Raw genomic sequence first — 56,700 nt, 5'->3', positions numbered from 1 at the left:
AAGGTGCGAGAGAGCATTCCTGTTTTCGATGATATCAGAAAAGATTTATATTAAAAAATTTATTGACAACTTAACAAAACACCTGTTACTATGTTCATCAACTGATAAATTAGAATTGTTTAACAAATGAATATATTCTCTTATCGAGAGTTGGGCGAGGGATTTGGCCTTTTGACCCCAACAGCAACCGACCGTAATTCCATTGTGAAATGGGGCGCATCTTTTTCGCGCCGAGACACTCGTCTCTAAGGCACGGTGCTAATTCCATCAGATCTGATCTGAGAGATAAGAGAGGCGGACATACATGTTAAGCCTCTTTCTCTCTGAGAAGGAGGCTTTTTTACGGCCAATCAGCTGCAAACATATCAAGAGATTACATAATTGGAGGTTATGACAATGGCAGTCACAAAAACACCTTTATACGAAACGTTAAATGAAAGCTCCGCTGTGGCACTTGCGGTAAAGCTCGGCTTATTTCCAAGCAAAAGCACGCTGACATGCCAGGAAATCGGCGACGGCAACTTAAATTACGTTTTTCATATTTATGATCAAGAACATGACAGATCTTTGATCATTAAACAGGCGGTTCCTTATGCAAAAGTCGTCGGAGAAAGCTGGCCGCTGACAATCGATCGCGCAAGAATCGAAAGCAGCGCTCTCATCCGGCAGGGCGAGCATGTCCCTCATCTGGTTCCAAGAGTGTTTTATTCTGATACAGAAATGGCGGTTACCGTCATGGAGGACCTCTCCCATCTGAAAATCGCAAGAAAAGGACTCATTGAGGGTGAACATTATCCGCATCTGTCACAGCACATCGGTGAGTTTTTAGGAAAGACCCTTTTTTATTCATCTGATTACGCGCTTGAACCTAAGGTGAAAAAACAGCTTGTTAAACAGTTTACAAACCCGGAGCTGTGCGACATAACGGAAAAACTTGTCTTTACAGATCCTTTCTTTGACCATGACACAAATGATTTTGAAGAAGAGCTTCGTCCTTTTGTCGAGAAGCTTTGGAATAATGACAACGTTAAAATCGAAGCCGCTAAGCTGAAAAAGTCATTTTTAACATCGGCAGAAACGCTGATTCATGGTGATTTGCATACAGGGAGCATTTTTGCAAGCGAACATGAAACAAAGGTGATTGATCCTGAATTTGCTTTTTACGGACCGATCGGCTTTGATGTAGGCCAATTTATCGCCAACTTATTTTTGAACGCACTCGGCCGTGACGGTGATGACAGAGAGCCGTTATACCAGCATGTCAAGCAGGTCTGGGAAACATTTCAAGAGACATTCACTGAAGCCTGGGAGAAGGACAGTCTTGATGTTTACGCCAAAATCGACGGTTATCTTACTGATACGCTCAGTCATATTTTTGAAGAGACGATCGGGTTTGCGGGCTGCGAGCTCATACGCCGCGCGATCGGCCTTGCCCATGTGGCTGATCTGGATACGATCGTGCCGTTTGATAAACGAATCATCAGAAAACGGCTGGCGCTCGAAACCGGCACAGCCTTTATTGAAAAACGTTCGGACTTCAAAACGATAACGGATGTTATTGAATTATTTAAGTTACTTGTAAAGGAATGATCCATTTATGACCCATTCATTTGCTGTTCCTCGTTCTGTTGAATGGAAAGAAACAGCTATTACCATTTTAAATCAGCAAAAGCTTCCTGACGTGACCGAATATGTGGAGCTGACGACGAAAGAGGATGTATTTGACGCGATTGTCAAGCTCAAGGTAAGAGGCGCCCCGGCCATCGGCATTACGGCTGCCTTCGGACTTGCGCTTGCTGCAAAAGACATAGAAACAGATGATGTCACAGAATTCCGCAGCAGACTTGAAGATATCAAACAATATTTAAACAGCTCACGGCCTACCGCCATTAATTTATCTTGGGCACTTCAGAGACTGAGTCATTCGATCGAAAACGCCATTTCAGTAAATGAAGCAAAAACAAACCTTGTCCATGAAGCGATTCAGATTCAGGTCGAGGATGAGGAAACGTGCCGGATGATCGGTCAAAACGCCCTGCAGCTTTTCAAAAAAGGCGACCGGATTATGACGATCTGCAATGCCGGCTCTATCGCGACAAGCCGCTATGGAACGGCCCTCGCTCCATTTTACTTGGCCAAACAAAAGGATTTGGGACTGCATATTTATGCCTGTGAAACAAGGCCTGTCCTTCAAGGTTCGCGCCTGACTGCGTGGGAGCTGATGCAGGGAGGCATTGATGTCACTCTGATCACAGACAGCATGGCTGCCCATACGATGAGGGAAAAACAAATTTCTGCTGTCATCGTTGGAGCTGATCGAATTGCAAAGAACGGTGATACGGCAAATAAAATCGGAACATACGGTCTCGCGATTTTAGCAAATGCCTTTGATATTCCGTTTTTTGTCGCGGCACCTTTATCTACATTTGATCCAAAAGTGAAGTGCGGCGCTGATATCCCGATAGAGGAACGGGATCCTGAGGAAGTAAGACAGATTTCCGGAGTCCGGACCGCTCCATCCGATGTGCCTGTCTTTAATCCCGCTTTTGACATTACACCCCATGATCTCATTTCAGGAATCATCACAGAAAAAGGGATTATGACCGGTAACTATGAAGAAGAAATTGAACAGCTGTTTAGAGGCGAAAAGGTTCATTAAAAAACCGCTGGACTTTGCTCATGACGGGCCGAGTCAGCGGTTTTTTTGTTTGTTTTTATTGATATTGATGATTTCATCTTTTTGAGCGCTTGATAAGATATGCAGTTTCACAAACAGTTTGGCAAAAACGGCAATTTTCTCAGAGCGGCTCGGCTTCAATTGCTTTGTCCTCCTTTTTCATCAGACCAACTTTTTTCACTTAATAAAATGATATGTCGGCCGTAAAAAAAGGGAACGTGCCATATGTTTTATTTTTCTTTATAGGAGATTTGCTCGATGTTCAGCAAAAATGCTTTGATATCGGTTTTGCTCCCGGCGTATCCTGTTAACGCGCTGTTTTTGCCAATCACTCTGTGGCACGGGACAAAAATCGGCAGGTCGTTTCGTTTATTAGCCTGTCCGACTGCGCGCACCGCTTTCGGACTGCCGACCGCAGCGGCGATGTCAGCATAGCTTCGGGATTCTCCGTATGGTATTATCGCGAGCGCCTCCCACACTTTTTGCTGAAAAGGAGTGCCCTTTTGGCTCAGCGGCAGTGAGAAGGTCTTTCTTTCGCCGGCGAAATATTCATGAAGCTGTTTTTTCGCTTCTGCCAGATAAGGTGTTTCCTTGTGCTCTGTATGCTGAACGGTTTCTTTCCAATCCATCCAATCTTCCTGACTGAGAAATAGTCGGGTGATTTGGCCATCTTCTTCGGCAATTATGAGTTCCCCGAGCGGTGTTTCGGCTGTCGCGTAGTAGTTCATTCATCAATCCTTCTTTCTTCAGCATTCTGTCTGACGGGAAGTGTAAGGTGGAAAACGGTACCCTTCCCTTCTTCACTTTCTACCAGAATTTCGCCTTGATGTTCTTCAATAATTTTATAGCTTACCATAAGCCCAAGTCCAGTTCCCCGTTCCTTCGTCGTATAAAACGGTTCACCAAGGCGCTTTAATTTATCTTCTGTCATTCCGATTCCCTCGTCTTTTAAGGAGATGAGAACATGATCTTGATCCAATGTCCTTATCGTCACAAAAATGTTTCCGCCGTCAGGCATCACTTCGATGGCGTTTTTTAATATATTGATAAATACCTGTTTCAGCTGATTCGGCTCACAGTAGATCGGGGGAATGTCGTCCATTAAATCAAGATGCATTTGTACATTGCTTAGATTGGCTTGTGCGTTCAGAAGGTCTATAGTGTCTCTCATAATTTGGGTAACATGTTTTTCTTCATACATAATGGCCTGGGGCTTGGCTAAAATCAAGAATTCGGTGATGATGGATTCGATGCGCTTTAGTTCTGAGGTGATCACGTTGAAGTAAAGGGCGTAGTCTCCCTCCACACTTCCCTTCAGGAGCTGAATGAAGCCTTTAAGAGCTGTCATCGGATTTCTGATTTCATGAGCGATGCCGGCAGCAAGTTCGCCGACAACATGAAGGGTATCTGACTTGCGCAGGCGTTCCTCCAGTTCTTTTCGCTCTGTTACGTCTTTAAAGATAGCCAGGTTCATATTTTGAATAATATTTCGTTTAAATGAGAATTCAAGTTTTCTGTTGTCACTGCTGCTCAGCAAAAATGGAATTTCGTTGTCCATTTCATCAAAATTAATCTGCCTTGCCGGTGATGCAAGATTTTCTATTTCATACGATGAAATAATATCTAACAAGCTGTGCTGTTTAATCTCTTCATGTGACAGGCCTAAAATATGGCTTGCTAACGGGTTGGCATCGATGATCCTATATTGATTGTCGAACAATACATTGCCGTCCATTGAGCCATTGAACACTTTTCTGAATTTCAGCTCACTTTCCCGCAGCTCCTTTTCCATCCGCTTTCTGTCGCTGACGTTTCTTAAAATCGTCAAGTGCTGATTCTCTAATATTGTCCGCTTTGAGGTAAATTCAAGTTCTTTGAACTGCCCGTTCCCCATTTGAAACAGCAGCTCTTCTCTGATCTCTCCGTACTTTGCGTATTTCCTTTTCGTTATGCTGTATTTCTGCTGTGAGTCAACGAGAAAATCACATAGCCTTCGTTTCAACAGCAGATTCATCGGCAGCTCAAAGATTTTACAGGCTGATTGATTCGCCTTCACGATTCTTCCGTCATTCGACCAGATGATGATGGCGTCCATCGCATTTTCAAATATTTCTCTGAAGCGCTCCTCACTTTTAAAGAGCTGCAGCTCCATAGACCGCTTCTCTGTGATATCCCTCATAATGGACATATAAAACCCGCTGATGATGTTTGATGTAATCGTGAATTCAAATAGCTTTTGAACACCTGAACGAAGCTTGACGGGCAGCTCCCCCTTCGCTTTTCCCTTGCGGTTGAGCGCCTTCCATATATTGTCGAAGTCTTTTCGTGAGCCGCTGTCTATGAACTCATACAACGATAAATGAGACAGCTCATTTTGATTGATTTCAAAGCTTTTGCAGAAGGACAAATTGGCATCAATAAAACCGCCATCTTTATCAAAAAGGACGATTCCGTCAACAGCTCTGTCAAACAAGTCCTTAAAAAGCTGTTCATTCATAGAGAATTCCCGCTCCAGAATCTTCTTTGAAGATATGTCCCTCATGACAACAAAAAAGAAATCCTCGCCTATCCCTCTTTTGGCCAGAAACTCTATGTATTTTGTCGCCCCGCCATCAAGCTTGATCGGGACCTCCTTCCACAGGAAACCTTTTTTAAAAAACTTTTTTACGGCATGATTCAGTTCATCCTTTGGGATTGAAAACAAAAAATCCAAAACAGAACGCTTTTTCAAATCTTCCGAATCAACCTGAAGCATCCTCTCTGTTGCTTCATTCGCCTGAACGATTCGCATTTCATTATCACATATAAAAATAGCATCGAGCGTATTGTTGACAATCACTTGATGCTGATTCAATTCCTTTTTCAGCCGGGCATTTTCTTCTTTGAGACGCTTCAGTTCTTCCCGCAGCTCCGAATTTGTCTGGACACCAAGAGTTTCCATGCGTGTACACTCCTTCTTCAAAACCTATCCCTCAATATTTCTACAAAATGCGGGAACTTCCTTCATTTGCCCTATAAATTTCAGAAAATTTCAGCGCGATTACATAACGAAGACATTTTCTACGATCCTTACCGCCACTTTACATCGTCCTAACAATCAGCCGTTTTTTCAATCCTTTTTCATCTTTTATTTTAAAATATATACCAGCAGGGAATAATCTCTTAGTGACTGATTAAAGAGAAGGTGATGCTATGAGTAAATCGCGAGACAGTTATTTCGATAATGCAAAATTCTTATTGATATTCCTTGTTGTATTCGGTCATATTCTTCGTTCCTTTATTAATGATAACAATTTTATGCTCTACCTCTACAAGTTCATTTACACATTTCACATGCCTGCCTTTATTCTCGTATCCGGTTATTTTGCAAAAGGCTTTAAACGCTCGGGATATGTGAAAAAGCTGGCGGTCAAGCTTATTATTCCGTATTTGATTTTCCAAATCATCTATTCCGTCTTTTATTACATTATGCAAGACGAAAGCATGGCAAATGTGAATCCGATTGATCCGCAATGGTCATTATGGTTTCTCGTAAGCTTATTTTTTTGGAACCTACTGCTTTATCCTTTTTCAAAGCTATCAAAGCTGTGGGCGCTGTTTGTAAGCTGCGGAATTGCCGTACTGATCGGCTATTTAGACTTTGTCAGCAGCACGCTGAGCCTGTCGCGGACATTTGTATTCTTACCAATGTTCCTTGTCGGGTTTTATTTAAATAAACATCATTTTGATTTATTGAGATCAAAACGAGGCAAACAAATCGCGCTCGGGGTGCTTGCCGCCGTATTCGTCATCTGCTGGGGAATCGACTTTGACTATTCTTTTCTGTTCGGCTCAAAACCGTATTCTTCATTTGGAGACGTTACCTTGGCGAGCGGACTTTCCCGAATCGGCTGGTATGTACTCGCCTTTGCGGCAACCTTCAGCTTTTTAGCGCTCGTTCCGCAAAAACGGTTTTTCTTTACGAAATGGGGAACCCGGACATTTTATGTGTATTTGCTTCATGGGTTTATTATTAAAACACTGAGACAGGTTGGGCTTGAGGATTCGCTTACTGACTATCAGAGCTTAGCAATTCTCTTACTTTTAACAGCAACCCTGACATCAGTACTCTCCAGCAATTTTGTTAAGACAGTTGCTCAGCCCTTCATTGAGCTGAGAATGACCAGCCTATTGCAATTTGTCAGAGGAACGGGCAAAAATGCTTATTTAAAATAGAAAACACCTCTTAAGCGGGACGCCGCCTAAGAGGTGTTTTTTTATTTTTGTTTTTTCTCTTTTTTCTTTTCAGGCTTTGTGGCTTCTAGCGTCTCGATGATCTTGCCGGCATTGTAATCTCCAAGTTCACTTGAGAATTCTTCCTCCAGCACTTTCTTATTCATAGGCTTTTTATGATTTTGCATATCTCTGCTATGACGATTTTTCTTCAAAATCACAAGCCTCCTTGCTGACCCTGTTTGGAATTGCGGTTTGCACCCCTAAAATTCGGGTCGTCATGATACTGTGTTTTATAAGAATTTGGGTCCATGCTCTCAGTAGGTGTATTGTTATTTTTAATGGCTTCATTCACTTCAGCTTTTCGCTTCATACGAATCCTCCTCGCCAATTTTTCAGACATTTTATTTCGCTTAAAGATGCAGGGCGTTAAACTGCACCTGTTGATGTTAGGTTCTCCAACTGAAATGTTGCCACACATCTTTTTTTTGGCAATCAAAAAACACCGCAAAACATGCGGTGTTTTTTCTATCCGATAATCACTCTTTCCTTCGGATAATGATAATTCGCTTCAATTTCTTTTCTTCCAATCAAATACAGGAAGGTCAGGATACCGATTCGCCCGATAAACATGACAATCATAATGACGCATTTTCCAACGTTGCTTAAATCAGCGGTAATTCCCAGTGACAGACCGGTTGTACCGAACGCTGAGCACACTTCAAACAACAGCTCCAGCAGAGAATGCTTTTCTGTAATCGTAAGAATGAGTGTCGAGCCAAAAACGAGCAGAATCGCCATCATTGTGACAACAAGCGACTTCATGAGATCAGCAGGATGCAGCTCCCTTTTGAATACCTTGACTGACTTATTGCCGCGGGCAAAATGAAACAGCGCAAGAAGGTTCAGGGCGAAAGTCGTTGTCCGTATGCCTCCCCCTACTGAACTTGGCGACGCTCCGATAAACATCAGCGCACTCATAAAAAGCAGAGTGGGGTCAGTCAGCTGGCTTATATCAATCGTGGCAAGCCCCCCGCTCCTTGTTGTGGTTGATTGGAATAGAGAAAGGAATAAAATATCATGCCACGATTTACCTGCAAATAAATAATTTGCTTCAAGCACATAGATCCCTATAGAGCCAAACAAAACAAGTAAGCCAAACATAATGGTTGTAATTTTTGTAAATAAACTAAACGGATATCTTCGGTTTTTAGAAAACAAAAAATCTTTCACTTCCACTAAAACAGGAAAACCGATGGCTCCGAAAACAATCAATAACAGTGTAATAAATTGCACAAAATAATCATGCCGAAATGGAACCAGAGAGCTTCCTGTTATATCAAAACCGGCATTTGTGGTTGCACTGACACTCGCAAAAAAACCATGTAAGTAAGCCTCTTGAATGGAATCGTAGTAGGTTAAAAAATAAGTCCCAAGAATCATGCCGCCAAAGAACTCAATCCATAATATGAGAAAGAGAATCTGTTTCATGAGATTCACGATCCCAGAAAATTGTGATTGATTTTGATCGATCATCATTAATTTCCGTTCTTTTAAACCTATTCTTTTGCCCATTAGGAGCCAAACTGAAGTGCCTAATGTCATAATGCCAATTCCGCCAAACTGCAGAACAAACGCGAGAATAACAATTCCTGTTGTATTAAATGTCTCAGCAGTATTTACAACAGAAAGCCCAGTCACACTAACGGCACTGACTGCTGTAAACAGGGCATCGATAAAAGACCATTCTGCTCCTTGTTTATGGGCCACAGGAAGACTTAATAAAATAACTGCCACCGTCACCGCAAGAAAATAATATACAGCAATCAGCTGGGCCGGCGACAATGCCTGTATCAATTTTCCAAACTTTAATTTCATGTAAAATCCTTCTGCCTCTCTTTTTAAGTACGGTAATTATTCTAAAGATATTGGACCCATTTTAAAAGGCTTTTACGAAACATTTTCTTAACTTGCTTATTTTTTTATTATTTTAGTCAAAGGATACAATAAAAAACCTCTGAGGGATTCTCTCAGAGGAACAATGTGTTTGTATTATTTAGCTTCTAACCGTCTGATTCGCTCATCTAAGTCAGGGTGAGTAGAGAAAAGCGAAGAGCGCTTCTTGCCATTAATCTTTAATGTTTGAACAGCTGTCTGATCGTCTTCCATAATGCGGGAAGAATAGCTCTTAAGCGTCCGAAGTGCATGAATCATCTTATCCTTGCCGGCAAGATCCGCCCCTCCCCTGTCAGCATGGAATTCGCGATGGCGTGAGTACGCAAACACGACCAGGCTGCCGAGAATGGAAAAGACAATTTGAAAGACAATCATTGCAATAAAATGAACGATCGGCGCTAGGTCTTCCTTGACGAAGCGGCTCGCAATCCATGCTGCGATACGCGATAAAAAGACGACAAAGGTATTGACGATACCTTGCAAGAGCGTCATTGTTACCATATCACCATTAGCGATATGCGCGACCTCGTGGGCAAGCACACCTTCAACTGCGGCATCATCCATTTGCTCCAGCAGCCCTGACGACACTGCCACAAGGGAACGGCGTTTTGACGGTCCAGTCGCAAACGCGTTCACTTCAGGTGAACGGTAAATTCCGACTTCCGGCATTTTCGTTAAACCGGCAGAGCGGCTTAATCGGTGAACACGGTCAACCAATTGCTGTTCCTCATAGCTGAGCGTGTGTTTTTTCGGATTCAGCACTCTGACACCCATCATCGTCTTTGCCATCCATCTGGACATCGCAAGAGACGTAAAGGAACCGACAAAACCAACGACTAAGCTGAATACAAGGAGTGCAATTGGATCGATACCGCCATCAGCTGTAAAGTACGTCCCGACTCCGGTAACCGAGCTTAAAACAGACAAAACGATCCCGATTGTTGTGAGCACCAAAATATTCGTTAAAATAAACAGAAAAATTCTTTTCGCCATGACAACCTCCGTTATTTTAAGTTCAAAGGAACCTGTATACTTAAATTATAAATCATCCATTTGAAAATGCAAGGAATTCGACGTATGATGTTAATGTAATTGCTGGCGCTTCAATTTTGAACTCATACATAGACTTATATTCCGCGTCAAATTGTTTAAAAAGAGGTGAACAATGAACATTTTTAAACTCACTCGAACCGATATGGTGCGGCTGCTCTATTCCCTAAAAGGACAAGGAGAAATAAGCCCGCTCGACATTCTCGTCCAATCAGCGAACATGTCGGCAGAAAAAGCAGCCAATCATCTTGAAATTCCTGAATTTCTTACAAGATACGAACGAAAAAAACAGAGAAAAGAATACGGCCTTTCTACAAACGAAATCGTAGAGCTTGGCAACCTATGCGAGCTAACTTCGTTAAAGTCCACTGCAATTCAAAACTGGGTAAAGCGTGATATCAAGGATTTGATCGGACACCCTGAGCTGGGCAAAAAATACTCAGTTGAACAGGCAGTTATTCTTTTAATTGTACGTGATTTAAAATCCATTTATGACTTTGAACACATACGGGCTATTTTAAAAGTGGCCTTTAACACAATCTCAGACAGAACCGATGATGTCATCAGCCCGATTGCTTATTATGAAAGCTGTGCATATGTACTTGATGCCGTTCATCACCAAGACACACCTTCTATGAAAGAATCGAATCTGCAGGAGATCGTCGAACAGGAGACAGAGCGTCTCCGCCACCGTTTTGAAGAACTGAATGACAGCCAATGGCTTAAAATCAGACAGATTATCGCCATTACAGTCCTCTCCATTTTGACGTTCCATATTCAGGCAACCGCACATAAAATGACAGCAGACATTTTATAGTCTGCGTTACCCCCGGCTCGGAGGCCGGGGGTTTCTTATGATCCACAACAATTGCCAGCATAAATAAACCCCGTACATTTCAAACTAAGTACGCGTTAAGAATTTCTTTATAAAAAAAGGAGATGAAAAAGATGGCGAGCAGAAATAAACTCGTTGTTCCAGGGGTGGAGCAGGCATTAGACCAATTTAAACTCGAAGTGGCTCAAGAATTCGGTGTGAACCTTGGTTCTGATACAGTCGCACGCGCTAACGGCTCTGTAGGCGGGGAAATGACAAAGCGGCTGGTACAGCAAGCACAATCACAATTAAATGGCACAACTAAATAAATTCAGGTCTTTATTCGCCGGGGTCACTCGGCGAATCTTCAGTTTGAGCTGAATGATTATCACTGCTGTAGCCGTTTGGATTACGGCGGTCAGAAGCGTTATCCCTGCTGGACGAAGAACGGTTCCTGCCTTGTTCACCGTTATTCCAGTCCCTGTGATATTGGCTTTGCCCCTTTTCAGTGTGATTGTCTTCATTTCCTTTATCTTGAGGAGCTTGTGTTGGGGTTTGCTCATGATCCCCATCTTTTTCGGCATTTGTGTTTTCATCTGATTCCTTTACATTTTTATCTTTTTCACTATCATTACTCTGTTCATCCGGTTTATCTTCTTTCTGGTCTCCGGAATCGGTATCATCCAGCTGTTCATTATCTTCTTGTTTACCGTCCTGGGGGTCAGTTTGATCAATATTTTCATTCTCATTTCCGCCACTCTTTTGATCCTCTTCCACGGATGGATCGCTGGAGTCATCTTTTGAGTCTTTATTGTCATTCTTTTCATTTGATTTGATGTAGCTGCCCGTTGAAACGCCTTCCTTCTTCGCTTTTTCCCTCGTCTGCATATCTGACTCGAGTGATTCCATGCGGTATGTCGTTTTATATTTTTCCGTCACATCATTCAGCTGTTTTTTCACAGCTTTTTTATATGTATTATCTTCCGTATTTTCATAAACAGTGGAAATCAATATTTCTTTCGATTTCTTTACATAACCGTGCTCGCTGCAGTCGGTTATAATATCGTCAATCACCTTTTTAAAATCAGTCTTCTCCCAATCATCTATATCATTCACGACCTTCTTTCCCTCATCGTTTAGAGGCGTCAGTTCAATCACTTCGTAATCGCTGTTTAACGCCATTTCGAAGCTTGGATTGATATCGATTGTCATATACGCATAGGCCTTATTATTAGAAAAAACGGGGAGAACTATAAAAATAAAAAGCATAATAGCAGTCATCGTAACAATCCCCATTTTGAAAGGGCGCAGTTTTAAAAAATCAAAAAAGCTGGCCCTTCTGCCCATGCGTGATTCACTTGGAAGCATAATTTCTTCTCCGATTTCATAGCTGCGGCGATCATTTTTGGCTTTTAAAAATTGTCCGTCAGGGGTCAGCAACGTGACGAATTTTCTATTTTTCTCTACTATAATCCCTCTTCTCATGAGTGCAGCACCCCTTTAAGATAATCTTTTAAATAAATATAATCACCTGTAATAATAATACACATCGCAATAATATATTTTCTGTTTCTCTCAATCGTTTTTCGGCTTACAGAGACAAGCTGTTCTAGCTGTTTCACCGGAAGCTGTTTCTTTGTATACAGAATAGCGGCCAATTCTTCATGTTCAACAAGAGTCATTGCCACCTTTATGGCGTTTTGCCTAGCGTCAGCATGCTTTGGAGAGTTTTCAAGCAGCTCTTTAAATGACAAACCATAATCTTTGAGTTGCTTTTGAAAATAGAGGATTTCCTCCCGCCTCTGCTCCTGTTCAACCTGACGGCGGTATTCATCAATGGAAAGCTCGGCTTCAATCAGGCTTTGTGATGACTCCTGATCGTCTCCTTCCTGTAAATCGATATTGATATTTTGTGCGCTTCTGGCTTCTTTTCGAATGTAATCAATGACTTTTCTTTTTATGATTAGCTCAGCAAATGCGAGCAGAGAATTGCCTTTTTCAGGTGAGTATTTTTCAATAGCTTCATTAAATGCGATCAGTCCGATGCTGAACTCATCGTCTTTTTCATCTATATATCGTTTACAAACGGATGAAACCGTCTTTGCGATAAATGGCTTATATTGCTGTATTAATTCATTTTGCAGATCTTTATTGCCTTTTTGTATACTTTCAACCGTTTTTTCAAGCGTTTGCTTCTTTTTTCCCAATTTAAACAAAAGGCTAAGCACTGGTTTCACCTCAGTTCCTCCCTATAACTACTCATTAATGATAGCTAATTTGATAGGGATTCGCAAAGGAGAAAAAGAAATATTGATTTCCAATGTCTCAATTGTGACAAACCATTCCGACGTACTATACATGATTTCGTGCCTTTCTAGAGAATTAAGGGGGTTTTATACGTGTTTTTTGTAACAATGCTGTTATAAAAATGTTATTTTATTTCGTCCCTGAAAACGCTTCAAACATGAAAAGACTCTGCTTTTTAAGCAGAGTCTTTCAAATTACGCCCGTTCTCGGCTGCTGTTTTTTTGTTCGTTTTGTACGCCCTCCGGCTGTTTTTTTCCACCTGACATGAACCAGCCGCAAATCGCGATTGCCGCTAAGACACCCCAGAATATGAGCTTCCATGTTCCAGAATGGATAAAGTGTTCAGAAACAACTGCTATGTCGTGATGGGCAAGTGTATATAAAGCAAGCTTCACTCCGACCCAGCCGACAATCACAAAGGCCGCTGTTTCTAGGCTTGGACGTTCCTTTAATAACTTTACAAACATTGAAGCTGCAAACCGCATGATTACCAGGCCAATGATACCTCCGGCCAAAATGACCATAAATTGTCCTCCGTCTAGTCCGCCAATCTTTGGAAGCGATGTTCCAGGAAGCGTAACCGCCAGCGCGACTGCCGCTAAGATGGAATCGACCGCAAAAGCAATATCTGCCAGTTCAACTTTTAAAACAGTCGGCCAAAAACCGCTTTGCTTCGTCTCTTTATGCGTGTCTTCTTTCTTAAACACATATCTTTTCAATAAATGGCTTGCTGAGATATACAGCAAGTAGATCGCGCCAATCGCTTGAACCTGCCAAACGTTGACCAAAAAAGAAATTGCGAACAAAGAGCCAAACCGCAGAACAAAAGCCCCTGCCAATCCATAAAATAACGCCTTTTTTCTTTTTTCCTCCGGCAAATGTTTTACCATTACCGCCATAACCAGCGCGTTATCGGCGGCTAAAATCCCTTCCAGGCCGATCAAGACGAGAAGAACCCAACCATACTCTAATAATAATGCTGCATCCATAAATGATACCCTCCCAAAAAAGTTGTTTTCTTTCTCTTCATCCGATCTTATGCCGGCCGGACCATGCAAAAAAGACCTTTGCCGACATAAGGCAAAGGTCTTGCTAGACATGAATTCAGGCATGCCAACAAAGCCGATGGATATCGCAATCCATGAAATGACGACTTTGTTTCCGGAAAACATTCCGGACGCTACTCCCCTTTGGGATTTCAAGAAATATGATATTATACGTCAATGATATGCGCAGCGCGATACTTTGTCAACGTTTATTTTTTAAAAATACAGATAAATGTTCGGATTGCGTGCGTTTCTTCCTCTTTTTTATCAGCAAGTAGAGCAGGAACAGCGCCAAAATCGCTATCCCAACCGGAAGCATATATTGATCGAGAATAGAGCCGACTTCCTTCCAATTTTCACCGAGCTTCACACCGAGATAAACATATACAAATGTAATCGGCAGCATCGCGATGAAGGTATAAAGCGAAAACACCCATACGTTCATTTTTGCAATCCCGCACGGTATGGAGATCAATGTCCGGATGCCTGGCAAGAAACGGCCGCTGAAGGCTACAAATCCCCCATGCTTTTTGAAAAATTCATCCGACTTATCAAGCGCTTCAGGCTTAATAAAGAGGTACTTTCCGAAACGTTCAAGAAACGGCCTTCCTCCGTACCGGCCTATCCAATACAGCGTAAGCGGGCCGGCCACTCCTCCAAGCGATCCCGCCAAAACAGCGCCAAAAAGTGTCATATCACCTTTAGAGACCCAATAACCTGCAAGCGGCAGGACGATTTCAGCAGGAATAAACTCAATACAGAGCGCAAGAAATATTCCAACATAAGATAAGCTTTTAAATGCTTCTATCCATGACATAACCAGCTCTTCGATAGCCATCACTTCCCCTTATATGTATAATGCATTTAAGTTTTTTCGGCAAACGTCAACATGATTTTAACACATTTTTCACGGTCAGCTGAACTAAAAATGGATCTTACCGTATTTCTATGGTCTTATAGGCTGAAACTCTGCGGTTAAGCAGCCGATAATATAGAGAGTCAACAAGACTGGAACTCACGACACGGGGGGAATCTCCACTTGGAAATACACGTTACATATAATACGACGCTCATATGTCTATCTATTCTTATTGCCTGTGCCGCATCGTACATTTCCCTTGAACTGTCAAGGAAAGTTACTATCTATACAGGTTTAAAAAGCATAGTGTGGCTGATCGGCGGCTCACTTATTATGGGATTCGGTATTTGGTCAATGCATTTTGTGGGGATGATGGCCGTCCATATGGAGATGCCGATGCAATATGAATTCATGCCTTTAATTGCATCCATTGGCGCAGCTGTTTCCGGATCATTTGTGTCGTTATATTTTGTCAGCCGGCACATTCTTACATATTACAGACTGCTCACAGGCTCAGTTGTGCTTGGCGCATCTATAGCATCTATGCACTATATCGGAATGTCTGCCATTTCCCGGGTAATGATTAATTACGAACCGATTCTTTTTACAGCGTCCATTATCATTGCGATTGCGTCATCTTTCGTCTCGTTAAAAATATTCTTTGACTTGGCCTTAAAAAAACATTCTGATCATCTGATGTTTTATAAAGTTATCAGTTCAATTGTAATGGGTATGGGGATTGCAGGCATGCACTATACAGGTATGCTTGCGGCAACTTTCCACGAGGACATGGGACCGCCCGGAAGCCATGTGGAGGTGCAAACGTTTCATTGGTCGATTTTTGTTACGTTAATTATTTTCTGTATACAAACATTATTATTATTCAGTTCCCATGCTGACCGAAAGTTTATAAAACAGAGCGAACGCATAAAGGATAACGAGCAGAGGTTTCAGTCTTTAATTGTCCACAATATTGATGCGATCTTTATTTTGTCATTAGAAGGAGACATTATATCATCCAATCATGCTGGCGAGGATATGATCAGCAAATTCGGCTTTAGCATGCGCGATTGGAGACATTATACATCACAAAAGATTCAGCGCCTTTTTGAGCAAGTTAAAAAAGATAAACAAGCGATTAACAGCGATAGCGATCTTATCACTGAAAAAGGCCAGTTTCACTTAAATATTACGCTCATACCTGTTGAGGTCAATCAAGAGCTGGATAGCATTTATGTCATTTGCAAAGACATGACAAAGCAGTACAGAGCAGAAAAAGAAATCCATAAAATGGCACATTATGATTCACTTACAGATTTACCTAACAGACGGCATGCCATCTCACACTTAACTGAGGTGCTGAGGCGCGAGTGCACCTTGAATTATAACACCGTAGTATTCTTTCTGGACTTAAACCGGTTTAAAGTGATTAACGATGCTTTAGGACATAATATCGGCGATCAGCTGCTTCAGCTAGCAGCTAAACGCCTGTCATCTATTGTCCCTGATAATGGATTTATCGCTCGTCTTGGCGGAGATGAATTTATTATCATATTGACGGACGTCAATATCGGAACAGGCGAAGCAGACGTTTTAGCAAGAAAAATTATCCAAAAATTCAAAAACCCTTTCAAAATCCAGGATCACACGCTTGTCATATCTGTCAGTATCGGGATTGCCATATCACCGAAAGACGGGACGGACGGTCTTGAATTGATGAAAAAGGCTGATATGGCGATGTATGCCGCTAAAGAACGAAACAAGAGCAAATACAGATACTATTCTTTTTCGATCGGCAACAAAGAAACCGTCAAGCTTAACCAAGAAATGATGCTTAGAGAAGCAATCGAAAACAATCGATTTGTCTTGCACTATCAGCCGCAATTCAGTGCAAAAGGCCAAAAAATGACAGGTGCAGAAGCGCTGATACGCCTTGTCACACCCGACGGGCAGCTGCGTCCGCCCGGGGAATTCATCGGTGTTGCTGAAGAAACGGGACTCATAATTGATATCGGAAAGTGGATTATAGATGAAGCATGCAAGCAGGCAAGGGTTTGGTATGACAAAGGCTATGATCTTTCTGTCGCCATTAATATTTCCGCCAGACAGTTTCAATCTGAAGATATGATTCCCCTGATCAAGGATACGCTTGATAAATACCAGCTCCCTCCGCAGCTTCTTGAAGTGGAAGTGACAGAAAGCATGACAATGGACAATCTTGATCACTCCAAGAAGGTTTTGTCGTCTTTAACGGAATTAGGTATCAGAATCAGTATTGACGATTTCGGAACGGGACACAGCTCCCTTAGCTATTTGAAGGATTTTCCGATTCATAGGCTAAAAATCGACAAATCATTTATCGACGATATTCAGACCCACCCGAAATCAGAGCAAATTACCGGGGCCATTATTGCCATGGGACACCAGCTGTCGTTGCAGGTGATTGCTGAAGGCGTGGAAAATTCAGCCCAAAAACAGCTTCTTTATGAAAAAGGCTGTGATCATTTACAAGGCTTCTTTTTCAGCAGGCCGATACCGCCGGAACAACTCGAACAATTGATTCTAGAACAGCCGCCGCAATAACAGTGCCGGCTGTTTTTTTACCCATAAGTTACTACACATGAATCATACCCCTCCTCTTCACACTAAAGAAAAAAAGGGGTTTATCGACATGCATACAATGTGGAAGGGCTCTATCAGTTTCGGATTAGTAAACATCCCCATCAAGCTATATGCGGCCACAGAAGATAAAGACATTAAGCTGCGCAGCCTTCATAAAGAGGATCACGCGCCAATTAAATACGAAAAAATTTGCACGAATTGTGAAAAAACACTCAGCCCTGATGAAATTGTGAAGGGATATGAATATGTAAAAGGAAAATATGTGGTGCTGACGGACGAAGATTTAAAAAGCTTAAAACAGGAGCATGAGGAGAAAGCGGTTGAAATTGTTGATTTTGTCCAGCTTCAGGAAATTGACCCGATTTATTTTAACCGCTCCTACTTTGTCGGACCCGGGGATAACGGCACGAAAGCCTATACCCTGCTGCGTGAGGCACTGCGCTCAACCGGAAAAATCGGCATCGCCAATATGACAATCAGATCAAAGCAGCAGCTGGCCATTCTCCGCGTTTATGAAAATTGTATCGTTATGGAGTCTATCCATTATCCGGATGAAGTCAGAAGCGCTGCCCATGTCCCAGGTGTACCGGATCAATCGAATGTCAACGATAAGGAACTGCAAACCGCTATCACATTAATAGATGAGCTGACTGCTGAGTTTGAGCCGGAGAAATATGAGGATACGTACCGGCACGCCCTGCTGCAAAGAGTCAACGACAAGCTCGAAAATAAAGAAACAGCCGTCACTCCTGATAAAGCGCCTCCTCGTGAAGATGTCATTGACCTGGTCAGCGCCCTGCAAGCCAGCATCGACCGCACCAGAAAGCCGAACCGGGAAACCCCTGCAGCCGAGCCAGCACAAGCCGCTGAACCGAAAGGAGCCGGAGATAAAAAACGAAAAACGACTAGAAAAAAAGCCTCCGGTACGTCATAGCCTATGGCATTTACCATGCAGCCCGTCCTTACTTCGTCACCGCCAATAGGAGCAGAATGGCGGTACGAAGTAAAATATGACGGGTACCGCTGTATTCTCCGCATCCATTCAGCAGGTGTGACCTTAACCAGCAGAAATGGCTTGGAGCTTACCAGTTCCTTCCCTGAAATCACACAGTTCGCCAAAACCGCCTTTCAGTATATGGAAAAAGATCTTCCGCTGACATTTGATGGCGAGATTGTATTTTTGGTGAACCCTTGCCGTTCAGATTTTGAACACATTCAGGTGCGGGGACGATTAAAAAGGCCAGATAAGATTCAGGAATCGGCAAACGTGCGTCCGTGCTGCTTTCTTGCCTTTGATCTGTTAGAGCGCCAAGGAGAAGATGTATCGTCTCTTTCGTATCTGGATAGGAAAAAATCGCTGTACGATCTCATGTCTGCGGCAAAGCTCCCTGTATCTCCAGACCCTTACGCAAAGGAGACCATTCAGTATATTCCCTGCTATGACCATTTTGAACCGGTTTGGGAGATGGTTACGAAATATGATGGAGAAGGAATTGTAGCGAAGAAAACAAACAGCAAATGGCTCGAAAAGAAGCGGTCCTCCGATTGGCTTAAATATAAAAACTTTAAACAAGCTTATGTTTGTATAACAGGGTTCAACCCAAACAATGGATTTCTGACGGTGTCTGTGTTAAAAAACGGCGTAATGACGCCGGTTGCCTCTGTCTCACACGGGATGCGCGATGAGGAAAAAAACGCCATACGCAAGATTATGGAACAACACGGACATCAAACACCTTCAGGCGAATATACGCTTGAACCATCAATTTGTGCATCCGTTCAATACTTAACGATTCTCCAAGGCACGTTAAGAGAGGTATCGTTTGTCAGTTTTGAATTCCATATGGACTGGACAGAATGCACGTATGCTCAGGTCATACGCCATTCCAAACCGGTTCATCCAGATCTTCAGTTCACTAGCTTGGATAAAATCATATTTGAAAAGAATAAAAAAACAAAAGAAGATTTTATTCAGTACATGATTGAAGTCAGTGACTACCTGTTCCCATTTCTAAAAAACCGTGCTGTCACCGTCATCCGTTATCCGCATGGATCAAGGAGCGAGTCGTTTTTCCAAAAAAATAAACCGGACTATGCGCCGGATTTTGTTCAATCTTTCTATGACGGAAGCCATGAACATATTGTCTGTGAGGATATGTCCACTTTATTATGGCTTGCCAACCAGCTTGCTTTGGAGCTTCATGTCCCTTTTCAAACCATTCAAAGCAGGCGTCCGGCTGAGATTGTTATTGATTTGGACCCGCCTTCACGAGATGACTTTCTCATGGCTGTACAGGCTGCAAATGAACTGAAGCGGCTGTTTGACTCCTTCGGCATCACATCGTATCCGAAGCTGTCCGGCAACAAGGGCATCCAGCTTTACATTCCCTTGTCCCATGAGGCATTTACGTATGAAGAAACACGACAGTTTACACAGCTAATCGCTGAGTACTGCACCAATGCATTTCCCGAGCTATTTACAACAGAACGCTTGATTAAAAACAGGCACGGCAAATTGTATCTGGATTATTTGCAACATGCAGAAGGAAAAACGATTATCTGTCCTTATTCAACAAGAGGAAACGAGCTTGGCACTGTCGCGGCACCGCTCTATTGGCACGAAGTACAAACATCCTTAACACCCGCTATGTTTACAATTGATACTGTAGTTGATCGGATTAAGAAACAGGGCTGCCCATTTTTTGATTTTTACCGTAACCCGCAAGACGAACCTCTTAGCGCCATTTTGCATCAGTTGAAGAAAAAGAGCTGACTTTCACAGAAAGTGTGAAGTTTGCGCGGGCAGGACGCCTAAGCCATTAGCACCTATCAACACGACAAAAGAGCTGACCAATAAAGTCAGCTCTTTCCATTCAACTGTACTTTTTTTCTAACCGCTCTTTTTCCTGGCGCTGGAGCGGACTTAGCGGCTCATTATACAAATCGATATCAATCGCATACTTCGGCCGTCTTTTCACTTCGGAAAAAATCGTTCCAATATACTCTCCGATGATCCCGATTCCCATTAATTGCAGCCCGCCCAAAAACCAAATGGAAATGATGAGCGACGCCCAGCCCGCATTTGTATGGCCGAGCAGCTTTTGAATAAATGCGCCAACCCCTGCCACAGCGCTGAGGAAAAATAAGACAAAACCTAAAAGCGTAAAGAATCGAATCGGCGCGACACTGAACGATGTAATCCCGTTAAAAGCAAATGATAGCATTTTTTTGAGGGGATATTTCGTTTTACCGGCAAAGCGTTCCTTACGGTCATACAAGACTTCGGCTGATCTAAAGCCGATCATGGGAATAATGCCTCTTAAAAACAGATTTGCTTCCGGATAGCGCTCAAGCTCTTCAAGCGATCTTTTATTCATTAAACGAAAATCAGCATGATTATAAATTAATTTAATCCCAAGCTTATTCATGAGTCGATAAAATCCTAAAGCGGTCGTACGCTTAAAAAAGGTGTCGGTTTTCCTACTGCGGCGGACACCGTAAACGATCTCGCAGCCCTCATGATATTTCAGCATAAAATCACGGATCACAGAGATGTCGTCCTGAAGATCAGCATCAATGGAAATGACGCAGTCTGACCTGTTCTTTGCTTTATGCAGCCCGGCTAAAAGCGCTTTTTGGTGGCCGACATTGCAGGCTAATTTTAAGCCCGTAACCTTCTTGTTTCTTATACTCTCCATAGCAATCAAAGCCCAGGTGCGGTCCTTGCTGCCATCATCGACAAACAGAATTTTACTGTCTTCAGCGATTAACTTTTCTTCAATTAAGCTGTCTACAACCTCTGTCAGCTGACGGCTTGTCTCTTGAAACACTTCCTCTTCATTGAAACACGGAACGACGATGGTTAATACTGGCTGTGACTGTTTCAATCGATATCCTCCTTATCTGGTTTCATATAAATAAATACGCCAGGCGGAATCTTGATGGTCAAATGTCTTAACGAGCGCGAGACGGTTTTGATCCGCATTCTTGATCGGAACTGAAGAAAAAATATAACGCCCGCCCATTTTTTTAAATACATCTGTATTTAATTGTAGATTGTTAATCGTTTTCTTCGAGTTCTTTTTAAAATCATATCGCTTACCGAGTTCATCAACGAAAAGGTAGCAGCGGCTGCCCCATTCATCAAAATATTGTTTCAGGCGAGCGTTTTTTTCCAGCTCTTTTTCGATGATTTTCCTAAATTCATATTTATATGAGAGCGGGTACAGATTGTTATACGTATCTAACGTGTAAAACCCGTTATATTGGGCAATAGACGGATGCAGTCCGATGCTTGCCACCCTGTACGAATCTTGCGGACGCCCGATATATTCCTTAATTTCTTTAAATTGCTCGGATGCATAAAACTCCCGGAATGTCGGGGCATTATAGTGTACGCCATACGTATATTCTTCATTAAAAGGCGCCAACACCATCAGCTGTGCAGCGACCGCGGCATATACAAGCCATTTCCACCCTCTTCCCATCCGCCAAATGAGATATAAAGCAAGTGCAAAGCTCACGTATATGACAAGCGGCCGCAGAAAATGAAAACGGGCAAAATTAAATTCGGCTAAAAAGGCAAATTTCTGCTTTGGCACTGCCCATATTTTGTTGAACCAAAACGCATACCATAATGACAGTCCGTAATTAAGTACACATAAAAACAGGTAAACATTTTCTAACTTTGTCCGATTTCGCTTGAATAACACAGCTGCAAATACGAGCAGCAGGATCGGAAGGATGACAACGGTATGAACGGTCATCACATGATTATGTCCATAAACAAAGTTTTTTACAGATAGACGAAGAGAATGCCAAACATCATGTCTGGATGAAATAAATTCAATCCGATGCATCGGTGCATGCGAGAACAGCATCGAATAGACAAGCCGATATTCAACGAAAAGATAAATACTCGTCATAAATGCTATACTGCCTAAAAAAATCAGGTTCAATCTTCTTTTTGTGATAGCATCATACAGCCAGAAGCACGCCATTCCTGCCAAGAAAAAGAAGAAGCCTAAGACAAAGCTTGAATATAAAGGAAGCAAACCGAGCGTCAGCCACTCTCTCCATGAGATATCCCCTTTTCGGATATTCAAAAAAGCCCACAGTGCCAAAGGATATCCAAGCGTACTCAGCATTCCCGAAGGCCAAAAAGGTGTTAAGGCAAATGCCAGCGATACGCCAATTCGGATGAAAGCCGCCTTTGGCTCCGGGACCACATGTTTCTTCAGCAGCACATACATTCCAAAAAAAGCGACAACCCTTGTAATCGTCTGGCTTATTGCATAGGCAGTCATGGAAGAAAAGAAAGCATGCAGCCAAACAATTCCGCTCAACTCAGTGCCAAAGGCATCCCGCGGCAGCCCGTTAATGATTTGCGGAATGGCCGCGTCAACCTTGCCGATAATTTCTCCGCTATCTGCCAGCACCTTGTACCAAGCGATATTGGAATCTAAATTGTCATGAACGCGAATATGGGCATCTTCCTTCAAAATAAAAAGCGGGGATACATACAGTAAAAGGAGAAATAATGCGATCCAGAGATAATATGTTTCTTTTTTGTGTTGTCTCATTAATCGTAACATCGCTTACACATCCATCTGTTATTCTGACTCCATATCCGGCATGTTCTGCCTCATGTGTCAAAATTTATTATCCCTTTTCCTTTCCAAAACATTCATCAGATGACAATCCGTTTTTCAACCTGTCTCTTACCCATTAATTCCCGCTATCCATAAGGCTCGATTACTTACTATACTGATAGGAGGGGAGGGGATATATTTTGTTTACAATCTTACTTTCATTGGCCATACTCGTATCTGTGCCATTTATATATAAAGCGAAACGCAATACAAAAGATGTTAAGGTCAACACCATTTCAATCGATCAAAAAGACGGCCTGTCAGCCAGAAAAAAATTAAATATCCTTCATTTATCAGATCTTCACTTAGAAAACATTTCTGTTTCACCTGAAGAGCTGTATCAATTAACAAAAAATCAGCCTGTGGACATCATTGCGCTTACCGGGGATTTTCTAGATCGGAAACGTAATATTCCGAAGCTGGCAGGTTACCTGAACGCATTGCAAAAGCTGAAGCCTGCATATGGAATGTACGCGGTGTTCGGTAACCACGATTATGTATTGAAAGAAAAGGACTTTCAGAGATTGAAGCATGTTTTAGAGGAAAACGGCTGTATCACACTGCAAAATGAACATGTTCAAATCGAGACGGCTGCAGGGCCTGTCAATATTATCGGCATTGATGATTACAGCACGAATCGAAGCAATATTACCGGCTCTTATCAAAATTTAGAAAACGGCTATCATCTTGTATTAACCCATGATCCAAACATTATTTTGGATATGAAAGATGTTCATTATGATTACCTGCTTTCAGGTCATTTTCACGGCGGGCAAATTCACTGGCCAAAACCGTACCATTTGGTGAAAATGGGCAAGCTTGTGCGCATGAACATGGTGAAAGGCCTACATTATCACCATGATAAACCGTTTTATATCAGTGAAGGCTTAGGACAAACCGGTGTGAATATCCGTGTCGGAAGCCGTCCTGAAGTGACATTTCATCAGATTTAATCAAAAAAGACTGTGCTGACCAAGGCATCAGTCTTTTTTTTGATAGGTTTTCTGAAGCTTTTCTTTCGAAATAAACAAATAGGATGTATTCGGTAAATGCCGCAAGCTCGCCGGCTTTGAAGTGAGATATGAAATCGGCATATGGGTGATCTTTTTAAAGCACCTGTAAAAAGGATTGACCGGGGTGACCACATCAAAGCCGAGTCTTTCCACACCTTTGTCAAGCATTGTAATGCCCACAACCCCTTTAATTTTTTCAGTTTTTTTATGATTATTGATGTAATCCAAAAGAATCGGCATCGATTGATACACTTTTTGATAGATAATGATTCCCTTTCTGACTGCGCTATCAATGCTTTGCAGTTCCCTGACCAGCTTAATGTTGTGCAAGTGGATTTTAACGAGTACATCATTTTTTCTAATATGCGTTCCGTCGCTCAGTACGACATGATGTCCTTTGTACTTCGTCAGCCTGACTCGAAAGACGCTTTTTCGATCTTTGTCAATCAAGGTCAGTCTTGAAAAAAAGAAATAAATCGGGTCAACCATTCTCCAAATGGAAAGGAAACAGGTTTTCATCTCTTCACCTTCCTTATGATCAAAAACACCCTTATATTTTGTGAACGTTCTCCCCAAAATATAGTTGCCATATTTTTTAAGGAGGACCATTATGAAAAACATTCTCATTTTCCCTTTTTTAAGCATCTCCACCGGGCATCACCATGTTGCAGATGCCCTTCAGGCTGAACTGGAGTCTCAAGGGCTGACAGCTGAGAAAATTGATATCTTTTCCCATACGTATAGACGGTTAGAAAAACTGTCCTCTGATGCGTATTTAAAATGGATTCAATATTTCCCGAAAACGTACAGTAGCATTTACAGGCTCCTCGCCTGCGGACAATATCAGAATGACAAGCGCTATACCATGTACGAATGGCTGTTCACACAACAAATGAGGCAAATCCTCAAAGAAAAACAGCCTGATGTCGCATTCTGCACACACGCGCTGCCTTCTTATCTGCTGAACCGGCTAAAGCCGGAATATCCGAATATGAAGGTTGTAAATGTGTACACTGATTTTTTTGTGAATCAATTATGGGGACGGGAGAACATTGATCACCATTTTGTTCCTATTATGGATGTCAAGATGCAGCTCATGTCTGAAGGAATCGATCAGAAAAACATATACTTGACCGGCATTCCCGTTCACCGGATGTTTGAAATGGGATCAGCAGACACTGGCCAGCATCATCCGCCATACACCATCATCATCACAGGCGGCAGTATGGGGGTCGGGGGGATTTTAAAATGGGTTCAGTATCTGTCGCCAGGCGGAAACATCTTATACAAAATATTATGCGGCAGGAACGAAAAGCTCTACTGCTATGTCAAAAGTTTACGCCACCCTTTTATTGAGGCGATTCCCTACCTTCACAGCAAAGCAGAGATGAATCGTTTATACGATCAAGCCGCTGGCATCATGACAAAACCCGGAGGCGTGACCATCAGCGAATGCTTACAGAAACGGCTTCCGGTATTTATTTATCATGCGCTGCCGGGACAGGAGGAAATGAATTTAAACCTTCTAAAGGAAAAGAAGCTTGTCACCGATATGAGAAACTGGGACATGCAGGAAGCAGAGGAGCGTATTGCAGCATTTTTTCAATCGAATGAACAGGTGAAAGAATATGAAAAACATGTCAATGGATATCTTGGCGAAATAGCTGACTGGAAGATGGAAGATGTTTTAAAAAGAATCATATGAAACAAAAAAACACTCCCTGAAATAGAGAGTGTAGAATAGTTAACGAAACAGCAAATGCTGGCTGTGAATGCCTGCTTTTTTCAGCAGGACGATCAGCTGATCCTGTTCATCAGGCGAAAGGCCTGAAAACGCTCTCGCAATACGCATTGCATGAATTGGATAAATTTTATCCAAATACTCATTTCCCTTGTCAGTTAAATGCGCGTAAACGGAGCGTTTGTCTTTCGGGTCCTGCTCCCTTACTAAAAACCCGTTTCTTTCTAATTTGTCAATAACATATGTGACGTTTCCGCTCACAAGCAGAAGTCTCGACCCAATTTGCTGTAATTTTTGCGGGCCTCTTGTGTACAGGAGCTCCAGTACAGCAAATTCAGTGGGATTAAAGCCGTGCTCTTTGCTATCACGGATACTATGTTCAGACACACTTTTGAAAGCCCTTGCAAAAACTCTGTACAAATTCATCGCACGCTCAACTTCTTCTTCGTTAAACGATAATCTCATCATATCTACCTCGTATATAGGATTTTTATAAAAAAATAATGAAAACCCTTACATATAATAAGAGTTCAGTCCCTTACTATACGTATTCGCTATAATTCGAGAAATTCCTTCTAAAAGCAAAAAAAATCCTTATACATTATCTTGTATAAGGATATTTTTTGTGATTTTGAATGTTGCGAAAGAAATAAGCATATTCCTTCCGAAGTTCAGAAATCGTCATTTTGTTCATGACCTCTTTATTATAAACTCCAATTTGACAGAGTTTTTCAGAATAATGGCTTCGTTCTTTTTCTAAAGCAGATTTCAATAAATTACTCATAGCGTCCTCCTTCATTTTGAGGTATCCTATACACAAGATACTCTTTTTAAATGAACGTGGTATGAATCTAATGTAAAGAATTTATATCTACGAGGATTTTCGGTAAAGTCCGTTTTGAACTGATCGTAATAATTGAAAAGCATGTTCTCCGGCAAGCTGCATAAACGTCTCCAGCATTTCATCACGCTTGATATCCAACTCTATAATTTCTTTTGCCAGTGAGACCGCTTTTTCTTCCTCCATGATTATCCTTCCTCCTCAGTTATTCGTTACATAAAGGATAAAACGCATTTGTGTGTTACGCATTATTCTTGTTAATTTTTCTTCCGTGTTTTTTCAAAAATCTTCTATTTGATGTTAGAAAATATGACAAGCATCAGGTTTTTTCGCTTTGTTTTTTATATACTATTATTAAAAGACATCCAGGGGTGGAAAAATGGCCACAGAAGATCATTCTTATAAAGACAAAAAAGTGATTTCAATCGGGATTGTGAGTGAATTGACAGGATTGTCCGTAAGACAGATCAGGTATTATGAGGAACGAAAGCTCATTTACCCGCAGCGTTCTTCAAGGGGAACGAGAAAATACTCTTTTGCCGATGTGGAGCGGCTGATGGATATTGCCAATAAGCGTGAGGACGGCGTACAGACAGCAGAGATTTTAAAAGATATGCGAAAAAAAGAGCAAATGTTAAAAAACGATCCGCAAGTGCGAAAAAAAATGCTGGAGGGGCAGCTTAATGCTCACTTTCGGTACAAAAACCGTTAAATGATAAAAGTCCGACTCGCAATTGAGACGGACTTTTTACTTTTATAATGAGTGTATGAATGCAGTGGCAATGCCAAAGTAAATTAACAAAGACAAAATATCGTTTAACGTTGTAATCAGCGGTCCTGAAGCGATCGCAGGGTCTACTTTCAGCTTGTGCAAAATAATAGGGATAATTGTTCCTGACATCGTGCCGATAATTAACGTAAAGAACAGTGAAGAAGCGACAACAAATCCCAGCAGCGCGTTCCCCTGCCATAAGATAGAAACAATTGCAATCAGCACCGAACAAACCGCTCCGATATAAATACTTGTTCTGAACTCCCGGAAGATCAGGCGTACAATCGTTTTTTTGTTCAATTCTTCTTTAGACAACCCTCTGATGACAACCGCGAGGGATTGTGTTCCCGTATTTCCTGTCATCCCCGATACCATCGGCATGAAAAACGCCAGCGCGACAACCTGCTGCAGCGCATCTTCAAAATAACTGATAATGCTTCCTGAAATCAGCCCGATAAACAAGAGCAAAATCAGCCATGGCAGGCGTCGGTATGCCGCCACGTAAGCCTTTGTGTCAAAGGTGATGTCTTTACCGGAAGCGGCAAATTTTTCGTAATCCTCATCAGCTTCCCGAATGACGACGTCGATAATATCATCGACTGTTACAATGCCGACAAGCACGTTGTTTTCTTCCACAACCGGGATCGCCAAGAAATCGTAACGTTCAATCAGGCGGGCAACTTCTTCCTGATCCTGAAGAGCGTCTGCTGATATGACGCGGGTAAACATTAAATCCTGCACCTTTTCTTCAGGTTCGCCCAGAATCAAATCGCGGTAGGATAGTACGCCCACCAGCTGTTTGCTTTCATTGATGACATATAAGTAGTTGATTGATTCAGCTATTTCAGCAAAGCTTTTCAGTTTGACGACCGCGTCTTTTACCGTGTAATGTTGCGGAATCCACACAAACCGGTTTGTCATCATGCGTCCCGCCGAATCGGCCGGATAATTCATCAAAAGCTGTACAGCTTTTGATTCTGACGCTTCCATGCTGGACAGAAGCTGTTCCTTTAGTTCCTCGTCCATTTCTTCAAGCAATTGAGCGAGGTCATCGTTGTCCATTTTGTTCATCGCCAGTGTTGCTTTTGTTTTTCCAACTTTATTTAAGACGGCAAGCTGATATTCGCGTTCCAGCTCCCCGATCATATCAGTGATATCATCTACAGTTAAATAAGATAAATAGCGGGCGCGGTGTTTTTCCGGCATTTCCTTAAAAATAAATGCCATATCATAGGGCTGAAGCTCATCAATCACGCTTCTGAAATCCCTGATTTTCCCGTCTCGCAATAAAATAATGATGCGTAAAATGAGTTCGTCATAGGTCATGTTTTGAACCATCGGGACTCGTACCTCCTCTACGGAGACGTGCCGGCCTCGCTTGAAGGTGCGGCAGATCGTCTCCTCATCGTGTAATCAATTGTCTTGCTGTCATAGTATATGGGTACTTCTTCAGATTGACTCGAATGGGGAGAATCCATACTCCGCACCTCCTTTGATTAGTTTCGTTTTAAAGGCATAAAAAAAGCCTTCGGGATTGAAGGAGAAAGAAGCACGGCAAAAAAGCGTGCGGGCGCCTTCAAATCGTAGAGCTTTAGCACTGTATGGCATAGGATTTAATCATCCAGCTGCGTTAAAAATCACCTTATGTCGATGATTTCTGTTGACCCATTGGCGTCTTTGGACATTTTTGGGCAGCAGCGTATCTCCATACAGGAGCCTCACCTAACGAAGTTCATAATTGAATTGACACACTGAGATTACAGAAAAAAACAAGCTGTGTCAACTCAAAAAAGTAATTAATGCGCTTTCATCACAATTACGGAACAAAATAAGGGCATAAGCCCTTATTCTGTTGTTTGCGTCTCGTCATCTTCAGAGAGCAAATGATATGTTTCATGAAGAAATAAAGCGTACTCTCCCTCCTTCGTCGGATGAGGGACATATTCAGCCTGATTGATGTATTGCTCCTCTTTCTTTTCCATGCGTTTTTCGCCTCCTTTTCTACATAGATTGTCCAAAAGAAGGTTTCTTATCATGAAAAAACCCCGCTGCTGCGGGGTTTTGATTAGTCGTCTATCTCCTGCTTGATGATACGTCCATCCTTTGCAGAAATTTCAAATTCTGCCTCAGTTCCTTGTTTCGTTTGGATCTCAATTTCGTAGATGTAAGCACCGTCGTCTTCGTCAAGCTTGCTTTCCGTTACGGTTCCATTTGTTTGCTTTAAGGCAATTTTTTCAGCTTCTTCTTTTGTGATGGAAACTTGTTCTGCTTTCTCTTTTAACGGGTCATTGAGCGCTTGTTTTGTATTGACATCTACATAAACGTCGTAGTCTTCACCGTCTTTTTCAATCTCCACTTCATAAACTTCTTTGCCGTTGTAAATGTCTCTGTCGATGTCGTCCACTGTGCCGTTAATAACCGTTTTGGCTATTGATTCTGCTTCCTGTTCAGTGAGTTCACCAGTTTTGGAAGAAGCAGGCTGTGTGTTTTCATTGTTTTCTTTTGCAAACGCGTTGTAGCTGAATCCGCCAGCCGCTAAACACCCTGCTAAAAGACCAACCATCCATCTTTTCTTAAGCATATGTGATTCCTCCTTTGTTTTGTATGAGTACAGTTTACACACTCAACATGAAAGGAAAACGAAAGAAAGATGAGAATTTGATGAGAAACCGTCAGTCTTCATACACAATGTTTGCAACCTTTCCGGTGTAGGCGTTTATTTTCACAGTCGCTTCTTTATCATCCGGAAGGTCAACATCCACTTCAAAGATGAGAGTGCCCTCACTTTTTTCGAGATCTGCGTCATCCGCTGTCCCGCCCGTTTCTCGCTCAGCAATTATTTTGGCTTCTTTTTTCGTAATCGGTGTTTTTTGTTGAGCTTCACCGCTGATTCGATCAGCAGACACGACTGCTTTTGCCTGCATGTCTACCTTCACTTCGTATGTTTCTCCATCTTCTTTTTGAATGGTATATGTGGCAACACGATTTCGTTTTGTTTGTTTTTTGACGGTTCCCGGCACCCGCTCGAGCGCGAGATGCTCGGCTTCTTTTTCTGTCATGGCAGATGGATTCATCGCTTTTACTCTGTTCATTGAAAGAATGTCAGCCGATTTTGCGTCAGCTTTTATAAAATAAGTTCCCTTTGGATTTTCAAGGGTCATGTGATATGTTTTTTTATCCTTTGATTGCGTTACTTTCGTGATCTCACCTTGATAAGAGGCTTCGACTTTTTTTACGACAGCCTCCTTTGACAGGACGTCATCATGGGTTTGCCGAATGATGAGAAACGTACAGATGATGACGGCCAAAACCGCTGCTGCCGCAGCAGATACTGCTTTTATTGTTTTGTTCATCGGCCTCCCCCATCCTGTTCTCTGAATTGCATGGTGACAGCTGTTCCTTGTCCCGGCTTGCTTTTTACAGACAGCTCAATGCCGTGCTCATCGGCGATTTGCTTTGCAATAGAAAGGCCTAAACCCGTTCCGCCTGTTTTTCTGTTTCGTGCCTCATCCGCCCGATAGAACCGTTCGAACAGGTGCGGGATATGCTCCTCAGGTATTCCGATGCCTTCATCTCTCACAGACAGAAACGGGCGTCCATTCCTCGTTCCGGCTGACATCACAATGGTTTTTTCACTATACTTTATTGCATTATCAAGCAAAATGGTCAGCAGCTGCTTGATGCGTTCTTCATCAGCTGTTACAAGCAGGCTCTCTTTATCTGTTTCAAGCAAAATGTCACGCTGATAGACGGGCTGGAGCATTTGCATGACGGCACGCGATACTACAACAAGATCGATTGTTTTCAGATCAAGCTCAATTCCTTTATGGCTTTTTGCCAGCGCCAGAAGCTGATTGGTTAGTTTTTTCATATGCACCGCTTCTGAGTGAATGGCTTCTATCGATTCCTCAAGCACTTCTGGCTTTTTTGCCCCCCACCGCTTCATTAGGCTGCTGTAGCTTTCTATAATCGTGAGCGGGGTTTTCAATTCGTGTGAAGCATCTTGAATGAACTGCTGCTGTTTATCGTAATGCTCTTTCAGCATCATCGCCATCTCATTAAATGTCAGCCCCATTTCATATAACTCGTCGTGCGACTGTCCTTCCAAGGAAATCGTTTTGAATGCTTTCTCCCGCTGTATGTCTTTCATCGTCATCATTAATCGTCTGATCGGATTGATGATACGGCGGGCGAGCAAGCTTCCCGCAAAAAAAGAAGCGATACAGACAGCAGCGCTTGCAGCGATTAAGATGATTTTCAGCAGAAACAGACTCTCTTCTGTGTTCTCCAGCCTTTCAACCAGCTGAAGAGATACCACTTGCCCATCGGTCCAAATAACCGGAACAGCAGCTTCAGCAAACAGTTTGCCGTCATGTTTCCTTACATCTGCCGTTTCACCGCTATGAAAAGCGAGAGGAACATCTTTATATGCTTTTTCTTTTGTCATGGTCATGACGGCTTTTTGATCACCATTCACTACACGGACCATGCCGTTTGCCGGAAGATAGGCCTGTAGCATGTCCTGCAAAGCGACTCCTTCTGTTTCAGCAGCATGCAGCGCTTCTGCAATGTTATCCGTCTCATCTGCAAGCCGGGACGCATCCTTTGATGTCAGCGCGGACGAAAAAATGAGATAGACTGCGGTATGAACCAAAATTAATAAAATCAATAGCGATATTGTTGTGTACAGATGAATCTTGGTCTTCAGCTTCATCGTTTACCCCTTAATGGCATAGCCGACCCCGCGAACAGTATGGATCAGCTGTTTTTCGTAAGGGTAGTCCAGTTTTTTTCTGATGTATCTAATGTAGACGTCCACCACATTTGTATCACCGATATAATCAAATCCCCATACTGTGTTTAAAATCTGCTCCCGTGTCAGCACTTGCTGCGGATGCTTCAGCATATAGACGAGCAAATCAAATTCACGCGGCGTTAATTCTACCTCTTTGTCTCCGCGTCTCACTTCACGTGTTTTTTCGTTCACCCGCAAGTCATCATATGTAAGAAAAGTGCCAACATCTTCTGTTTTTGTGCCATTTTGGCGCAACGCCGCCCTGATTCTCGCAAGTAATTCCTCAATTTCAAATGGTTTGGTGACATAGTCATTCGCTCCGATGTCCAACCCTGTTACCTTATCAGGTATACTGTCGCGCGCCGTTAATAAAATGACCGGTGTCTGCTGATCCGTTTTTCTCAAGCGGCGCAGTACTTCCAGGCCGCTAAGCCCCGGAAGCATGACATCAAGAAGCACTAAGGAATACCCGCCATCCGCGGCCGCATTCAGTCCTTCTGTGCCATTGTGTTTGATGGTGACGCTATATCCTTCATATTCCAGTTCAAGCTGGATTACCCTGGCGATTTTTTCTTCATCTTCCACAATTAATATGTGCCCTTTATCCAAAACTGATCATCCTCCCCTGTCCCTATATGAAAAAAATGATTTCATTGTTTACAAAATGATTCTTATCATCTATTATGATGTCAAAATAAAAAATTGTATACGGAAAGCACTAGGGGTGCTGTTTTGGCTGAGATAAAGCGCGGGAGAAACGCGCTTTGATCCCTTATGACCCGATCTGGATAATACCAGCGTGGGGAAGTGCAGGTTGACCGAATGGTGTATTTTTTGTGCGCTTAATCGATCTATGACTGCATATTCCCTTAGGATATGCAGTTTTTTATTTTACCAAAAAAACAGGAGGTCGGAGAAATGGAACATATTTGCGGTACAAGCAGAATCGCCGGTTTTCGCTTCTCTTTATATCCGATGACGGATGATTTTATCAGTGTGATCAAATCTGCGCTGAAAAAAACAGACACATCTAAGGTATGGACGAAAACCGACCATATCAGCACAGTTCTGCGCGGTTCAATTGATCATGTATTCGACGCTGCCAAAGCCATTTACCTTTATGCGGCGAATAGCGAAAAACACATCGTCGTGAACGGCACGTTTTCCATCGGATGCCCGGGCGATACACAGGGAGATACATATCTTTCCGAAGGCGATAAGCGTGCCAATGAAGATGCTGTCCGAAGCCTGAACGCGGAAGCACCATGCCAATTTGCGCTTTATCCGATGAATGAGCCGGATTATATGAGCTTGATCATGGATGCTGTCGACATTGCGAAAGCAGAAGGCACTTTCGTACAGGGTGTTCATTACGCGAGCGAGCTTGACGGGGATGCGCATGACGTATTCAGGACACTGGAGGCCGTTTTCCGCATGGCTGAACAGCAAACAAACCACGTAACCATGACTGTGAATCTCTCGGCTAACAGTCCATCAAGAAAAAACAGAAAGCAGGGATAAAATGAAAAGCTGGAAAGTAAAAGAAATTGTCATCATGTCCGTTATCAGTATCGTATTTGCCGTTGTTTATTTATTATTTACGCATTTTGGAAACGTACTTGCAGGTATGTTCGGGCCAATCGCCTATGAACCGATTTACGGCATTTGGTTTATCGTTTCTGTCATCGCCGCGTACATTATTCGAAAACCGGGTGCAGCACTAGTTTCTGAAATCATTGCCGCTCTCGTTGAGTGCCTGCTTGGAAACCCGTCCGGCCCAATGGTCATCGTCATCGGCATTGTTCAAGGTCTCGGAGCTGAGGCTGTATTTCTCGCGACACGCTGGAAAGCATACTCTCTTCCTGTACTTCTGCTGGCAGGAATGGGATCTTCAGTAGCCAGTTTTATCTATGATCTTTTTGTTTCTGGCTATGCAGCCTATTCACCAGGTTATCTTCTCATTATGCTTGTGATCCGCCTGATTTCCGGCGCGTTGCTTGCGGGGCTGCTCGGAAAAGCTGTCAGTGACTCTCTCGCTTATACGGGTGTGTTAAACGGAATGGCACTCGGAAAGGAACTGAAAAAGCAACGGAAGCGGGCATCAGAACATGCAAGCCTTTGATGAGTTCCTGACGGTTGACCAGCTCAGCTTCTCTTATGAAGAAGACGAGAAACCGGTATTTCAAAACATTTCGTTTGAGCTTCAAAAAGGGGAATGCGCTTTATTGCTAGGGCCGAGCGGGTGCGGAAAAAGCTCGCTCGCCCTTTGTTTAAACGGTCTTTACCCGGAGGCTTGCGATGGCATCCAGTCCGGACATGTATTTTTATTTCAAAAGCCGGTCACAGGCGCTGAAACCTCCGAAACGATTGCTCAGCATGCCGGGGTCGTCTTTCAGGACCCTGATCAGCAGTTTTGCATGCTGACAGTGGAAGACGAAATCGCTTTCGGGCTGGAAAATCTGCAGATTCCGAAAGAAGAGATGACAGACAAGATCGATGCCGTTTTAGAAAAATTACACATTACCCATTTAAAAGAAAAAACGATATCCACTCTGTCAGGAGGACAAAAGCAGAAAGTTGCTCTCGCCTGCATATTGGCGATGGAGCCTGAGCTCATTATGCTGGATGAGCCGACTTCTCTTTTAGATCCTTATTCAGCGCGGGAGTTCGTTCATTTGATGAAAGATCTTCAGCGGGAAAAAGGCTTCAGCCTCCTCGTCATTGAGCACCAGCTTGATGAATGGACACCTTGGATTGAGAGAACAATCGTGCTGGACAAATCAGGAAAAAAAGCGTTGGATGGCCGGACGAAAGATCTTTTTCAGCACGAAGCTGAGACCCTAAAGGAACTAGGCATCGCGATTCCAAAAATATGTGGCCTGCAGGAACAACTCAGTATGCCGTTTACTTTATCAAAAGAAACGCTGTTCAAAGAGCCTTTTCCTGCCGGGCATACCGAAAAGAAGGAAGCTCCTTCTGGGGGGAGTGTGCTGGAAGTCAACAGCCTTTCGTTCGCAAGAGGACAGCAGACGATTTTCAAAGACATCAGCTTCTCATTGCGGGAAGGCTCTTTGACGGCGCTTGTCGGACCGAACGGCACCGGAAAATCGACGCTCTTATCTGTCCTGGCCCGTCTCATGAAGCCGAAAAGCGGCAAGATTCTTCTATATGATAAGCCGCTGCAATCGTATAAAGAAAATGAATTGAGAAAACGAATGGGATTTGTTTTTCAAAATCCGGAGCATCAGTTCGTCACAGATACGGTGTATGACGAGCTGCTGTTCGGCCAGAAAGTAAATGCTGAAACTGAGAAAAAAGCACAGCACCTGCTGCATCGTTTCGGTCTTGCACATTTGGCTGATCATCATCCGTTTGCGATCAGCCAGGGACAAAAACGGCGCCTGAGCGTCGCTACCATGCTCATGCATGACGTAAAGGTTTTATTATTAGACGAACCAACCTTTGGCCAGGACGCCCGAACGGCGGCTGAATGCATGGACATGATACAGCGTATCAAGGCAGAAGGAACCGCTGTCCTCATGATTACACACGACATGGAGCTAGTGTCTTCGTATGCCGACAGCGTGCTAGTGCTTCACGATACGGGCCTGGCCTTTGACGGATCTCCAGCGCAGTTATTTTCTCAGGAAACAGGGCTTGTGCAAAAAGCGAAGCTCACTCTTCCCCTACTGTATGAATGGATGGCATATCAAGAGGAGGTGCGTGATGAAGCAGCCGTTACATCTCATTAATCCGACAGTGAAAGCGGCCGCCGTTTTTTGCTGTGTTGTCATGCTGTCGTTTATTTACAATCCTTATACTCCTGCGTGTTTTTATATCATCATCGTTGTGGGTGTCCTATTGGCAGCAAGAATCCCATTGAAAAAATGGTTTTTGTTTACGATTCCGTTTTTGATTTTGGCTTTCGGATGCGTATGGACAGCCGCAGTATTTGGAAAGGTTCCGACAACTCCGGATAATTTCTTGTTTCAAGCCGGCCCTATCTTGATCAATAGTGATAATGTATCTGTCGGCATCTCTCTTGGGTTTCGTATTTTGTGCTTTTCCGCCTTATCGATGATGTTTGTTTTTACGACCGATCCGATTTTATTTATGCTGAGCCTTGTCCAACAGTGCAAGCTCTCACCAAAGCTCGCGTATGGCGTCATTGCAGGCTTTCGTTTTCTTCCGCTGTTAAAGGATGAGATCCAGCTGATCCAGCAGGCTCATAAGATCAGAGGAGGAGCGGCGGAGAGCGGCTTCATTGAGAAAATCAGCGCGTTAAAGCGGTATACCATCCCGCTATTGGCCAGTGCCATCAGAAAAGCGGAGCGGACAGCGCTTGCGATGGAATCGAAAGGATTTACAGGAAGCAGCAATCGGACATATTATCGGACGCTGACCGTCAACCGCCGCGACTGGCTGTTCTTTTGCCTCGTTCTCTTGTTATTCGCAGGATCTTTTCTCGTATCTTTATCTTTTGCCTCATAAAAAGCCGCTATCGGTCGATAGCGGCTTTTTTCTTATTGATGATAATTTAATGCCTGGGCAAGATTGGTTTTAATTGTAATATTCGAAAAATCAATCCCTAGCTGTACAGCGGTTTGCGCAATTTCAGGCCTGATTCCTGACAGGGTTGACCGTACACCGATCAAATTGAGCGCCTCAATCAATTTAAAGATTTGGTGCGCTACCATCGTATCAACCACCACAACACCTGACAGATCGATTAACAGATGCTCCACGCGTCTTTTTGCACAAGCCTGAAGCGTGTTTTCCAGAATAAACTTTGCGCGTTCTGTATCAATGTCACCTACAAGCGGAAGCAGAGCTGTTGATTTGCTCAATGTAATGATAGGCGAGCTTAATTCCAATATCATTTCTCTTTGGGCGTTTAATTGCTGTTTGGCATTCATTTCAGCGTGATCGACGAATGTATAAATGGTAAAATCAAATACTTTTACAATCAAATCTGCCCATTTTTGTTTCTCTCCCGATTCAAACGCCGACTCGTTTTCATCTGCGAACTTCTCAAAATACTTCGTATATAATCTCCGGTTTCTCATAAACTCCCGAATGACATACTGAACCGGAGTGTCGAGATGCTTTTGATCGTTCGTCAGCTCAATGACCCACTCTTGAAATTCTTCGAGAAATTGTTTTTCCGGTAAAACATACATGTAATTCAGATGCCGGTAAAACTCTCTGTCCTGCTCTTTCAATTCTTCCGTTACAGATGCATTATGTAAGGCGTAAAGCGAATTCGGATCACTTTCCTCCATTGTTTCAATCCATTCCTCGGCCATTTGTTCCACATGCTCTGAAAAAAATGCATATAATTTTTCATTCAGTTTCATCACACTGCTCCTTTCCCCAACACTATTATAACTTGACTGACAGCTGAATCCCAGTCATACACGTTAAACCCATCCAATATTTTGAAAATTACTAATTCTTTGGGTTGTATCCTATTTTTTCAAAATGCTTCAAATGGCTCTGTCCGAACGGTTGTTTTTTTCATATAATATGAGGCAACACCCTTGAATCCACTTGTAAGCATAAAAAAGGAGGGCTTTTTTATGAATGGTGAAATCCGCTTGATCCCGTATGTGACGAATGAGCAGTTTATGGATGTAAACGAGCTTCCTGAGGGTATTAAAGTGATTAAGGCGCCAGAAATGTGGGCAAAAGGGGTAAAAGGCAAAAATGTAAAAATTGCTGTATTGGACACAGGCTGCGATACAAGCCATCCTGATTTAAAAAACCAAATCATCGGCGGAAAGAACTTCACAGATGATGACGGCGGCAAGGAAGATGCGATTTCCGACTACAACGGACATGGCACACACGTCGCCGGAACGATTGCAGCTAATGATTCAAACGGCGGCATTGCCGGAGTTGCGCCTGAGGCAAGCCTATTGATTGTGAAGGTTCTTGGCGGTGAAAACGGCAGCGGACAATACGAATGGATTATTAACGGCATTAACTACGCTGTGGAACAGAAAGTCGATATCATCTCAATGTCCCTTGGCGGTCCTAGCGATGTGCCAGAGCTGGCAGAAGCAGTGAAAAACGCCGTCAAAAATGGAGTGCTTGTCGTTTGCGCAGCGGGAAATGAAGGTGACGGCGACGAACGCACAGAAGAGCTTTCCTACCCTGCAGCATATAATGAAGTCATCGCTGTTGGATCTGTTTCCGTAGCGCGAGAATTATCAGAATTTTCTAACGCGAATAAAGAGATTGATCTTGTGGCACCGGGAGAAAATATATTATCAACCCTTCCTAACAAGAAGTACGGTAAGCTTACCGGCACTTCAATGGCTGCCCCTCATGTCAGCGGAGCGCTTGCTTTAATCAAAAGCTATGAAGAAGAATCATTTCAAAGAAAGCTTTCTGAACCTGAGGTTTATGCACAGCTGATCCGCAGGACACTTCCGCTTGATATTGCAAAAACGCTGGCAGGTAATGGATTCCTGTATTTAACCGCTCCTGATGAACTGGCAGAAAGAGCAGAGCAATCACATTTGATGACCCTATAAAATTATTTTTCTTATATAATATAAACTGAATATTAAAAATAAAGTTTCAAATTCTATGTTGACAACGAATTTGAAATACTGTTAAGATTACCAACAAATGATTCAACTTTTCAAAAAATTAATAACATTTTCTCTTATCGAGAGTTGGGCGAGGGATTGGCCTTTTGACCCCAACAGCAACCGACCGTAATTCCATTGTGAAATGGGGCGCACTGCTTTTCGCGCCGAGACTGATGTCTCATAAGGCACGGTGCTAATTCCATCAGATTGTGTCTGAGAGATGAGAGAGGCAGTGTTTTACGCAGAAAAGCCTCTTTCTCTCATGGGAAAGAGGCTTTTTGTTGTGAGAAAACCTCTTAGCAGCCTGTATCCGCGGGTTAACAAGAGTGTTTTACATATAAAGGAGGAGAAACAATGACAACCATCAAAACATCGAATGTAGGATTTCCGAGAATTGGACTGAACAGAGAATGGAAAAAAGCACTTGAAGCGTATTGGAAAGGCAGCACTGATAAAGATACGTTTTTAAAGCAAATCGACGACCTATTTTTATCCGCAGTAAAAACACAAATTGACCAGCAGATTGATGTTGTGCCTGTTTCTGATTTCACACAGTATGACCATGTACTCGACACAGCAGTCAGCTTCAACTGGATTCCGAAACGATTCAGACATTTGACTGACGCTACCGATACATACTTCGCTATTGCCCGCGGAATAAAAGACGCCGTATCAAGTGAAATGACAAAATGGTTTAATACAAACTACCATTACATCGTTCCTGAATATGACGAGAGCATTGAGTTCCGCCTGACAAGAAACAAACAGCTCACAGATTATCGCCGGATCAAACAGGAATACGGCGTTGAAACAAAACCTGTGATTGTCGGCCCTTATACATTTGTCACGCTGGCTAAAGGCTATGAACCCTCTGAAGCAAAAGCGATCCAAAAACGCCTTGTGCCGTTATATGTACAGCTTTTGAAAGAGCTTGAGGAAGAAGGCGTAAAATGGGTTCAAATCGATGAGCCTGCGCTTGTTACAGCTTCTGCCGAAGATGTCCGCGGCGCAAAAGAATTATTTGAAAGCATTACAAACGAGCTTTCATCCCTGAATGTGCTTTTGCAGACGTATTTTGATTCTGTTGATGCTTATGAAGAGCTGATCTCTTATCCGGTACAGGGAATTGGCCTTGATTTCGTTCACGATAAAGGCAGAAACCTGGAACAGCTGAAAACACACGGATTCCCAACAGACAAAGTGCTGGCAGCCGGCGTTATCGATGGACGCAACATTTGGAAAGCGGACCTTGAAGAACGTCTCGATGCCGTTCTTGATATTCTCAGCATTGCAAAAGTCGATGAACTGTGGATTCAGCCTTCCAGCAGCCTGCTGCACGTTCCGGTAGCGAAGCACCCTGATGAGCATTTGGAGAAGGATCTTCTGAACGGATTATCCTACGCAAAAGAAAAACTAGCCGAGCTGACAGCTTTGAAGGAAGGTTTAGTATCAGGAAAAGCGGCAATCAGCGAACAAATTCAGCAGGCCAAAACTGATATTCAGGCGCTCAAACAGTTTGCAACAGGCGCAAATTCTGAACAAAAGAAAGAGCTTGAGCAATTAACCGATACAGACTTCAAACGACCGATTCCGTTTGAAGAACGTTTAGCCCTGCAAAATGAATCTCTCGGCCTTCCGCTTTTGCCGACGACTACGATCGGTAGCTTCCCGCAGTCCGCTGAAGTGCGGAGCGCACGCCAAAAATGGCGAAAAAACGAATGGTCTGATGAACAGTACCAAAACTTTATCAATGCTGAAACAAAACGATGGATTGATATTCAGGAAGAATTGGAGCTGGATGTGCTTGTGCACGGTGAATTTGAACGGACAGATATGGTCGAATACTTCGGTGAAAAGCTGGCCGGCTTTGCCTTCACAAAATACGCTTGGGTTCAATCATACGGCTCACGCTGTGTCCGCCCGCCAGTCATTTACGGAGATGTTGAATTTATTGAACCGATGACAGTAAAAGACACGGTGTATGCACAATCCCTGACATCCAAGCATGTGAAAGGAATGCTGACGGGTCCTGTTACAATCTTAAACTGGTCCTTCCCTCGAAACGACATTTCGAGAAAAGAAATCGCCTTCCAAATTGGGCTTGCCCTTCGCAAAGAAGTAAAAGCGCTTGAAGATGCAGGCATTCAAATTATTCAAGTGGATGAACCGGCGCTGCGCGAAGGCCTTCCATTAAAAACCCAAGATTGGGATGAGTATTTGACTTGGGCGGCAGAAGCATTCAGATTAACTACTTCTTCCGTGAAAAACGAGACGCAAATTCATACACATATGTGCTACAGCAACTTCGAAGACATCGTAGATACGATCAATGATCTTGATGCCGATGTAATTACAATCGAGCACAGCAGAAGCCACGGAGGATTTTTAGATTACTTAAAAGACCATCCGTATTTGAAAGGGCTCGGCCTTGGTGTATATGACATTCACAGCCCTCGGGTGCCGTCAACTGAAGAAATGTACAACATTATTGTTGACGCTCTTGCCGTTTGTCCGACTGACCGCTTCTGGGTAAATCCAGACTGCGGATTGAAAACAAGACAGCAGGAAGAAACGGTTGCAGCATTGAAAAACATGGTTGAAGCCGCAAAACAGGCAAGAGCTCAGCAGACACAGCTTGTTTAAATATAGAAACCATCTGCCTTAGGCAGATGGTTTTTTTCTGTTAGAAAGCAGGAATCGGTTTCCTATGCTCCCCATCCCCTTCTATTAATATCTTGGCTGTTCCATTTTCATCAAATTCCACAAGGCTCAATGATGTATCATATATGTAAGCAGAATTCCATATGTCATTAATGCGTCTTCCCTTTATGATATTTAACAGCATTAATATAAAGACAGAATGGGTAACCAAGAGAACATTACCGGAAGAATGGCTGTCTAAAATCGTTTGGAGAGCCAGCCTTACCCGGCTTTCAAGGTCAAAAAACGTTTCACATCCTGGCTGGCGATAAGCTTCGGGATGATGAAAATAAGCATGAAAAAGATCAGGTTCGTCTTTTTCAATATCCTCTTGTTTTTTCCCTTCCCATGAGCCCAGAGACATTTCTCTGAACATATAATCTTTAACCAGCGGGAGCCGGCGCGATCCCAGTATGGTTTTTGCCGTCTCTTCTGTCCGCTTGCTCGGGCTGATGTAAACCTGATTCAATTCAATATCCTTCAGACGCTTCCCAAGAGCGCGGGCGTTGTATAATCCAAGTTCTGTTAAATCAGAATCCAGCCAACCCTGCATCCGTTTTTCCACATTCCATTGAGTCTGTCCGTGCCTGGCAATATATAAATGCAGCATGATCACCCCTCATCTTTTCTCCTCTTATCTTAGCAAATCCCCCAAATATTTTGTTTACTTTGCACTTTTTTGGGAATGTTTTTTGCACTTCTTTTCGGCTATACTTATAACACTCAATTGACAGGAGGGTTTAGGATGAATCATGAAACGTTTTTAAAACGGGCAGTCGATCTTGCTCGTAATGGAGTGAATGCGGGAGTTGGCGGGCCTTTCGGAGCCGTTATCGTGAAAGACGGAGCCGTTATTGCCGAAGGACAGAACAACGTCACAACAAGCAATGACCCGACTGCCCATGCAGAAGTGACGGCTATTCGAAACGCCTGCCGGGCACTTGACACCTATCAGCTTGATGACTGCATTTTGTATACGAGCTGTGAGCCATGCCCCATGTGCTTGGGCGCCATTTACTGGGCCCGGCTGAAAGCCGTTTTCTATGCAGCGGAGCACACAGATGCCGCTGAAGCCGGATTTGATGATTCATTCATTTATGAAGAAATTGATAAACCTGCTGAAGAAAGAACGATCCCCTTTTATCAAGTGACTCTGACGGAGCGTTTATCCCCGTTTCAGGCATGGCGGGATTTCGCCAATAAGAAAGAATATTAATAGGATCAGGCATGGGCGGCCTGATCCTTCGTTAATTCGTCTAGAAGCCGCTGTGCCCGTACGCACTTCGGGTTGGCATTCAGCGCTTTTTGCAAATACAAAACAGCAGTCATATGCTGACGCAATTCAGCATGGCAGACACCGAGCCAGCAGCTTGATCTAAAATCGGCGGCCCCCTTCACCTGTACGTACTGATGGTTTTCATTATTGGTTTGCAGGCAAGCTTCAAACGCTGTGATCGCTTCTCTGACTTTTTTAAGCTGATACATAATGATTTCTTTATAATGGTGAAGCGTGCAGTAGTCGGGATAATGTCTCAGCGCTTCATTGATATCGCGTTCCGCTTCTTTGTACCGTTCTGCGTCAATTAATAATTTATACTTTACATAATAGAAGGCAGGCGGCGGAATTTGCTTTTTTCTTTTACATTCATTGATACAATCCACTGCCAGCCGGAAGGCTTTTTCATGTTCGTTTCCTCTGTCATACTCAGCAGCCTTCTGATAAAGGAGAGACAGGTCAGTGCTGGAGGTCAGCAATTCCGTATTCAATAAGCTCAAGTTGTGTGTATGCTTTTGCTGTGCCTCCTGCTCTAAATACCCGTAATGGTGAATGGTACATGGAAGCGAGAAAGTGCTGCTTGCCTCTTCTCCCTCAGGCTTTTCACAGACCCTTCCCGTAAACGTTATGTTTCGCTGATTTCGGATCAGCCTGATCTGCCTTTGTTCAAACGCTTCATTTTCATCCCATTGCTTCCCTGTAAAGTTCACTACCTTCACACAGCCGAGAGATGGCAGGCTGTCAGTCAGCAGTGAAGGCAATAGGCTGTCTGTATCCGGGTCTAATTCTTCGTCGGCATCCAAGATCAATATCCACTCGCCCTTGGCGTGCTGTAAACTGGCATTTCTCGCTTGTGAGAAGTCCCGTTCCCATTTATGATGATAAACCTGGGCATGAAAACTTTTGCAAATATCTACCGTTCGATCGTTTGATCCGGTATCAACTACAATTATTTCATCTGCAATATGCTGCACACTCTCTAAACAGCGGGCGATATGGCGTTCTTCATTTTTCACAATCATACATACTGACAGCTTGGGTCTCTTCATGTACTCACCTTTTCCCTAGTCTGAATTCACCTATACTACATGTATTCACCCTTCGAAAAGATCATGCCCGCCCCGCATGCTTTCCCACAAAAAAACATCCTGAGAACCCTCAGGATGCCGATCATTATTTTAATTCTAATTTTACATCAATATTTCCTCTGGTAGCCTTTGAATAAGGACAGAATTCATGAGCAGCATTGACAAGTTCTTGCGCCTTGTCGCGATCCAAATCTTTCGTGTTCACAACAAGTGTGACACCGATTTTAAACCCGCCGTCACTCTCATCCTTCATGAGGCTGACTTGTCCTTCAATTTCGGAATCAATCTCGATATTTTGCTCTTTGGCGACGTGTTCGAGCGCGCCGCCGAAGCATGCAGCGTATCCTGCCGCAAAAAGCTGTTCCGGGTTTGTGCCGGTTTGTCCTTCTTTTTTGGCATTAGGCATGACAATATCAAAATCAAGAACACCGTCATCTGATGTAATATGTCCTGCCCGTCCGCCTCGCGCGGTTACTTTTGCTGTAAATAGTGCCATATTCCCAACCTCCTTATTTGTATCTACTTGTTATATTTCCCTTTCTGATCTTTTTAAACATGATATGTTTGCCGAGAATAGGAAAAGTGAGGTTTTTCAGATACAATAGAATGGAATGTCAGAAAGAGTTGGTGAACAAGATGGAAAATGAATTTGACCATATGAAATTGGAGAATCAGCTTTGTTTTTTGCTTTATGCGAGCTCGCGGGAAATGACAAAGCAATACAAGCCGCTGCTTGATAAGCTGAATATAACGTACCCTCAATATTTGGTTTTGCTTTTGTTATGGGAACACGAAACGCTGACTGTCAAAAAAATGGGGGAGCTGCTGTATTTAGATTCGGGAACGCTCACTCCGATGCTAAAACGGATGGAACAGCAGGGTTTGATTACGAGAAAAAGATCTGAAGAGGATGAGCGGTCAGTGCTGATCAGCCTGACAGAGGACGGAGAGTCACTAAAAGAAAAAGCGGCTGACATTCCAGGGACGATCATGGGGCTCTCAAATCAGTCCGGAGAGGACCTGAAACAGTTAAAATCCGCTCTATATACATTGCTGGAAACACTTCATCAAAAAAATTGAGGATACCTTATACGGTATCCTCTTTTCTATTATTCAGCTACTTCAAGCGTAACATCGATATTTCCGGAGGTTGCTTTTGAATACGGGCAGACGCCGTGCGCTTTTTGCACAAGTGCCTGTAATTCTGATGCATTGACTCCTTTTCCTTTCACCTGCAGCGTCACACCCAGTTTGTAGCCTTGATCTGCTTCATCCTTTAACAGGCTGACATGCGCTGTAACCTCTGTCTCCACTTTCACTCGTTCAGTTCTTGCTACAAGCTGAAGTGCGCTGTCAAAGCAAGCTGCGTAACCTGCCGCAAACAGCTGCTCCGGATTTGTCGCTTTTTCTAATTTCTTTGCTCTCGGTGTCCCCGGCATTGCGACATCGAGCTCGAGAACGCGGTCTGATGAAATCACCTTTCCTTCTCTTCCTCCTACCGCTGAAACAGTCGCTGTAAATAATGGCTGACTCATTTTTGTATCCCCCTACATAAATATATTTTATACAATTAAATTGTACACAAACTAATTTACAATGTCAATTTTTTAGCGTGCAAAAAAAAGCTTATCCCGTTACGAGATAAGCTTTTTCATCGAACAGTGCCCCGCTATTCACGGATTTGCCCTGTTCCTTTAATGATGTATTTTGTAGAAGTCAATGCAGGAAGTCCCATCGGCCCTCTTGCATGAAGCTTTTGCGTGCTGATCCCGATTTCAGCTCCGTAGCCGAATTCAAATCCGTCGGTAAAACGGGTTGACGCATTATGGTAGACAGCGGCAGCATCGACAGCCGTTTGAAAATAAGCCGCGTGCTCGTCATCTTCAGTTAAAATTGCTTCAGAATGATTGGTGCCGTATTGTTGGATATGCTTCACAGCTTCTTGGACGTTATCAACCGTCTTTACGCTAATGACAGGCGCTAAAAATTCAGTTTCCCAATCTTCTTCTGATGCTTGTTTGCTTGAAGGATGAAGTTCACATACAAATTCATCACCGCGAATGTCAACTCCTGCGTTTTCCAGCTGAGCCAGCAATTCTTTCCCGTGTTGCTTTGCCCATGCTTTGTGGATCAGCAGTGATTCAATCGCGTTGCATACGGAAGGGCGCTGCGTTTTGGCATTTACGACAACCTTTTCTGCCATTTGCGGTTTGGCCGTTTCGTCAATGAAAATGTGGCAGTTTCCTGCTCCAGTTTCTAATACAGGGACTGTTGATTCTCTGACAACGAGATCGATCAATTTCTTGCCTCCGCGCGGAATCAATACGTCTAGGCCATCATTTAACGTAAAGAGCTCTTTTGCTGTCTCTCTGCTCGTATCCTCAATCAGCTGCACAGCATTGACCGGAAGCACTGATTGCTCGAGTGCTCTGTGAATGACATTGACGAGTGCTTTATTGCTGTGGATGGCTGAGGAGCTCCCCCGCAGGACAACAGCGTTCCCTGTCTTCAGGCAGAGGGTAGCCGCATCAACTGTTACGTTTGGCCTCGCCTCATAAATCATTCCAACGACACCGAGCGGCACACGTTTTTTTTCAATAAACAAGCCGTTTTCCTTTTCAATTGTTTCAAGAGACTCGCCGACCGGGTCCGCCAAGTCGATTAAGAGCTCTACCGCGTCCGCGATGTCACGAATGCGTTTCTCATCCAGCGTGAGGCGGTCAATGACATCCGGTGTTAAACCATTTTCTTTTCCGTTCTCAATGTCTTTTGCATTCTCCGACAAGAGAAAATCCAGTTCGTTGCGGAGTCCGTTTGCAATGAGACTGAGCGCCTCATCCTTCTCGACCGTTGTTTTCATGATCATGTCGGCTGCTGCTTCTTTCGCCAGCTTCGCTTTTACAGAAACTTCACTCATTTTTCCGCCTCCTAGTCTTTTAAATTGACCCAGTCATTCCTATGAATAACCTCAAACGTTCTCTCAAAATCAAGTTCATTGCTTCGTTTGCCTTTGGCCTCCATAATCTCCTCGGAGGAGTAATGAGTTTGGCCTTTGCCGATCACGCCGCCCGGTCCCCTGACTTCCACGACCGCCCCTTTCGGAAAGCTTCCAATTACGCCCACTACGCCTGCTGGCAGAAGGCTGCTTCCGTTATGAATCATCGCCTCCTCGGCACCCTCATCAATGAGGATCTCTCCTGCTATAGGCGAGTGGAACTGAATCCACTGTCTCGTGTTGTTAACCGAGGATAGTTCTTTGTCTCCGATATAAGTGCCGTCTCCCCTGCCGTCCAAAATGTCCGCAAGCTTTTGCTCTCCGCTGCCTGTTCCAATGAACACTTTCACTCCAAGAGACAGCGCAGTTTGTGCGGCTAACAGCTTTGATTTCATACCGCCGGTGCCGACCTTTGATCCGGCTGAGCCCGCATACCCCAGTAATTCAGGCGTGATCTCCGGCAGATAATCAAATCGTTTCGCCTCAGGATTTTCATTCGGGTTGGCATCATACAGCCCGTTGATATCAGTGAGAATCATGAGCTGGTCCGCATGAATCAATCCGCTGACTAACGCAGAAAGCATGTCATTATCGCCGAATGTCAATTCTTCAACAGATGTAGAGTCATTTTCATTGATAATCGGAATGACGCCGCGCTCCAGTAATTCCATAATCGTTGCATACGCGTTTCGATACCGTTCTCTTTTCGAAAAATCATTTCTCGTTAAAAGGATTTGTCCCGGAGTCAGAGAGTATTGTTTGAATTGATTCATATATTGCTGCATTAACAGTGTTTGTCCGACCGCGGCCGCCGCCTGCTTTCCTTTAATGGTAACGGGGCGGGACGGATAACCGAGGCTGGAAAACCCCGCCGCTACGGCTCCCGAGGTAATCAGAATCATTTCATGTCCCGCTTTCTTTAACAGTGAAATGGCTTGAACATGCTCTCTGATTTTTGCCTCATCAATGCTTCCGTTGCTATTCGTGAGCGAACTGCTTCCTATTTTCACTACTATTCTTTGTTTTTTCATTTATTCTCCTCCGCGGCTTTTTGCCAGCCAACTTACAATAAAAAAACCCATTTCATCCTGATTCATAAGGACGAAATGGGTTTCCGTGGTACCACCTTGATTGAACGCGCTTTTGCACGCTCCGCTTTCCTGTAACGCCAGGTTACGCGCCTAGGTTTTCCCCCTAAGACTCCAAGGCAGGTTCGGCAGGTTTCATGCGGCAAAATGTTTCAGCGATTCATTTTGCTCTCTGTCACAGAAAGGTCTGCTTACTAATCCTCTTCAACGCTCAATGATTTTTTTATATTATGCAAAGAAAAAGGCCACTTGTCAAGGGTTTTTGTCACCAAAAAGAGCCCGCATGGCGCGGGCATCTTGCAGTCTAGTTAAAGACAATTGTTTTATTTTCATGAACGATGACGCGGTCTTCCAAATGCCATTTTACAGCACGGGCAAGCACGCTGCGTTCAATTGTTCTTCCTATGTTTTTTAGCGCTTCCGTATTGTCACGGTGGTCCACGCGCTCAATATCCTGTTCAATGATCGGCCCTTCATCAAGATCGTTTGTGACATAGTGAGATGTCGCTCCGATCAGTTTCACGCCGCGCTCGTAAGCCCGTTTGTACGGATTCGCACCGATAAATGCAGGCAGGAACGAATGGTGAATATTAATGATGCGATTCGGGTGAGCCGAAACAAAGTCAGGGGTTAAGATTTGCATATAGCGTGCAAGCACGATCGCATCAATCTCATATTGCTCAAGCAGTTCAAGCTGCTTCTTTTCGACTTCCGCTCTGATGTCTTTGTTCGCTTTCATATAGTGGAATGGAATGTTCAGCCGTTCAACCAGTTCTCTCGCTTCCTCATGGTTGCTGATGACAACAGCGATTTCCGCCATAAGGTTGCCGGTTTGCCATTCCCAAATCAGCTCATGCAGGCAGTGAAGCTCCTTTGAGACAAAAATGGCGACACGCTTCAGCTCGCTTGCCAATGTTAAACTCCATGTCATGTCGAATGTTTCTGCAACAGACGCAAACGCATCCTGCAGTGTTTCTTTTTTCTCACGAATGCCCTCGCAGTCGAATTCGATTCTCAGGAAGAATCGGCCGCCTTCAGGGTCTGTCGTATATTGATTTGATTCTATAATATTTGCGCCGTGTTCAAATAAGAACGCGGAAACCGCAGAGACGATACCCGGCTGATCGGGACAGCTGACCAAAAGACGCCCTTTATCCTCATTTCCATCACGGTATTCGTTCAACCGCTGTGTCATATATGATTTCATGAATAATCCCTCTTATCTTTGTAAGTCTAAACTATTTATCCATTATACTGAAGATTTGATAAAAATCAATTTATGACAGAATTTTTAAACCAACCGCTGAACATAAAATCAAAGCGATAAAAAAGATCCGTTTGGCGTCTTTCGGCTCCTTGTAAAAGAGGATGCCGACAAGCGCTCCGCCGGCGGTGCCAATGCCTGTCCAGACAGCGTAAGCCGTGCCCATTGGAATAGTCTCCATTGCATACGACAGCAAGGAGAATGAAGCGGCAAAACCAACAATGATCAACAGCACCCACTTCACGCTTTTTTCTTTCGCATATTGATTCATAAGGGCCACGCCGGCCATCTCCAAACAGCCCGCGCACAATAAACTGATCCAGTGCAGCATCATGCCTCGCCTCCTATTTCCTCTGTCTCATCCTGTGTCACAAGCTTCAAGCCGATTACACCGACTAGGAGCACGCCGATTAACAAAAGCTTCGGCCATCCAACCGGCTCATGAAACAGAATGATCTCACTCAGCACTGTTCCTGCCGTGCCAAGTCCGGTAAAGACGGCATACACGGTTCCGACAGGCAGACTGTTTGTCGCCTTCATTAAAAGATAAAAGCTGACTATGATGCCGACGGCAGTGCCGCTCCATGTTAAAGCTGAGTCAGCATGCTTTAAGCCTACCACCCAAACAACTTCGAAAACGGCAGCAAGCACGACTAATCCCCATTTCATTTCAAGTCATTCCTTTCTTTCCAGTAAGATTCTCCGAAAACAAAAAAACCCCGGACAGTCGTCTCACATGAGATTGACTCTCCCGGGCTTTTTTCCCTCCGTGTGCATACACGCCTCTATTTACGCGTATGTGTTTTCTCTCGGACCAGTCCATGTCCATTGACATGCGGAACCCTAGAAAACTTTACCTGACATCATGATACTATAACTTGGCTCTTTCTTTCAATTGTAAGATTTTCTTTCATATACTGCGATTGGTTTATTCCATTTTCTGATCGTTCTATCGTAAATCATGCCGATTTTCTCCGCTACCCGTATGGACGCTTTGTTATCAGGGTCAATCAAAGCCGCAATTGTGCCAAACTGCCGCTCGGTGAAGCCGTAGTCCAGGCAGGCCCGCGCCGCTTCTTGCGCATAGCCGTTCCCCCAGTGGCGGCGGGCAAACATATAGCCGATTCCCATTACTGTTTGATTTTCCACCTGCTGTGGCACGATGCCGCATTGCCCTAAAAAGTCCCCTGTCCGCTTATCTTCAGCGATCCACAGACTAACGCCGTACCCTTTTTCATTTCTTTTGTTCCAATTGATCCACTCGCGGGTTTGCCTCTTATCTTTTAAACCGGAATAATATTTCATGACGTCAGGATCGTTAAAAAGATCAAACAAAGAGGCTTGATCCTGATCTTCCATACAGCGCAAACGCATTCGATCGGTCAGCAGCTTCGTTTTAGCGCTCATATTTCACCATACCCTGCTTCCATTCTTTTTTGAGGGCTTCAATATGGGCTTGATGATAGCGGTTATGATCCGCCATATGCCAAATGCCCCATCGTATGGTCGCGGTGTCACCATCGTAAGAAAGCGGCTGATGCAAATCATTTTCAGTTAAGGTGTAACATACCGATTTCAGCTCGTTTACCACATACCGATGTCTTTTCAGGAGTTCATCTAATCCGGGCTGATTCTCCGGTTCAGGCAGCCGTCCGGTTTCATCTGTCATCGGGCCGTATGTCTGTTCAATATGATCCGGTATTCGGTTCTCCTTGATACGCCAGACCCATCTGATATCAACATTTGCGATATGGCACAAAAGCTGAGCTGTGCTGTTTTTTGTTTGGCAGCGCCCCTTATAATAAAGTTCACTGTGTGTCATATGACTTACGATAGAAGCCAGACGGAGACTGTTTTCTTCCACTGCGGAATATAATAGACTGACCGTCGGTGCCATGTCTTTTCTAATAGATAAGTCCTTCATGTTCAGTTCCCCCCTACCAAGGTACATTTGACACCAAACAAAAATTCCCTTTTAAAAAGAAAAAAGCTCTCGTTAAAAAAAGAGAGCAATCTTAATTGTTATTTCCCGGTTTATATAAATAAGGATCATGCTGCGGTTCATTTGAGGTATTCAAATCAAGCGATATATCGCCGCGGGCATTCATCGTGCCAAGTGTAATCGAGGACAGCAGTTTGGGGCTGTATCCTTTTTTCTCAAGCTTCTCAAACAGCCATGATCGGTTCTTTTGAAGGTATTTCAAATTATGATCAAGGATTTCGCCGTCCAGTATAAGCGGAATCGGAATAAAATTCCGTTCAGCTTCCATATGCAAATCCCGTACCTGTACCGCTCTCGCTTCCTCTTTTGGGATGACGCTTACTTCTCCCGTTTCTTCAATGATGGCAAGATCAATGTCAGCCGGATCGGCGTAACCCTTCTCCCTCAGCTTTCCAAGCAGTTCATTAACCGTCAGCCTTTCTTTACGCAAACCGCGTTCATCAATATCCCCGTTTCGGATTAAGACTGTTGGGCTTACGACTAGCAGCCATCGCCATTTATTAGAAAGAGAGAGCTTGCTCATCAGTAGATAAAGCACCAAAAAAGAGCCCGCGTAATAAATGGACATCGGCAGCCTGGAGGTAAGAATAGGCTCACTGATAATGGTTCCGATTGCGAAGGTCAAAAGCAGATCAAAATTGTTCATTTGTGACACGGCTTTTTTACCGGCAAGCCGAAACAGAATATACGCAATCGAAAATACGATAACTGGCTTCAGTAAAAATGCCCATACCATCCATAACACTGATCTATACCTCCATCCGCTGGTCATTTTGAGCCTATTGTTCCCCAAGGCAGACCCTCTATGCATTATACCTATTATCCGGTTCTAAATAGGCGAACGTGCAGATCGACAGCACATAACATAATAGAAAGTGACATCGATTGGAGGCGCAATATGAAACATCAGAAAACGAATACCCATTGGCCCTATGATCTGCCATCGGCTCCCCAACCCGCTGGCTATCTTCAACAGCAGACAATTGACAGGCTATCCGGTTTAGAGCTAAGAATGGAGCAACTAATCAGAGCGATTGAGGTAAACAATGAATTGTTGAGAACGATGCAAGAACAGCAAAACCGTGTATGTACAAGCGGCGGAAGCGGGTCAGTGATTGTCCGGATGTAGAGGCAAGCGCTTGTCCGCCTTCTTCTATCTTAATAAAGAAACTCTTCTCTGAAAGGAGAAGAGTTTCAAGTATGCGGTTAAACGGACTGCGCCATGCTTAATTGCGGGCCGAACAGCTCGTAATGGATAGATTCCGGCGCCGATCCGAGTTCTGATACAAGTTTATGCATTGCCGTAATAAATGACGGTGAACCGCAAATATAATAATCTGCATCTGTATTGGCAATCAGTTCTTTGAGGAATTGCTGATCAATCTGCCCTTCATGAAATTGAAGATCGCCTGCTCGGTCCTCCTCTGTCGGCTCGCGATACACAAATGCTGTTTTGACAGAAGAATGGTCTGCCGCTTCTTCTACCTCATGACGCAATGCATGATATTCACTGTTTTTCGCGGCATGAATGAACAGAATCTGCCGTTCAGGCTGCTTGGAAACAGCCGTTTTCAGCATGCTGATCATTGGTGTAATACCAACTCCGGCACTGATCAGAACGAGATCTTTTTGTGATGAAGGATCTAAAACAAAGTCTCCTGCCGGTGCGCTGATCTCTATTGAATCCCCTTCATGCAGTCCATCGTGTAAATAAGAAGACACGGCACCGTCTTTCTTCACTGAAATTCGATAATAGTCTTTTCCAGGCATATCTGACAGGCTGTATTGACGGATTTGCGTATATTCAGCATCAGGAGTCCGCACTTTAATGCTGATATACTGCCCTGCTTGAAAATCAGGTAACGGCATGCCGTCTTCCGGCTTCAGATAGAAGGATGTAATTTCTTTGCTTTCCCGCTCTTTTTTCGCGATGACGAACGGCTTATACTCCTTCCAGCCGCCCGTTTGCTGCTCCGCCTGGTCATACATTTCTTTTTCAATTCCGATGAACGCATCTGCGATTACTCCGTACGCTTTCTCCCATGCCTGCATAATGTCAGGTGTCGCAGCGTCTCCCAGAACATCTTTAATCGCAATCAACAAATATTTGCCGACGATCGGATAATGTTCAGCCTTAATTCCGATACTGCGGTGCTTGTGGCCGATTTGTTTGACGACCGGAATGATATTTCCGAGCTGGTCAATATTTGCCGCAGCTGCGATAACGGCATTTGCAAGTGCAGCGCGCTGTGTTTTCTTTTTTTGGTTTGTTTGATTAAAAATGTTCAGAAGCTCTGGATGGTCTTGAAACATCAGATTGTAAAAACGTCCAGTGATGGTTTCTCCATGCTGTTGTAATACGGGTACAGTGCTTTTAATGATTTCGATTGTTTTATTATCTAACATCGTAGAAACAACCCTTTCAAAAAGATGTATTTAAAATATATCTTTAAAATACATGATCGCGCGGATAAAAGATATATTTTAAATGAATCTTTAATAAAGTCGTCACAAAATTATCAATTTAACGTGACAATTGTTGCTTTTTTATAGAATCCCCTAGCAAAAACGGACTAACCATTGTAATTATCACCATCGGAAAGATGAAAAGCACAAAAAAACCCAAAACAACATATGTTTTGGGTTTAACGTTTACCAAGGCTTTTCCGTTCCGAGCGCATTTGCAAGCGCCTGGCTGTGTTTTTTGCGGTTCTTTCGTTCATTGGCGCGCTGAACAGCGGTATTATGCAGCATGATTTCTTCTTCTGTTTCAGGTACAACTCTCGGTACAGGCACCGGCTTGCCACTTGAATCTAATGCGACAAATGTCAAAAAGGATGTCGCGGCGAGCTCCCTTTCGCCTGTCATCAGGTGCTCCTTAATGACTTTCACAAACACCTCCATAGAAGATGTGCCGACCCATGTCACATATGACTCCAGGCAGACAGAATCCTGTTGCCCGATCGGCTTCAAAAAATCTACAGAGTCCATCGAAGCTGTTACGGTTTCACGTCTGCAATGGCGCGCCGCCGAAATAGAGGCAATATCATCAATGTAGCTCATTAATTTTCCGCCAAACAGCGTATTATGGTTGTTTGTATCAAGCGGGAACACCCTGCTGGTTTTTACAACCTTTGACTCTTTACAAAATTTTGTTTCCGGTGTTTCCATACCTTTCTCCCCTTTGATGTCTGATCGTTTAGTTAAATGCACTCATATTCTCCTATTAAACAATATTCTTTGCCATTTGTCTAAAATTTAAAATGCTTTGTGTGTCAGGTTTTTCTTCTAAAACGTTTAATGATTTTCATGATGAGGGAATAATAAATGTATTCTTCACACGGTCAGGAGGAGAAACAAATGGACATATCCATCCCGAAACATCAGCAAAAAACGGTATGCCGAACGGAATATGGCACACTTCAGAAAGTCATTTTATGCAAACCGGAGCATATGACCATAAAAGATGTCATAAACGAAACCCAAAAACATTTTGAAGATGACAATATTCATGTTAAAACCGCTACAGATCAGCACAGCCGCTTTGTTGAAGCACTCAGGTCACACAACATCGAAGTCATCCTCTTGCCCGTCCACGACGGACTCCCCGAGCAGGTCTTCACTAGAGACATAGGGTTTGTCATCGGAGAAAAGGCCTTCCTCTCGAGCATGACTGAACCGATTCGCCAAGGGGAAGAAGCCATCATAAAAGATTTTTTTCACAAGCAAGGCATTTCTTATACCCATATGCTTCATACAAGCATTGAAGGCGGTGACGTCATTATCGATGGTGATACCGTCTACGTCGGAATCAGCCAGCGCACCGACATGTCAGCCATCGGCCAGCTAAAAGAGGCTCTTCCTGAATATACAGTCGTTCCAGTGCAGCTGCATGAAAAATTTTTGCATTTGGACTGCGTGTTTAACATCGTATCTGAAAGCGAAGCGTTAATTTATCCTCAAGCCCTTGAGCCAGAGGAAGTTGACATGCTGGCAAAACGTTATGATCTCATTGAAGGCCTGAGGATGAACAATTTACGCTCGGCACCAATGTCCTTTCAATCGGGAGTAAAACGATCATCAGCCTCCCTTGCAACCGCCATGTCAATCAACAGCTATCGAAAAGAGGCTATCACATCATCGAAATTGACCTGTCAGAAATTATTAAATCCGGCGGCTCCTTCAGGTGCTGTACAATGCCGCTGATTCGCGGTGAATGAAGAATATTCCCCTTTTTCATGTTTTAAACAGCTTATTTTATCAAGATACGTTAATATAGAGGTGACATCATATTTAAGGGGGAAATCGCATGACAAAGTACATAGGATATGTCGGAACATATACAAAAGGCGGAAGCGAAGGGATTTATTCATTTGAGCTTGATACCGAGAAAAAAACACTCAGCGAGCCAAAGCTTGCCGCTAAGCTGGGCAACCCGACATATGTAACGCCGAATAAAGACAACACCATTCTTTATTCAATTGAAAAAGCAGACGGCCAAGGTGGAGTTGCTGCTTATCAAATCGATAAAAACAGCGGTGAATTAACATTTCTGAATCATCAGTTAATTGATGGCCCATCGCCATGCCATGTAAGCGTCGATGATCAAAATCAATTCGTACTGACTGCCAATTACCACAGCGGGAAGGTGCACGCTTTTCCGGTTCAGGAAGACGGAAGCTTGCAATCATCTGCTTCAGAAGCCGCTCACACAGGAAAAGGACCGCACGAAAGACAGGAAAAACCGCATACACACTACGCAGGGTTCACACCTGAACACAACTATGTCGTAGCCGTTGATCTAGGGACCGATAAGCTGTATACCTATAAGCTAAAAGACGGCGTATTGTCTGAATCCGGAAGCCATTCCTTTGCTCCCGGCGCAGGTCCTCGCCATATCGCTTTTCATCCGAAGGAAAAATACGCTTATGTGATGACAGAATTAAGCAATGAAGTGATTGCACTTGAATACAATCCGACAGCCGGCGAATTTAGAGAAATTCAGGTTGTCTCTGCCATCCCTGATGATTTTACGGATAACAGCCAGGGAAGCGCAATTCATGTCACACAGGACGGCCGTTTTGTTTACGTCGCAAACCGCGGTCATGACAGTATCGCTGTATTTGAAGTGAATCAATATTCAGGCGAGCTGGCTTTCGTGGAAAGAGTTTCGACAGAAGGAAACTGGCCTCGGGACTTTGTTTTTGATCCAACGGAAGCGTTCCTTGTTGCTTCAAATGAAGAAACAGGCAACCTTGTCCTGTTTGAAAGAGACACAGAAACCGGCCGATTGACAGTCCTACCATCAGCTGTTTCTGTCCCTTATCCGGTT

60 protein-coding genes, 2 pseudogenes, 5 riboswitches and 1 other annotated feature (2 of these 68 cut by a window edge) are annotated in these 56,700 nt (G+C 43.5%); of the genes and pseudogenes, 23 read left to right on the top strand and 39 right to left on the bottom strand.

Features of this window, described 5'->3' with window-relative positions:
• From M0696_RS07425 to mtnA, 3 genes are all read left to right on the top strand, one after another.
• Positions 1-54 carry the final stretch of a carbon-nitrogen family hydrolase gene (locus M0696_RS07425; protein WP_166853389.1) on the top strand. The gene continues 726 nt to the left of window position 1, outside the view, so the window shows 54 of its 780 coding nt (coding positions 727-780); the start codon falls outside the window, past its left edge; its stop codon occupies positions 52-54.
• A gap of 83 nt (positions 55-137) precedes the next feature.
• Positions 138-292: riboswitch (SAM riboswitch) on the top strand.
• A 104-nt stretch (positions 293-396) separates the two neighbouring features.
• The gene (mtnK, locus tag M0696_RS07420; protein WP_222142711.1) at positions 397-1,590 is read left to right on the top strand and encodes an S-methyl-5-thioribose kinase; all 1,194 of its coding nucleotides are present in this window, start codon (positions 397-399) and stop codon (positions 1,588-1,590) included.
• 7 nt (positions 1,591-1,597) lie between these two features.
• Entirely contained in the window at positions 1,598-2,659 is a 1,062-nt protein-coding gene (gene mtnA / locus M0696_RS07415) for an S-methyl-5-thioribose-1-phosphate isomerase (protein ID WP_222142710.1), read from the top strand.
• A gap of 33 nt (positions 2,660-2,692) precedes the next feature.
• Here the strand turns inward: mtnA and M0696_RS07410 are convergent, their stop codons facing one another.
• The 3 genes from M0696_RS07410 to kinE form a co-directional block, all read right to left on the bottom strand.
• On the bottom strand, positions 2,693-2,818 hold the full coding sequence (locus tag M0696_RS07410; protein WP_003218585.1) for a hypothetical protein: 126 nt from the start codon (positions 2,816-2,818) through the stop codon (positions 2,693-2,695).
• An 89-nt stretch (positions 2,819-2,907) separates the two neighbouring features.
• Positions 2,908-3,405: a methylated-DNA--[protein]-cysteine S-methyltransferase gene (locus M0696_RS07405; protein WP_222142709.1), complete on the bottom strand. Its 498-nt coding sequence runs from the start codon at positions 3,403-3,405 to the stop codon at positions 2,908-2,910.
• The gene (gene kinE / locus M0696_RS07400) at positions 3,402-5,618 is read right to left on the bottom strand and encodes a sporulation two-component system sensor histidine kinase KinE (RefSeq protein ID WP_222142708.1); all 2,217 of its coding nucleotides are present in this window, start codon (positions 5,616-5,618) and stop codon (positions 3,402-3,404) included. The genes M0696_RS07405 and kinE overlap by 4 nt, the downstream gene beginning before the upstream one ends.
• Positions 5,619-5,869: 251 nt before the next feature.
• Between kinE and M0696_RS07395 the strand changes: the two genes are divergently transcribed.
• Positions 5,870-6,892, top strand: coding sequence for an acyltransferase family protein (locus M0696_RS07395; RefSeq protein WP_166853399.1), 1,023 nt, complete (start codon positions 5,870-5,872; stop codon positions 6,890-6,892).
• 41 nt (positions 6,893-6,933) lie between these two features.
• Here the strand turns inward: M0696_RS07395 and M0696_RS07390 are convergent, their stop codons facing one another.
• The 4 genes from M0696_RS07390 to htpX form a co-directional block, all read right to left on the bottom strand.
• Complete coding sequence (locus tag M0696_RS07390; protein ID WP_222142707.1) at positions 6,934-7,104, bottom strand: hypothetical protein; 171 nt, start codon at positions 7,102-7,104, stop codon at positions 6,934-6,936.
• 2 nt (positions 7,105-7,106) lie between these two features.
• A complete protein-coding gene (locus M0696_RS07385) occupies positions 7,107-7,262 on the bottom strand; it encodes a hypothetical protein (protein WP_222142706.1) in 156 nt (51 codons plus the stop codon).
• A gap of 155 nt (positions 7,263-7,417) precedes the next feature.
• Entirely contained in the window at positions 7,418-8,767 is a 1,350-nt protein-coding gene (locus tag M0696_RS07380; RefSeq protein ID WP_222142705.1) for a TrkH family potassium uptake protein, read from the bottom strand.
• A gap of 174 nt (positions 8,768-8,941) precedes the next feature.
• On the bottom strand, positions 8,942-9,838 hold the full coding sequence (gene htpX / locus M0696_RS07375; RefSeq protein WP_166853405.1) for a protease HtpX: 897 nt from the start codon (positions 9,836-9,838) through the stop codon (positions 8,942-8,944).
• A 172-nt stretch (positions 9,839-10,010) separates the two neighbouring features.
• Between htpX and htpK the strand changes: the two genes are divergently transcribed.
• Both htpK and sspD read left to right on the top strand, forming a co-directional pair.
• Positions 10,011-10,712, top strand: a complete 702-nt coding sequence (gene htpK, locus M0696_RS07370; protein WP_166853407.1) for a transcriptional regulator HtpK — start codon at positions 10,011-10,013, stop codon at positions 10,710-10,712.
• Positions 10,713-10,843: 131 nt separating this feature from the next.
• Positions 10,844-11,038 (top strand): acid-soluble spore protein SspD, encoded by a 195-nt coding sequence (sspD, locus tag M0696_RS07365; protein ID WP_003218568.1) that lies wholly within the window; start codon positions 10,844-10,846, stop codon positions 11,036-11,038.
• Positions 11,039-11,048: 10 nt separating this feature from the next.
• Here sspD and M0696_RS07360 read toward each other — a convergent pair whose 3' ends face one another.
• The 4 genes from M0696_RS07360 to M0696_RS07345 form a co-directional block, all read right to left on the bottom strand.
• A complete protein-coding gene (locus M0696_RS07360) occupies positions 11,049-12,194 on the bottom strand; it encodes an anti-sigma factor domain-containing protein (protein ID WP_222142704.1) in 1,146 nt (381 codons plus the stop codon).
• On the bottom strand, positions 12,191-12,946 hold the full coding sequence (gene sigI / locus M0696_RS07355) for an RNA polymerase sigma factor SigI (RefSeq protein WP_166853411.1): 756 nt from the start codon (positions 12,944-12,946) through the stop codon (positions 12,191-12,193). The genes M0696_RS07360 and sigI overlap by 4 nt, the downstream gene beginning before the upstream one ends.
• A gap of 264 nt (positions 12,947-13,210) precedes the next feature.
• Positions 13,211-14,005, bottom strand: a complete 795-nt coding sequence (locus M0696_RS07350; RefSeq protein ID WP_411809569.1) for a TerC family protein — start codon at positions 14,003-14,005, stop codon at positions 13,211-13,213.
• Positions 14,006-14,264: 259 nt separating this feature from the next.
• Positions 14,265-14,900 carry a DedA family protein gene (locus M0696_RS07345; RefSeq protein WP_166853414.1) on the bottom strand — a complete coding sequence of 212 codons (636 nt, stop codon included), beginning with the start codon at positions 14,898-14,900 and terminating at the stop codon, positions 14,265-14,267.
• A gap of 201 nt (positions 14,901-15,101) precedes the next feature.
• Between M0696_RS07345 and M0696_RS07340 the strand changes: the two genes are divergently transcribed.
• The 3 genes from M0696_RS07340 to M0696_RS07330 all read left to right on the top strand — a co-directional run bounded on the left by M0696_RS07340 (position 15,102) and on the right by M0696_RS07330 (position 20,316).
• Entirely contained in the window at positions 15,102-17,504 is a 2,403-nt protein-coding gene (locus M0696_RS07340; RefSeq protein ID WP_222142702.1) for an EAL domain-containing protein, read from the top strand.
• An 88-nt stretch (positions 17,505-17,592) separates the two neighbouring features.
• Positions 17,593-18,477 carry a non-homologous end joining protein Ku gene (gene ku, locus M0696_RS07335; protein ID WP_444979386.1) on the top strand — a complete coding sequence of 295 codons (885 nt, stop codon included), beginning with the start codon at positions 17,593-17,595 and terminating at the stop codon, positions 18,475-18,477.
• A gap of 3 nt (positions 18,478-18,480) precedes the next feature.
• A complete protein-coding gene (locus M0696_RS07330; protein WP_222142700.1) occupies positions 18,481-20,316 on the top strand; it encodes a DNA ligase D in 1,836 nt (611 codons plus the stop codon).
• A 100-nt stretch (positions 20,317-20,416) separates the two neighbouring features.
• Here M0696_RS07330 and M0696_RS07325 read toward each other — a convergent pair whose 3' ends face one another.
• On the bottom strand, positions 20,417-21,430 hold the full coding sequence (locus tag M0696_RS07325; protein WP_222142699.1) for a glycosyltransferase family 2 protein: 1,014 nt from the start codon (positions 21,428-21,430) through the stop codon (positions 20,417-20,419).
• 12 nt (positions 21,431-21,442) lie between these two features.
• Complete coding sequence (locus M0696_RS07320; RefSeq protein WP_248602661.1) at positions 21,443-23,137, bottom strand: DUF6044 family protein; 1,695 nt, start codon at positions 23,135-23,137, stop codon at positions 21,443-21,445.
• A gap of 197 nt (positions 23,138-23,334) precedes the next feature.
• On the opposite strand from M0696_RS07320, the gene M0696_RS07315 reads away from it, so the two are divergent.
• Complete coding sequence (locus M0696_RS07315) at positions 23,335-24,147, top strand: metallophosphoesterase (RefSeq protein ID WP_248602660.1); 813 nt, start codon at positions 23,335-23,337, stop codon at positions 24,145-24,147.
• A gap of 27 nt (positions 24,148-24,174) precedes the next feature.
• Here the strand turns inward: M0696_RS07315 and M0696_RS07310 are convergent, their stop codons facing one another.
• Complete coding sequence (locus M0696_RS07310; RefSeq protein ID WP_222142696.1) at positions 24,175-24,726, bottom strand: YkoP family protein; 552 nt, start codon at positions 24,724-24,726, stop codon at positions 24,175-24,177.
• A gap of 91 nt (positions 24,727-24,817) precedes the next feature.
• Between M0696_RS07310 and M0696_RS07305 the strand changes: the two are divergent.
• A pseudogene (locus M0696_RS07305) lies at positions 24,818-25,932 on the top strand (MGDG synthase family glycosyltransferase).
• Between the two features lie 19 nt (positions 25,933-25,951).
• Here M0696_RS07305 and M0696_RS07300 read toward each other — a convergent pair.
• From M0696_RS07300 to M0696_RS07290, 3 genes are all read right to left on the bottom strand, one after another.
• Positions 25,952-26,416, bottom strand: coding sequence for a MarR family winged helix-turn-helix transcriptional regulator (locus M0696_RS07300; protein ID WP_166853431.1), 465 nt, complete (start codon positions 26,414-26,416; stop codon positions 25,952-25,954).
• A gap of 133 nt (positions 26,417-26,549) precedes the next feature.
• Complete coding sequence (locus M0696_RS07295) at positions 26,550-26,732, bottom strand: stress protein (protein WP_166853433.1); 183 nt, start codon at positions 26,730-26,732, stop codon at positions 26,550-26,552.
• An 87-nt stretch (positions 26,733-26,819) separates the two neighbouring features.
• Positions 26,820-26,975, bottom strand: a complete 156-nt coding sequence (locus M0696_RS07290) for a hypothetical protein (RefSeq protein ID WP_003218545.1) — start codon at positions 26,973-26,975, stop codon at positions 26,820-26,822.
• A gap of 193 nt (positions 26,976-27,168) precedes the next feature.
• Between M0696_RS07290 and M0696_RS07285 the strand changes: the two genes are divergently transcribed.
• Positions 27,169-27,501, top strand: coding sequence for a MerR family transcriptional regulator (locus M0696_RS07285; RefSeq protein ID WP_003218544.1), 333 nt, complete (start codon positions 27,169-27,171; stop codon positions 27,499-27,501).
• A 42-nt stretch (positions 27,502-27,543) separates the two neighbouring features.
• Here M0696_RS07285 and mgtE read toward each other — a convergent pair whose 3' ends face one another.
• The 7 genes from mgtE to ykoG form a co-directional block, all read right to left on the bottom strand.
• Entirely contained in the window at positions 27,544-28,899 is a 1,356-nt protein-coding gene (mgtE, locus tag M0696_RS07280) for a magnesium transporter (RefSeq protein WP_166853435.1), read from the bottom strand.
• A gap of 17 nt (positions 28,900-28,916) precedes the next feature.
• Complete coding sequence (locus M0696_RS21000; RefSeq protein ID WP_282707828.1) at positions 28,917-29,039, bottom strand: hypothetical protein; 123 nt, start codon at positions 29,037-29,039, stop codon at positions 28,917-28,919.
• Between the two features lie 90 nt (positions 29,040-29,129).
• Positions 29,130-29,298, bottom strand: a riboswitch (M-box (ykoK) riboswitch).
• A gap of 107 nt (positions 29,299-29,405) precedes the next feature.
• Entirely contained in the window at positions 29,406-29,543 is a 138-nt protein-coding gene (locus M0696_RS07275; RefSeq protein WP_003218541.1) for a transcriptional regulator SplA domain-containing protein, read from the bottom strand.
• Between the two features lie 83 nt (positions 29,544-29,626).
• The gene (locus tag M0696_RS07270) at positions 29,627-30,142 is read right to left on the bottom strand and encodes a PepSY domain-containing protein (protein ID WP_248602658.1); all 516 of its coding nucleotides are present in this window, start codon (positions 30,140-30,142) and stop codon (positions 29,627-29,629) included.
• Positions 30,143-30,233: 91 nt separating this feature from the next.
• Positions 30,234-30,914 carry a PepSY domain-containing protein gene (locus tag M0696_RS07265; protein WP_248602657.1) on the bottom strand — a complete coding sequence of 227 codons (681 nt, stop codon included), beginning with the start codon at positions 30,912-30,914 and terminating at the stop codon, positions 30,234-30,236.
• Entirely contained in the window at positions 30,911-32,275 is a 1,365-nt protein-coding gene (gene ykoH, locus M0696_RS07260; RefSeq protein WP_222142692.1) for a two-component system sensor histidine kinase YkoH, read from the bottom strand. Before ykoH ends, M0696_RS07265 begins: the two co-directional genes overlap by 4 nt.
• Before the next feature lie 3 nt (positions 32,276-32,278).
• Positions 32,279-32,965 (bottom strand): two-component system response regulator YkoG, encoded by a 687-nt coding sequence (gene ykoG, locus M0696_RS07255; protein WP_166853443.1) that lies wholly within the window; start codon positions 32,963-32,965, stop codon positions 32,279-32,281.
• Positions 32,966-33,066: 101 nt separating this feature from the next.
• A riboswitch (TPP riboswitch) is annotated at positions 33,067-33,179 on the top strand.
• A gap of 95 nt (positions 33,180-33,274) precedes the next feature.
• Between ykoG and thiU the strand changes: the two genes are divergently transcribed.
• Genes thiU through thiX form a run of 4 tightly spaced genes read left to right on the top strand, consistent with a single transcriptional unit; the run spans position 33,275 to position 36,847 of the window.
• Positions 33,275-33,877 (top strand): YkoF family thiamine-binding protein, encoded by a 603-nt coding sequence (thiU, locus tag M0696_RS07250; protein WP_222142691.1) that lies wholly within the window; start codon positions 33,275-33,277, stop codon positions 33,875-33,877.
• A 1-nt stretch (position 33,878) separates the two neighbouring features.
• Positions 33,879-34,478, top strand: a complete 600-nt coding sequence (locus tag M0696_RS07245) for an ECF transporter S component (RefSeq protein ID WP_222142690.1) — start codon at positions 33,879-33,881, stop codon at positions 34,476-34,478.
• On the top strand, positions 34,465-36,108 hold the full coding sequence (locus M0696_RS07240; protein WP_248602656.1) for an ABC transporter ATP-binding protein: 1,644 nt from the start codon (positions 34,465-34,467) through the stop codon (positions 36,106-36,108). The genes M0696_RS07245 and M0696_RS07240 overlap by 14 nt, the downstream gene beginning before the upstream one ends.
• Entirely contained in the window at positions 36,083-36,847 is a 765-nt protein-coding gene (gene thiX, locus M0696_RS07235; RefSeq protein WP_222142688.1) for an energy-coupling factor transporter transmembrane component T family protein, read from the top strand. Before M0696_RS07240 ends, thiX begins: the two co-directional genes overlap by 26 nt.
• A 32-nt stretch (positions 36,848-36,879) precedes the next feature.
• On the opposite strand, the gene rsbRB is transcribed toward thiX, so the two are convergent.
• Positions 36,880-37,713, bottom strand: coding sequence for an RsbT co-antagonist RsbRB (rsbRB, locus tag M0696_RS07230; protein ID WP_166853451.1), 834 nt, complete (start codon positions 37,711-37,713; stop codon positions 36,880-36,882).
• A gap of 222 nt (positions 37,714-37,935) precedes the next feature.
• On the opposite strand from rsbRB, the gene isp reads away from it, so the two are divergent.
• Together isp and metE are read left to right on the top strand one after the other, a co-directional pair.
• Positions 37,936-38,895 (top strand): serine protease Isp, encoded by a 960-nt coding sequence (gene isp, locus M0696_RS07225; protein WP_166853454.1) that lies wholly within the window; start codon positions 37,936-37,938, stop codon positions 38,893-38,895.
• A 131-nt stretch (positions 38,896-39,026) separates the two neighbouring features.
• Positions 39,027-39,182, top strand: a riboswitch (SAM riboswitch).
• Positions 39,183-39,309: 127 nt separating this feature from the next.
• On the top strand, positions 39,310-41,598 hold the full coding sequence (gene metE / locus M0696_RS07220; RefSeq protein ID WP_248602655.1) for a 5-methyltetrahydropteroyltriglutamate--homocysteine S-methyltransferase: 2,289 nt from the start codon (positions 39,310-39,312) through the stop codon (positions 41,596-41,598).
• Between the two features lie 40 nt (positions 41,599-41,638).
• Here metE and M0696_RS07215 read toward each other — a convergent pair whose 3' ends face one another.
• Positions 41,639-42,265 (bottom strand): histidine phosphatase family protein, encoded by a 627-nt coding sequence (locus tag M0696_RS07215; RefSeq protein WP_248602654.1) that lies wholly within the window; start codon positions 42,263-42,265, stop codon positions 41,639-41,641.
• 135 nt (positions 42,266-42,400) lie between these two features.
• Between M0696_RS07215 and guaD the strand changes: the two genes are divergently transcribed.
• Positions 42,401-42,871: a guanine deaminase gene (gene guaD, locus M0696_RS07210; protein WP_166853460.1), complete on the top strand. Its 471-nt coding sequence runs from the start codon at positions 42,401-42,403 to the stop codon at positions 42,869-42,871.
• A gap of 5 nt (positions 42,872-42,876) precedes the next feature.
• On the opposite strand, the gene M0696_RS07205 is transcribed toward guaD, so the two are convergent.
• Both M0696_RS07205 and ohrB read right to left on the bottom strand, forming a co-directional pair.
• The gene (locus M0696_RS07205; protein WP_248602653.1) at positions 42,877-43,980 is read right to left on the bottom strand and encodes a glycosyltransferase family 2 protein; all 1,104 of its coding nucleotides are present in this window, start codon (positions 43,978-43,980) and stop codon (positions 42,877-42,879) included.
• Positions 43,981-44,104: 124 nt separating this feature from the next.
• On the bottom strand, positions 44,105-44,515 hold the full coding sequence (gene ohrB / locus M0696_RS07200) for an organic hydroperoxide resistance protein OhrB (protein ID WP_166853464.1): 411 nt from the start codon (positions 44,513-44,515) through the stop codon (positions 44,105-44,107).
• Positions 44,516-44,655: 140 nt separating this feature from the next.
• On the opposite strand from ohrB, the gene ohrR reads away from it, so the two are divergent.
• Complete coding sequence (gene ohrR / locus M0696_RS07195; RefSeq protein WP_166853466.1) at positions 44,656-45,099, top strand: organic hydroperoxide resistance transcriptional regulator OhrR; 444 nt, start codon at positions 44,656-44,658, stop codon at positions 45,097-45,099.
• A gap of 29 nt (positions 45,100-45,128) precedes the next feature.
• Here the strand turns inward: ohrR and M0696_RS07190 are convergent, their stop codons facing one another.
• The 9 genes from M0696_RS07190 to M0696_RS07150 form a co-directional block, all read right to left on the bottom strand.
• Positions 45,129-45,554 carry an organic hydroperoxide resistance protein gene (locus M0696_RS07190; RefSeq protein WP_166853468.1) on the bottom strand — a complete coding sequence of 142 codons (426 nt, stop codon included), beginning with the start codon at positions 45,552-45,554 and terminating at the stop codon, positions 45,129-45,131.
• 134 nt (positions 45,555-45,688) lie between these two features.
• Positions 45,689-46,936 (bottom strand): glutamate-5-semialdehyde dehydrogenase, encoded by a 1,248-nt coding sequence (proA, locus tag M0696_RS07185; protein ID WP_166853470.1) that lies wholly within the window; start codon positions 46,934-46,936, stop codon positions 45,689-45,691.
• Between the two features lie 11 nt (positions 46,937-46,947).
• Positions 46,948-48,045, bottom strand: coding sequence for a glutamate 5-kinase (proB, locus tag M0696_RS07180; RefSeq protein ID WP_248602652.1), 1,098 nt, complete (start codon positions 48,043-48,045; stop codon positions 46,948-46,950).
• A gap of 63 nt (positions 48,046-48,108) precedes the next feature.
• Positions 48,109-48,319: a binding site (T-box leader), on the bottom strand.
• 87 nt (positions 48,320-48,406) lie between these two features.
• A complete protein-coding gene (purU, locus tag M0696_RS07175; protein ID WP_222142683.1) occupies positions 48,407-49,309 on the bottom strand; it encodes a formyltetrahydrofolate deformylase in 903 nt (300 codons plus the stop codon).
• A gap of 70 nt (positions 49,310-49,379) precedes the next feature.
• Positions 49,380-49,697, bottom strand: a complete 318-nt coding sequence (gene ykkD / locus M0696_RS07170; protein ID WP_003218500.1) for a multidrug efflux SMR transporter subunit YkkD — start codon at positions 49,695-49,697, stop codon at positions 49,380-49,382.
• Positions 49,697-50,035 carry a multidrug efflux SMR transporter subunit YkkC gene (gene ykkC / locus M0696_RS07165; protein WP_248602651.1) on the bottom strand — a complete coding sequence of 113 codons (339 nt, stop codon included), beginning with the start codon at positions 50,033-50,035 and terminating at the stop codon, positions 49,697-49,699. The genes ykkD and ykkC overlap by 1 nt, the downstream gene beginning before the upstream one ends.
• Before the next feature lie 77 nt (positions 50,036-50,112).
• A riboswitch (guanidine-I (ykkC/yxkD leader) is annotated at positions 50,113-50,224 on the bottom strand.
• Positions 50,225-50,257: 33 nt separating this feature from the next.
• Entirely contained in the window at positions 50,258-50,773 is a 516-nt protein-coding gene (locus M0696_RS07160; RefSeq protein ID WP_222142682.1) for a GNAT family N-acetyltransferase, read from the bottom strand.
• Positions 50,763-51,290 (bottom strand): DinB family protein, encoded by a 528-nt coding sequence (locus M0696_RS07155; protein WP_222142681.1) that lies wholly within the window; start codon positions 51,288-51,290, stop codon positions 50,763-50,765. Before M0696_RS07155 ends, M0696_RS07160 begins: the two co-directional genes overlap by 11 nt.
• Before the next feature lie 91 nt (positions 51,291-51,381).
• Positions 51,382-52,113 carry a DUF421 domain-containing protein gene (locus M0696_RS07150; RefSeq protein ID WP_166853481.1) on the bottom strand — a complete coding sequence of 244 codons (732 nt, stop codon included), beginning with the start codon at positions 52,111-52,113 and terminating at the stop codon, positions 51,382-51,384.
• Positions 52,114-52,266: 153 nt separating this feature from the next.
• Here M0696_RS07150 and M0696_RS07145 point away from each other — a divergent pair, with 153 nt between their 5' ends.
• On the top strand, positions 52,267-52,497 hold the full coding sequence (locus tag M0696_RS07145; protein WP_166853483.1) for a hypothetical protein: 231 nt from the start codon (positions 52,267-52,269) through the stop codon (positions 52,495-52,497).
• A 77-nt stretch (positions 52,498-52,574) separates the two neighbouring features.
• On the opposite strand, the gene hmpA is transcribed toward M0696_RS07145, so the two are convergent.
• Both hmpA and M0696_RS07135 read right to left on the bottom strand, forming a co-directional pair.
• Positions 52,575-53,774 (bottom strand): NO-inducible flavohemoprotein, encoded by a 1,200-nt coding sequence (gene hmpA / locus M0696_RS07140; RefSeq protein WP_248602650.1) that lies wholly within the window; start codon positions 53,772-53,774, stop codon positions 52,575-52,577.
• A gap of 246 nt (positions 53,775-54,020) precedes the next feature.
• On the bottom strand, positions 54,021-54,539 hold the full coding sequence (locus M0696_RS07135; protein WP_166854680.1) for an acyl-CoA thioesterase: 519 nt from the start codon (positions 54,537-54,539) through the stop codon (positions 54,021-54,023).
• Between the two features lie 189 nt (positions 54,540-54,728).
• Between M0696_RS07135 and M0696_RS07130 the strand changes: the two are divergent.
• Together M0696_RS07130 and pgl are read left to right on the top strand one after the other, a co-directional pair.
• A pseudogene (locus M0696_RS07130) lies at positions 54,729-55,588 on the top strand (dimethylarginine dimethylaminohydrolase family protein).
• Positions 55,589-55,677: 89 nt separating this feature from the next.
• Positions 55,678-56,700: the 5' portion of a 6-phosphogluconolactonase gene (gene pgl, locus M0696_RS07125; RefSeq protein ID WP_222142679.1), read on the top strand. It continues 27 nt past the right edge of the window; the window shows 1,023 of its 1,050 coding nt (coding positions 1-1,023); the start codon lies at positions 55,678-55,680; its stop codon lies beyond the right edge, outside the window.

Origin of the sequence: Bacillus rugosus, assembly GCF_023238245.1 — a bacterium.
Lineage (GTDB): Bacteria > Bacillota > Bacilli > Bacillales > Bacillaceae > Bacillus > Bacillus rugosus.
The sequence above is the reverse complement of the archived record's forward strand: the minus strand, read 5'-3'. Positions and strand labels throughout refer to the sequence as shown.

Excerpts from the sequence above, each read along its gene's own strand:
- mtnK (WP_222142711.1), top strand. The coding sequence starts at position 397 with ATGGCAGTCACAAAAACACCTTTATACGAAACGTTAAATGAAAGCTCC.
- mtnA (WP_222142710.1), top strand. The coding sequence starts at position 1,598 with ATGACCCATTCATTTGCTGTTCCTCGTTCTGTTGAATGGAAAGAAACA.
- M0696_RS07405 (WP_222142709.1), bottom strand. The coding sequence starts at position 3,405 with ATGAACTACTACGCGACAGCCGAAACACCGCTCGGGGAACTCATAATT.
- kinE (WP_222142708.1), bottom strand. The coding sequence starts at position 5,618 with ATGGAAACTCTTGGTGTCCAGACAAATTCGGAGCTGCGGGAAGAACTG.
- M0696_RS07395 (WP_166853399.1), top strand. The coding sequence starts at position 5,870 with ATGAGTAAATCGCGAGACAGTTATTTCGATAATGCAAAATTCTTATTG.
- M0696_RS07385 (WP_222142706.1), bottom strand. The coding sequence starts at position 7,262 with ATGAAGCGAAAAGCTGAAGTGAATGAAGCCATTAAAAATAACAATACA.
- M0696_RS07380 (WP_222142705.1), bottom strand. The coding sequence starts at position 8,767 with ATGAAATTAAAGTTTGGAAAATTGATACAGGCATTGTCGCCGGCCCAG.
- htpX (WP_166853405.1), bottom strand. The coding sequence starts at position 9,838 with ATGGCGAAAAGAATTTTTCTGTTTATTTTAACGAATATTTTGGTGCTC.
- htpK (WP_166853407.1), top strand. The coding sequence starts at position 10,011 with ATGAACATTTTTAAACTCACTCGAACCGATATGGTGCGGCTGCTCTAT.
- sspD (WP_003218568.1), top strand. The coding sequence starts at position 10,844 with ATGGCGAGCAGAAATAAACTCGTTGTTCCAGGGGTGGAGCAGGCATTA.
- M0696_RS07360 (WP_222142704.1), bottom strand. The coding sequence starts at position 12,194 with ATGAGAAGAGGGATTATAGTAGAGAAAAATAGAAAATTCGTCACGTTG.
- M0696_RS07350 (WP_411809569.1), bottom strand. The coding sequence starts at position 14,005 with ATGGATGCAGCATTATTATTAGAGTATGGTTGGGTTCTTCTCGTCTTG.
- M0696_RS07345 (WP_166853414.1), bottom strand. The coding sequence starts at position 14,900 with ATGGCTATCGAAGAGCTGGTTATGTCATGGATAGAAGCATTTAAAAGC.
- ku (WP_444979386.1), top strand. The coding sequence starts at position 17,593 with ATGCATACAATGTGGAAGGGCTCTATCAGTTTCGGATTAGTAAACATC.
- M0696_RS07330 (WP_222142700.1), top strand. The coding sequence starts at position 18,481 with ATGGCATTTACCATGCAGCCCGTCCTTACTTCGTCACCGCCAATAGGA.
- M0696_RS07320 (WP_248602661.1), bottom strand. The coding sequence starts at position 23,137 with ATGTTACGATTAATGAGACAACACAAAAAAGAAACATATTATCTCTGG.
- M0696_RS07310 (WP_222142696.1), bottom strand. The coding sequence starts at position 24,726 with ATGAAAACCTGTTTCCTTTCCATTTGGAGAATGGTTGACCCGATTTAT.
- M0696_RS07300 (WP_166853431.1), bottom strand. The coding sequence starts at position 26,416 with ATGATGAGATTATCGTTTAACGAAGAAGAAGTTGAGCGTGCGATGAAT.
- M0696_RS07295 (WP_166853433.1), bottom strand. The coding sequence starts at position 26,732 with ATGAGTAATTTATTGAAATCTGCTTTAGAAAAAGAACGAAGCCATTAT.
- M0696_RS07290 (WP_003218545.1), bottom strand. The coding sequence starts at position 26,975 with ATGGAGGAAGAAAAAGCGGTCTCACTGGCAAAAGAAATTATAGAGTTG.
- M0696_RS07285 (WP_003218544.1), top strand. The coding sequence starts at position 27,169 with ATGGCCACAGAAGATCATTCTTATAAAGACAAAAAAGTGATTTCAATC.
- mgtE (WP_166853435.1), bottom strand. The coding sequence starts at position 28,899 with ATGGTTCAAAACATGACCTATGACGAACTCATTTTACGCATCATTATT.
- M0696_RS21000 (WP_282707828.1), bottom strand. The coding sequence starts at position 29,039 with ATGGATTCTCCCCATTCGAGTCAATCTGAAGAAGTACCCATATACTAT.
- M0696_RS07275 (WP_003218541.1), bottom strand. The coding sequence starts at position 29,543 with ATGGAAAAGAAAGAGGAGCAATACATCAATCAGGCTGAATATGTCCCT.
- M0696_RS07270 (WP_248602658.1), bottom strand. The coding sequence starts at position 30,142 with ATGCTTAAGAAAAGATGGATGGTTGGTCTTTTAGCAGGGTGTTTAGCG.
- M0696_RS07265 (WP_248602657.1), bottom strand. The coding sequence starts at position 30,914 with ATGAACAAAACAATAAAAGCAGTATCTGCTGCGGCAGCAGCGGTTTTG.
- ykoH (WP_222142692.1), bottom strand. The coding sequence starts at position 32,275 with ATGAAGCTGAAGACCAAGATTCATCTGTACACAACAATATCGCTATTG.
- thiU (WP_222142691.1), top strand. The coding sequence starts at position 33,275 with ATGGAACATATTTGCGGTACAAGCAGAATCGCCGGTTTTCGCTTCTCT.
- M0696_RS07245 (WP_222142690.1), top strand. The coding sequence starts at position 33,879 with ATGAAAAGCTGGAAAGTAAAAGAAATTGTCATCATGTCCGTTATCAGT.
- M0696_RS07240 (WP_248602656.1), top strand. The coding sequence starts at position 34,465 with ATGCAAGCCTTTGATGAGTTCCTGACGGTTGACCAGCTCAGCTTCTCT.
- thiX (WP_222142688.1), top strand. The coding sequence starts at position 36,083 with ATGAAGCAGCCGTTACATCTCATTAATCCGACAGTGAAAGCGGCCGCC.
- rsbRB (WP_166853451.1), bottom strand. The coding sequence starts at position 37,713 with ATGAAACTGAATGAAAAATTATATGCATTTTTTTCAGAGCATGTGGAA.
- isp (WP_166853454.1), top strand. The coding sequence starts at position 37,936 with ATGAATGGTGAAATCCGCTTGATCCCGTATGTGACGAATGAGCAGTTT.
- metE (WP_248602655.1), top strand. The coding sequence starts at position 39,310 with ATGACAACCATCAAAACATCGAATGTAGGATTTCCGAGAATTGGACTG.
- M0696_RS07215 (WP_248602654.1), bottom strand. The coding sequence starts at position 42,265 with ATGCTGCATTTATATATTGCCAGGCACGGACAGACTCAATGGAATGTG.
- guaD (WP_166853460.1), top strand. The coding sequence starts at position 42,401 with ATGAATCATGAAACGTTTTTAAAACGGGCAGTCGATCTTGCTCGTAAT.
- M0696_RS07205 (WP_248602653.1), bottom strand. The coding sequence starts at position 43,980 with ATGAAGAGACCCAAGCTGTCAGTATGTATGATTGTGAAAAATGAAGAA.
- ohrB (WP_166853464.1), bottom strand. The coding sequence starts at position 44,515 with ATGGCACTATTTACAGCAAAAGTAACCGCGCGAGGCGGACGGGCAGGA.
- ohrR (WP_166853466.1), top strand. The coding sequence starts at position 44,656 with ATGGAAAATGAATTTGACCATATGAAATTGGAGAATCAGCTTTGTTTT.
- M0696_RS07190 (WP_166853468.1), bottom strand. The coding sequence starts at position 45,554 with ATGAGTCAGCCATTATTTACAGCGACTGTTTCAGCGGTAGGAGGAAGA.
- proA (WP_166853470.1), bottom strand. The coding sequence starts at position 46,936 with ATGAGTGAAGTTTCTGTAAAAGCGAAGCTGGCGAAAGAAGCAGCAGCC.
- proB (WP_248602652.1), bottom strand. The coding sequence starts at position 48,045 with ATGAAAAAACAAAGAATAGTAGTGAAAATAGGAAGCAGTTCGCTCACG.
- purU (WP_222142683.1), bottom strand. The coding sequence starts at position 49,309 with ATGAAATCATATATGACACAGCGGTTGAACGAATACCGTGATGGAAAT.
- ykkD (WP_003218500.1), bottom strand. The coding sequence starts at position 49,697 with ATGCTGCACTGGATCAGTTTATTGTGCGCGGGCTGTTTGGAGATGGCC.
- ykkC (WP_248602651.1), bottom strand. The coding sequence starts at position 50,035 with ATGAAATGGGGATTAGTCGTGCTTGCTGCCGTTTTCGAAGTTGTTTGG.
- M0696_RS07160 (WP_222142682.1), bottom strand. The coding sequence starts at position 50,773 with ATGAGCGCTAAAACGAAGCTGCTGACCGATCGAATGCGTTTGCGCTGT.
- M0696_RS07155 (WP_222142681.1), bottom strand. The coding sequence starts at position 51,290 with ATGAAGGACTTATCTATTAGAAAAGACATGGCACCGACGGTCAGTCTA.
- M0696_RS07145 (WP_166853483.1), top strand. The coding sequence starts at position 52,267 with ATGAAACATCAGAAAACGAATACCCATTGGCCCTATGATCTGCCATCG.
- hmpA (WP_248602650.1), bottom strand. The coding sequence starts at position 53,774 with ATGTTAGATAATAAAACAATCGAAATCATTAAAAGCACTGTACCCGTA.
- M0696_RS07135 (WP_166854680.1), bottom strand. The coding sequence starts at position 54,539 with ATGGAAACACCGGAAACAAAATTTTGTAAAGAGTCAAAGGTTGTAAAA.